53 protein-coding genes, 2 pseudogenes and 1 riboswitch (2 of these 56 running past the window's edge) are annotated in these 55,350 nt (G+C 73.4%); of the genes and pseudogenes, 33 read left to right on the plus strand and 22 right to left on the minus strand.

Features of this window, described 5'->3' with window-relative positions:
- The 6 genes from AB0K07_RS26070 to AB0K07_RS26095 all read left to right on the plus strand — a co-directional run.
- A protein-coding gene (locus AB0K07_RS26070) for a WYL domain-containing protein (protein ID WP_363758572.1) crosses the window boundary here: on the plus strand, positions 1–273 show its end. It extends 723 nt beyond the left edge of the window; 273 of the gene's 996 nt are visible here — the last part of the coding sequence; the start codon falls outside the window, past its left edge; its stop codon occupies positions 271–273.
- Positions 270–1,334, plus strand: a complete 1,065-nt coding sequence (locus AB0K07_RS26075) for a YafY family protein (protein ID WP_363758575.1) — start codon at positions 270–272, stop codon at positions 1,332–1,334. Before AB0K07_RS26070 ends, AB0K07_RS26075 begins: the two co-directional genes overlap by 4 nt.
- A gap of 10 nt (positions 1,335–1,344) precedes the next feature.
- Positions 1,345–1,590: a hypothetical protein gene (locus AB0K07_RS26080; protein WP_363758577.1), complete on the plus strand. Its 246-nt coding sequence runs from the start codon at positions 1,345–1,347 to the stop codon at positions 1,588–1,590.
- 204 nt (positions 1,591–1,794) lie between these two features.
- Positions 1,795–2,088, plus strand: a complete 294-nt coding sequence (tatA, locus tag AB0K07_RS26085; protein ID WP_089021067.1) for a Sec-independent protein translocase subunit TatA — start codon at positions 1,795–1,797, stop codon at positions 2,086–2,088.
- Between the two features lie 18 nt (positions 2,089–2,106).
- Positions 2,107–3,060 (plus strand): twin-arginine translocase subunit TatC, encoded by a 954-nt coding sequence (gene tatC / locus AB0K07_RS26090; protein WP_363758580.1) that lies wholly within the window; start codon positions 2,107–2,109, stop codon positions 3,058–3,060.
- 165 nt (positions 3,061–3,225) lie between these two features.
- Complete coding sequence (locus tag AB0K07_RS26095) at positions 3,226–4,155, plus strand: diacylglycerol kinase (RefSeq protein ID WP_363758583.1); 930 nt, start codon at positions 3,226–3,228, stop codon at positions 4,153–4,155.
- Here AB0K07_RS26095 and AB0K07_RS26100 read toward each other — a convergent pair.
- Entirely contained in the window at positions 4,118–4,951 is an 834-nt protein-coding gene (locus AB0K07_RS26100; RefSeq protein ID WP_363758835.1) for an EamA family transporter, read from the minus strand. The genes AB0K07_RS26095 and AB0K07_RS26100 overlap by 38 nt on opposite strands.
- A gap of 151 nt (positions 4,952–5,102) precedes the next feature.
- Here AB0K07_RS26100 and AB0K07_RS26105 point away from each other — a divergent pair, with 151 nt between their 5' ends.
- Complete coding sequence (locus AB0K07_RS26105; RefSeq protein ID WP_363758586.1) at positions 5,103–5,957, plus strand: LysR family transcriptional regulator; 855 nt, start codon at positions 5,103–5,105, stop codon at positions 5,955–5,957.
- Between the two features lie 10 nt (positions 5,958–5,967).
- On the opposite strand, the gene AB0K07_RS26110 is transcribed toward AB0K07_RS26105, so the two are convergent.
- On the minus strand, positions 5,968–6,738 hold the full coding sequence (locus AB0K07_RS26110) for an HAD-IA family hydrolase (RefSeq protein WP_363758589.1): 771 nt from the start codon (positions 6,736–6,738) through the stop codon (positions 5,968–5,970).
- An 86-nt stretch (positions 6,739–6,824) separates the two neighbouring features.
- Here AB0K07_RS26110 and AB0K07_RS26115 point away from each other — a divergent pair, with 86 nt between their 5' ends.
- Both AB0K07_RS26115 and AB0K07_RS26120 read left to right on the plus strand, forming a co-directional pair.
- On the plus strand, positions 6,825–9,626 hold the full coding sequence (locus AB0K07_RS26115) for a DEAD/DEAH box helicase (protein ID WP_363758592.1): 2,802 nt from the start codon (positions 6,825–6,827) through the stop codon (positions 9,624–9,626).
- A 166-nt stretch (positions 9,627–9,792) separates the two neighbouring features.
- Entirely contained in the window at positions 9,793–10,677 is an 885-nt protein-coding gene (locus tag AB0K07_RS26120; RefSeq protein WP_363758595.1) for an MHYT domain-containing protein, read from the plus strand.
- Between the two features lie 51 nt (positions 10,678–10,728).
- On the opposite strand, the gene AB0K07_RS26125 is transcribed toward AB0K07_RS26120, so the two are convergent.
- Both AB0K07_RS26125 and AB0K07_RS26130 read right to left on the minus strand, forming a co-directional pair.
- Positions 10,729–11,133: an MmcQ/YjbR family DNA-binding protein gene (locus tag AB0K07_RS26125; RefSeq protein ID WP_363758598.1), complete on the minus strand. Its 405-nt coding sequence runs from the start codon at positions 11,131–11,133 to the stop codon at positions 10,729–10,731.
- A 19-nt stretch (positions 11,134–11,152) separates the two neighbouring features.
- The gene (locus tag AB0K07_RS26130; protein ID WP_363758601.1) at positions 11,153–12,076 is read right to left on the minus strand and encodes an aminoglycoside phosphotransferase family protein; all 924 of its coding nucleotides are present in this window, start codon (positions 12,074–12,076) and stop codon (positions 11,153–11,155) included.
- 234 nt (positions 12,077–12,310) lie between these two features.
- On the opposite strand from AB0K07_RS26130, the pseudogene AB0K07_RS26135 reads away from it, so the two are divergent.
- Together AB0K07_RS26135 and AB0K07_RS26140 are read left to right on the plus strand one after the other, a co-directional pair.
- Positions 12,311–12,397 (plus strand): annotated as a pseudogene (locus AB0K07_RS26135) (alpha/beta hydrolase fold domain-containing protein); the annotation flags it as partial.
- A gap of 103 nt (positions 12,398–12,500) precedes the next feature.
- Positions 12,501–12,761, plus strand: coding sequence for a hypothetical protein (locus AB0K07_RS26140; protein ID WP_363758603.1), 261 nt, complete (start codon positions 12,501–12,503; stop codon positions 12,759–12,761).
- Positions 12,762–12,886: 125 nt separating this feature from the next.
- Here AB0K07_RS26140 and AB0K07_RS26145 read toward each other — a convergent pair whose 3' ends face one another.
- The 4 genes from AB0K07_RS26145 to AB0K07_RS26160 form a co-directional block, all read right to left on the minus strand.
- Positions 12,887–14,323, minus strand: a complete 1,437-nt coding sequence (locus tag AB0K07_RS26145) for a glycine hydroxymethyltransferase (protein ID WP_363758606.1) — start codon at positions 14,321–14,323, stop codon at positions 12,887–12,889.
- A 20-nt stretch (positions 14,324–14,343) separates the two neighbouring features.
- Positions 14,344–14,433: riboswitch (ZMP/ZTP riboswitch) on the minus strand.
- A gap of 153 nt (positions 14,434–14,586) precedes the next feature.
- Entirely contained in the window at positions 14,587–15,087 is a 501-nt protein-coding gene (locus AB0K07_RS26150; RefSeq protein WP_363758609.1) for a hemerythrin domain-containing protein, read from the minus strand.
- 91 nt (positions 15,088–15,178) lie between these two features.
- Positions 15,179–16,048, minus strand: a complete 870-nt coding sequence (locus tag AB0K07_RS26155; RefSeq protein ID WP_363758612.1) for an NAD(P)H-hydrate dehydratase — start codon at positions 16,046–16,048, stop codon at positions 15,179–15,181.
- Complete coding sequence (locus tag AB0K07_RS26160) at positions 16,032–16,763, minus strand: histidine phosphatase family protein (RefSeq protein ID WP_363758615.1); 732 nt, start codon at positions 16,761–16,763, stop codon at positions 16,032–16,034. Before AB0K07_RS26160 ends, AB0K07_RS26155 begins: the two co-directional genes overlap by 17 nt.
- 118 nt (positions 16,764–16,881) lie before the next feature.
- Here AB0K07_RS26160 and AB0K07_RS26165 point away from each other — a divergent pair, with 118 nt between their 5' ends.
- The 3 genes from AB0K07_RS26165 (at position 16,882) to AB0K07_RS26175 (ending at position 18,704) form a co-directional block, all read left to right on the plus strand.
- Entirely contained in the window at positions 16,882–17,136 is a 255-nt protein-coding gene (locus AB0K07_RS26165; RefSeq protein WP_363758618.1) for a hypothetical protein, read from the plus strand.
- Between the two features lie 206 nt (positions 17,137–17,342).
- Positions 17,343–17,669: a hypothetical protein gene (locus AB0K07_RS26170; RefSeq protein ID WP_363758621.1), complete on the plus strand. Its 327-nt coding sequence runs from the start codon at positions 17,343–17,345 to the stop codon at positions 17,667–17,669.
- Between the two features lie 63 nt (positions 17,670–17,732).
- Entirely contained in the window at positions 17,733–18,704 is a 972-nt protein-coding gene (locus AB0K07_RS26175; RefSeq protein ID WP_363758624.1) for a DNA primase small subunit domain-containing protein, read from the plus strand.
- Between the two features lie 5 nt (positions 18,705–18,709).
- Here AB0K07_RS26175 and AB0K07_RS26180 read toward each other — a convergent pair whose 3' ends face one another.
- Positions 18,710–19,144 (minus strand): Lrp/AsnC family transcriptional regulator, encoded by a 435-nt coding sequence (locus tag AB0K07_RS26180; protein ID WP_232234193.1) that lies wholly within the window; start codon positions 19,142–19,144, stop codon positions 18,710–18,712.
- Positions 19,145–19,322: 178 nt separating this feature from the next.
- Here AB0K07_RS26180 and pdhA point away from each other — a divergent pair, with 178 nt between their 5' ends.
- The 4 genes from pdhA (at position 19,323) to AB0K07_RS26200 (ending at position 24,652) form a co-directional block, all read left to right on the plus strand.
- The gene (gene pdhA, locus AB0K07_RS26185; RefSeq protein WP_363758627.1) at positions 19,323–20,489 is read left to right on the plus strand and encodes a pyruvate dehydrogenase (acetyl-transferring) E1 component subunit alpha; all 1,167 of its coding nucleotides are present in this window, start codon (positions 19,323–19,325) and stop codon (positions 20,487–20,489) included.
- Positions 20,486–21,502, plus strand: coding sequence for an alpha-ketoacid dehydrogenase subunit beta (locus AB0K07_RS26190; RefSeq protein WP_363758838.1), 1,017 nt, complete (start codon positions 20,486–20,488; stop codon positions 21,500–21,502). The genes pdhA and AB0K07_RS26190 overlap by 4 nt, the downstream gene beginning before the upstream one ends.
- Positions 21,499–22,845: a dihydrolipoamide acetyltransferase family protein gene (locus tag AB0K07_RS26195; RefSeq protein WP_363758630.1), complete on the plus strand. Its 1,347-nt coding sequence runs from the start codon at positions 21,499–21,501 to the stop codon at positions 22,843–22,845. The genes AB0K07_RS26190 and AB0K07_RS26195 overlap by 4 nt, the downstream gene beginning before the upstream one ends.
- A gap of 127 nt (positions 22,846–22,972) precedes the next feature.
- Positions 22,973–24,652, plus strand: coding sequence for a right-handed parallel beta-helix repeat-containing protein (locus AB0K07_RS26200; protein ID WP_363758633.1), 1,680 nt, complete (start codon positions 22,973–22,975; stop codon positions 24,650–24,652).
- Between the two features lie 59 nt (positions 24,653–24,711).
- On the opposite strand, the gene AB0K07_RS26205 is transcribed toward AB0K07_RS26200, so the two are convergent.
- Both AB0K07_RS26205 and AB0K07_RS26210 read right to left on the minus strand, forming a co-directional pair.
- The gene (locus AB0K07_RS26205) at positions 24,712–26,814 is read right to left on the minus strand and encodes a PQQ-dependent sugar dehydrogenase (protein WP_363758636.1); all 2,103 of its coding nucleotides are present in this window, start codon (positions 26,812–26,814) and stop codon (positions 24,712–24,714) included.
- 25 nt (positions 26,815–26,839) lie between these two features.
- Entirely contained in the window at positions 26,840–27,796 is a 957-nt protein-coding gene (locus AB0K07_RS26210) for a sugar phosphate isomerase/epimerase (RefSeq protein WP_363758638.1), read from the minus strand.
- A 650-nt stretch (positions 27,797–28,446) separates the two neighbouring features.
- On the opposite strand from AB0K07_RS26210, the gene AB0K07_RS26215 reads away from it, so the two are divergent.
- Positions 28,447–29,706: an Ig-like domain-containing protein gene (locus tag AB0K07_RS26215; protein WP_363758641.1), complete on the plus strand. Its 1,260-nt coding sequence runs from the start codon at positions 28,447–28,449 to the stop codon at positions 29,704–29,706.
- A gap of 97 nt (positions 29,707–29,803) precedes the next feature.
- Here the strand turns inward: AB0K07_RS26215 and AB0K07_RS26220 are convergent, their stop codons facing one another.
- Positions 29,804–30,820: an SMP-30/gluconolactonase/LRE family protein gene (locus tag AB0K07_RS26220; RefSeq protein ID WP_363758644.1), complete on the minus strand. Its 1,017-nt coding sequence runs from the start codon at positions 30,818–30,820 to the stop codon at positions 29,804–29,806.
- 251 nt (positions 30,821–31,071) lie between these two features.
- On the opposite strand from AB0K07_RS26220, the gene AB0K07_RS26225 reads away from it, so the two are divergent.
- The gene (locus AB0K07_RS26225; protein ID WP_363758647.1) at positions 31,072–31,458 is read left to right on the plus strand and encodes an STAS domain-containing protein; all 387 of its coding nucleotides are present in this window, start codon (positions 31,072–31,074) and stop codon (positions 31,456–31,458) included.
- Positions 31,459–31,536: 78 nt separating this feature from the next.
- Here the strand turns inward: AB0K07_RS26225 and AB0K07_RS26230 are convergent, their stop codons facing one another.
- Positions 31,537–31,929, minus strand: coding sequence for an FKBP-type peptidyl-prolyl cis-trans isomerase (locus tag AB0K07_RS26230; protein ID WP_363758649.1), 393 nt, complete (start codon positions 31,927–31,929; stop codon positions 31,537–31,539).
- A 199-nt stretch (positions 31,930–32,128) separates the two neighbouring features.
- A pseudogene (locus tag AB0K07_RS26235) lies at positions 32,129–32,683 on the minus strand (hypothetical protein); the annotation flags it as partial.
- Between the two features lie 477 nt (positions 32,684–33,160).
- Between AB0K07_RS26235 and AB0K07_RS26240 the strand changes: the two are divergent.
- Positions 33,161–34,108 carry a TerC/Alx family metal homeostasis membrane protein gene (locus tag AB0K07_RS26240; RefSeq protein ID WP_363758652.1) on the plus strand — a complete coding sequence of 316 codons (948 nt, stop codon included), beginning with the start codon at positions 33,161–33,163 and terminating at the stop codon, positions 34,106–34,108.
- A gap of 11 nt (positions 34,109–34,119) precedes the next feature.
- Here AB0K07_RS26240 and AB0K07_RS26245 read toward each other — a convergent pair whose 3' ends face one another.
- The 4 genes from AB0K07_RS26245 to AB0K07_RS26260 all read right to left on the minus strand — a co-directional run bounded on the left by AB0K07_RS26245 (position 34,120) and on the right by AB0K07_RS26260 (position 36,583).
- Complete coding sequence (locus tag AB0K07_RS26245; RefSeq protein WP_363758655.1) at positions 34,120–34,845, minus strand: helical backbone metal receptor; 726 nt, start codon at positions 34,843–34,845, stop codon at positions 34,120–34,122.
- A 67-nt stretch (positions 34,846–34,912) separates the two neighbouring features.
- The gene (locus tag AB0K07_RS26250) at positions 34,913–35,473 is read right to left on the minus strand and encodes a hypothetical protein (protein WP_363758658.1); all 561 of its coding nucleotides are present in this window, start codon (positions 35,471–35,473) and stop codon (positions 34,913–34,915) included.
- Complete coding sequence (locus AB0K07_RS26255) at positions 35,470–35,994, minus strand: DUF6286 domain-containing protein (RefSeq protein WP_363758661.1); 525 nt, start codon at positions 35,992–35,994, stop codon at positions 35,470–35,472. The genes AB0K07_RS26250 and AB0K07_RS26255 overlap by 4 nt, the downstream gene beginning before the upstream one ends.
- A 1-nt stretch (position 35,995) precedes the next feature.
- Entirely contained in the window at positions 35,996–36,583 is a 588-nt protein-coding gene (locus AB0K07_RS26260) for an Asp23/Gls24 family envelope stress response protein (RefSeq protein WP_363758664.1), read from the minus strand.
- A 180-nt stretch (positions 36,584–36,763) separates the two neighbouring features.
- Here AB0K07_RS26260 and AB0K07_RS26265 point away from each other — a divergent pair, with 180 nt between their 5' ends.
- The 3 genes from AB0K07_RS26265 to AB0K07_RS26275 all read left to right on the plus strand — a co-directional run bounded on the left by AB0K07_RS26265 (position 36,764) and on the right by AB0K07_RS26275 (position 40,273).
- Entirely contained in the window at positions 36,764–37,630 is an 867-nt protein-coding gene (locus AB0K07_RS26265) for a phytanoyl-CoA dioxygenase family protein (RefSeq protein ID WP_363758667.1), read from the plus strand.
- Between the two features lie 110 nt (positions 37,631–37,740).
- Positions 37,741–38,613: a DUF2726 domain-containing protein gene (locus tag AB0K07_RS26270; protein ID WP_363758670.1), complete on the plus strand. Its 873-nt coding sequence runs from the start codon at positions 37,741–37,743 to the stop codon at positions 38,611–38,613.
- Between the two features lie 292 nt (positions 38,614–38,905).
- Positions 38,906–40,273, plus strand: coding sequence for a hypothetical protein (locus AB0K07_RS26275; protein WP_363758673.1), 1,368 nt, complete (start codon positions 38,906–38,908; stop codon positions 40,271–40,273).
- A 160-nt stretch (positions 40,274–40,433) separates the two neighbouring features.
- Here the strand turns inward: AB0K07_RS26275 and AB0K07_RS26280 are convergent, their stop codons facing one another.
- The gene (locus AB0K07_RS26280) at positions 40,434–40,781 is read right to left on the minus strand and encodes an Lsr2 family protein (RefSeq protein WP_363758676.1); all 348 of its coding nucleotides are present in this window, start codon (positions 40,779–40,781) and stop codon (positions 40,434–40,436) included.
- A gap of 245 nt (positions 40,782–41,026) precedes the next feature.
- On the opposite strand from AB0K07_RS26280, the gene AB0K07_RS26285 reads away from it, so the two are divergent.
- The 3 genes from AB0K07_RS26285 to AB0K07_RS26295 all read left to right on the plus strand — a co-directional run bounded on the left by AB0K07_RS26285 (position 41,027) and on the right by AB0K07_RS26295 (position 44,230).
- A complete protein-coding gene (locus tag AB0K07_RS26285; RefSeq protein WP_363758679.1) occupies positions 41,027–41,311 on the plus strand; it encodes a hypothetical protein in 285 nt (94 codons plus the stop codon).
- A gap of 38 nt (positions 41,312–41,349) precedes the next feature.
- Entirely contained in the window at positions 41,350–43,680 is a 2,331-nt protein-coding gene (gene lon / locus AB0K07_RS26290) for an endopeptidase La (protein WP_363758682.1), read from the plus strand.
- 145 nt (positions 43,681–43,825) lie between these two features.
- Positions 43,826–44,230 (plus strand): DoxX family protein, encoded by a 405-nt coding sequence (locus AB0K07_RS26295; RefSeq protein ID WP_363758685.1) that lies wholly within the window; start codon positions 43,826–43,828, stop codon positions 44,228–44,230.
- Between the two features lie 49 nt (positions 44,231–44,279).
- Here the strand turns inward: AB0K07_RS26295 and AB0K07_RS26300 are convergent, their stop codons facing one another.
- The gene (locus AB0K07_RS26300) at positions 44,280–46,010 is read right to left on the minus strand and encodes a DEAD/DEAH box helicase (protein ID WP_363758688.1); all 1,731 of its coding nucleotides are present in this window, start codon (positions 46,008–46,010) and stop codon (positions 44,280–44,282) included.
- Positions 46,011–46,113: 103 nt separating this feature from the next.
- A complete protein-coding gene (locus tag AB0K07_RS26305) occupies positions 46,114–47,007 on the minus strand; it encodes a hypothetical protein (RefSeq protein WP_363758691.1) in 894 nt (297 codons plus the stop codon).
- 144 nt (positions 47,008–47,151) lie between these two features.
- Between AB0K07_RS26305 and AB0K07_RS26310 the strand changes: the two genes are divergently transcribed.
- The 3 genes from AB0K07_RS26310 to AB0K07_RS26320 are packed head-to-tail and all read left to right on the plus strand — an operon-like array spanning position 47,152 to position 49,460.
- Positions 47,152–48,306: a histidine kinase gene (locus AB0K07_RS26310; RefSeq protein ID WP_363758694.1), complete on the plus strand. Its 1,155-nt coding sequence runs from the start codon at positions 47,152–47,154 to the stop codon at positions 48,304–48,306.
- Positions 48,303–48,908 carry a response regulator transcription factor gene (locus AB0K07_RS26315; protein ID WP_363758697.1) on the plus strand — a complete coding sequence of 202 codons (606 nt, stop codon included), beginning with the start codon at positions 48,303–48,305 and terminating at the stop codon, positions 48,906–48,908. The genes AB0K07_RS26310 and AB0K07_RS26315 overlap by 4 nt, the downstream gene beginning before the upstream one ends.
- A 30-nt stretch (positions 48,909–48,938) precedes the next feature.
- Positions 48,939–49,460 carry a 2'-5' RNA ligase family protein gene (locus AB0K07_RS26320; RefSeq protein ID WP_363758700.1) on the plus strand — a complete coding sequence of 174 codons (522 nt, stop codon included), beginning with the start codon at positions 48,939–48,941 and terminating at the stop codon, positions 49,458–49,460.
- A gap of 78 nt (positions 49,461–49,538) precedes the next feature.
- On the opposite strand, the gene AB0K07_RS26325 is transcribed toward AB0K07_RS26320, so the two are convergent.
- The gene (locus tag AB0K07_RS26325; RefSeq protein WP_363758703.1) at positions 49,539–51,461 is read right to left on the minus strand and encodes a tachylectin-related carbohydrate-binding protein; all 1,923 of its coding nucleotides are present in this window, start codon (positions 51,459–51,461) and stop codon (positions 49,539–49,541) included.
- Between the two features lie 865 nt (positions 51,462–52,326).
- On the opposite strand from AB0K07_RS26325, the gene AB0K07_RS26330 reads away from it, so the two are divergent.
- The 3 genes in view from AB0K07_RS26330 to AB0K07_RS26340 are tightly spaced (each overlapping or abutting the next) and all read left to right on the plus strand, a layout consistent with a single transcriptional unit that may run on beyond the window.
- Positions 52,327–53,118: an ABC transporter ATP-binding protein gene (locus AB0K07_RS26330; RefSeq protein ID WP_363758706.1), complete on the plus strand. Its 792-nt coding sequence runs from the start codon at positions 52,327–52,329 to the stop codon at positions 53,116–53,118.
- Positions 53,115–53,894 (plus strand): ABC transporter ATP-binding protein, encoded by a 780-nt coding sequence (locus AB0K07_RS26335; RefSeq protein ID WP_363758709.1) that lies wholly within the window; start codon positions 53,115–53,117, stop codon positions 53,892–53,894. The genes AB0K07_RS26330 and AB0K07_RS26335 overlap by 4 nt, the downstream gene beginning before the upstream one ends.
- Positions 53,891–55,350 carry the 5' portion of an AMP-binding protein gene (locus AB0K07_RS26340; protein WP_363758712.1) on the plus strand. It continues 433 nt past the right edge of the window, so 1,460 of the gene's 1,893 nt are visible here — the first part of the coding sequence; it begins with the start codon at positions 53,891–53,893; the stop codon falls past the right edge of the window. The genes AB0K07_RS26335 and AB0K07_RS26340 overlap by 4 nt, the downstream gene beginning before the upstream one ends.

The raw sequence follows: 55,350 nt of genomic DNA on the forward strand, positions 1-55,350 counted from the left end.
GGCCCGGTGGAACGCACCGGCCGGGCCACGGTGCTGGCCGCGCCGGGCCGGGCCGCCGGGCTGCGCCGCTGGGCTGTCGAGGTCACCGCCGGGCCCGACGGCGACCGGCTGGTCCTGCCGTACGCCGACCCGGACGGGCTGGCCGGCCAACTCGTGCGCTACGGCCCGGACGTGCGGGTGCTCGACCCGCCGGAGGTCCGCGAGGCGGTCATACAGCGGCTCAAGGAGATCGCCGCCCGGCACGACGAACTGGTCGTGGGGGGTGCCCGATGACCCGGCCGGCCGCCCGGGGCGGCTCCCGGGCCTCCGCCGACCGGTTGGCCCGGCTGCTCAACCTGGTGCCCTACCTGCTGGCCCGGCCCGGCATCGAGATCGCCGAGGCGGCCGGTGACCTGGGCGTCACCGAACGGCAGCTACGCGAGGACCTGGAGCTGCTCTGGGTGTGCGGGCTGCCCGGTTACGGCCCCGGTGACCTGATCGACATGGCCTTCGACGGCGACCGGGTGACCATTACCTACGACGCCGGCATCGACCGCCCGCTGCGGCTCACCCCCGACGAGGCGCTGGCCCTCGTGGTGGCGCTGCGGATGCTCGCCGAGACGCCCGGCGTGGCCAACCGGGACGCCGTCGAGCGGGCCCTCGCGAAGATCGAGGACGCCGCCGGGGATCTGGTGGGCGCGCCCGTGGCCGTGCGGCTGCCCGGGGACACCCGGCGGGTGGAGGCGCTGCGCGCCGCCGTGGAGGGTGGCCGGGCGCTGCGGATCACCTACTACACGGCCGCCCGGGATGAGACCACCGACCGCGTCATCGACCCGCTGCGGATGCTGATGGTCGGCGGCCTGGCGTATGTGGAGGCGTGGTGTCGCCGCGCGGAGGCCGTCCGACTGTTCCGGGCCGACCGGATCGACGCGATCACCGAGCTGGACGAGCCGGCCACGGTCCCGCCGCAGGCGGTCCCGCACGACCTGACCGAGGGCGTCTTCCGCCCCTCGCCCGACCTGCCGCTGATCACTCTGCGGCTCGGCCGGGGCGAGCGGTGGATCACCGAGTACTACCCGTGTGAGCGGGTGGAGGCCGGCGACGGCGACCAGTGGCTGGTCTCGCTGCGGGTGACCGACCTGGGCTGGGCGCGCCGCTTCGTGCTCGGCCTCGGCGCGGACGCCACCGTGGTCGCCCCGGTCGAGCTGGCCGAGCAGGTCCGGGCGACGGCGGCCGCCGCACTGGACGCGTACGCCGTGCCCGCGCCCACCGCCGCGCCCCGGCGGCCCGAGGCCGATCCGGCGACGACCGACGCGCCGTCCGGCGACCCGGCGGTGGTTGGCCGCACCCAGTAGGCTGACCGCCGTGCTGACATGGATCGTGCTCGCGGTTGTGCTGCTCCCGCTCGTGGCGCTCGCGCTGGCCGTGCGTCCGGTGCTGGCCCGGCTGCCCCGGCTGCGCCGCGCCGCGGTGGCGCTGCAGCGACGGGCCACCGAGGCCGAGGCGCTGCGGGAGACCGCCGAGGCGCTGCAGCAGCGCGCTGAGGGCGTTCAGCGCCAGCTCGACACCACCCAGCGGCGACTCGCCGTGATCAAGGCCAAGCGCGGCTGATCGACCCCCGTCACAGCTCCGTCCCGGCCGGGGCGGGGCGTTGTGGAAGCGACCGCCCGGCGATGGTTGACTGATCATCGCGGTTGGTCAAGACTTCACCGGCCGGGCCCGGGATGATGGTCCCCGGCAGGTGGCAACCGGCCGATCCGCACGTACGATGGGCTGCGTACCGCCCCCGGACACACAGAGCGACTGGAGCTTCTCATGGGTGCCCTCAAGCCGTGGCACATCGCGGTTCTCGTGGTTGTGCTGATCCTGCTCTTCGGTGCGAAGCGGCTCCCCGACGCGGCCCGCTCGCTCGGCCGCTCGCTGCGGATCATCAAGGCCGAGACCAAGAGCCTGCAGGACGACGACCGCGACCTCGCCGAGAAGGCCGACGCGCAGGCCGGCTACCAGCCGCTGCCGCCGCAGGTCGGGCAGCCGCAGCAGGCGCCGTACCAGCAGGCGCCGCCGCAGCAGCCGGTCGCCGACCCGGTGCACCGCGTCCGCGACAACTGACCGAGAGGCCCGAGCACCGTGGCCTTCGCACTGCGTAAACGCGGCCCGAGCACCTTCGAGCGGGCCTCCGACGGCTCGATGACGCTCATCGAGCACGTCCGTGAGCTGCGCGATCGGCTGTTTCGCGCCTCGCTGGCGATCGTCGCCGGCCTGATTCTCGGCTTCTTCCTGGCTCAGCCGGCGTTCGACCTGCTGAAGGAGCCCTACTGCAGCCTGCCGGGCGCCCGGGACGCGCTCGGCAACTGTCACCAGTTCCTTCAGCTGTCACCCGCGGACGGCTTCATCCTGAAGCTGAAGCTGGCGCTCTGGATCGGCCTGATCGCTGGTGCGCCGGTCTGGCTCTACCAGCTCTGGGCCTTCATCGCGCCCGGGCTGCACCGGCACGAGCGCAAGTGGGCGTACGTCTTCGTCGCGATCGCGGCCCCGCTGTTCGCCGGTGGTGCGGTCCTCGCCTACCTCGTCGTGGACAAGGGCCTCGCGTTCCTGCTGGAGGCGGGCGTGACGGGCCTCTCCACCCAGCTGGAGGTCACCCGCTACATCTCGTTCGTCACGAACATGATCCTGTTGTTCGGGGTGGCGTTCGAGTTCCCCCTCATCCTGTTGATGCTCAACTTCACCGGCGTGGCCAGCGCCCGGCGGCTGCTGAGCTGGTGGCGCGCGGTCATCTTCATCTCCTTCGCCTTCGCGGCCATCGCCACACCGGATCCGGGCCCCTTCGGCATGACTTTGCTGGCGCTGTCCCTCTCGCTGCTGTACTTCGTGGCGGTCGGGGTGGCGTTCATCAACGACAAGCGGCGTGGGCGCGGCAAGGAGGTCTACGCCGGCCTCGACGACGACGAGGTGTCGCCGTTGGAGCACGACCCCGAGCCGGTCGAGGCGGGGCAGCGGGTCGACGTGAGCGCACCGGTCGGCGTACCGGAGCCGATCGCCCCACCCGCTCCGATCGAACGCCGCTACGACGACATGACCTGACGGCCCCCGCCGTCCGGTCCGCCGACGCCGTCCCCGCTCAAACGGGGGCGGCGTCGCCGCATGTTCGCCCGAAACCGCCGTCGCCGCGTGACCCTGAGCGCCCGGACCGCGACCACTGGTGAGGTCGTGCCCGCCCGGTGTACGGGGGGCGTCACACCGGTTACGGTGCTGCCCGTGACCGCAGACGATCACCCGCTCGCCGGTGGCCCTGTCGCCGTGCTCGCCAACCCGACCGCCGGCCGGGGACGGCACCGTGGGCTGCTGCCCCGGCTGCTGGAGGGCCTGGCCGCCGGCGGTCGACCGGTCCGACTGTTGTCGGCGGCGAGTCCCGCCGAGGCGGAGGCGGCGTGCCGCGCGGCGGTCGCCGACGGCGCTGGCGCGCTGGTCGCGATGGGCGGGGACGGCACCGTGCACCGGGCGATGCAGGCCGCCGCCGGCACCGACGTGCCGTTCGGGGCCGTGCCGGCGGGCACCGGCAACGACTTCGCCGTCGACACGGGCTTCCCGGCCGATCCGCTGGCGGCGGTGGCGGTGATCGCCGACGCGCTGCGTGCCGGCCGGACCCGCTCGGTCGACCTGGCCCGGATGACCGGCGCCGACGGCACCGAGCGCTGGTACGGGGCGGTCCTCGCGGCCGGGTTCGACGCGATCGTGAACGAGCGGGCCAACCGGATGCGATGGCCGCGCGGCCCCCGCCGGTACGACCTGGCGATCCTCGTCGAGCTGGCCCGGCTGCGGCCGCGGCGGTACACGCTGCGCCTGGACGGGGTGCCGCACGAGGTGGACGCGGTGCTGGTGGCGGTCGGCAACTGCCCGAGCTACGGCGGCGGGATGCGCATCTGCCCCGACGCCGACCCGACCGACGGGCTGCTCGACGTGGTGGTGGGTGGCCGGATCGACAGACGCACCCTGATCCGGATCAAGCCGCGCATCTACCAGGGCACCCACGTCGACCATCCCCTGGTGCGCAGCTACCGGGCGCGGACGGTGGAGTTGAGCGCCGAGGGCATCACCACGTACGCCGACGGTGAGCGTTCGCTGGACCTGCCGGTGACCGTCAGCGCGGTTCCGGGCGCGCTGCGGCTGCTGCGCTGACCCGTACCGCTCCGATGCTGGCCGCGATGACCAGCACGATGGCGGCGCACTCCAGCAGCGTCAGCTCCTGCCGCAGCACCAGCCAACCGGCCAGCGTGGCGATGGCCGGGCCGAGACTCATCAGCACCGCGAAGGTGGCGGTGGGCATCCGGCGCAGCGCCAGCAGCTCCAGGGTGTACGGCAGGCCGGAGGCGAGCACCGCGAGGGCCGTGCCGAGCGCCAGCACCGCGGGGTCGAGCAGCACCGCGCCGCCGTCGATGACGCCGAGGGGGAGGGTGACCAGCGCGGCGAGGGTCAGCGCCAGGGCCAGCCCGTCCGCGCCCGGGAACCGGCCGCCGACCCGGGCGCTGAGCAGGATGTACGCGGCCCACATGGCGCCCGCGCCAAACGCGAAGGCCACCCCGGCGGGGTTGAGCCGGTCGAAGCCGCCCTGCCCGAGCAGCGCCACCCCGGCCAGCGCCAGGCCCGCCCAGCACCAGCTGGCCAGCCGGCGGGCGGTGAACACCGACAGCGCCAGCGGGCCGAGCACCTCCAGGGTCACCGCCGGGCCCAGCGGGATCCGCTCGATGGCCTGGTAGAACAGCGAGTTCATGCCGGCCAGCGCCAGCCCGAACGCGCCCGCTGCGGCCCAGTCCGCCCGACCGTACCCGCGCAGTCGGGGCCGGCACACGATGAGCAGCAGCACGGCCGAGATCGTCAGTCGCAGGGTCACCGCGCCGGCCACCCCGGTGCGCGGGAAGAGCAGGGCGGCCACGGCGGAGCCGAACTGCACCGACAGCGCCCCGCCGAGCACCATGCCGATTGCGCCGACGCCACCGGCCCGGCCGGTCGCCGCGACGGTGGGTGCCGGCCGATCGGGCAGCAGGGTGTCGGTCACGGTTGCGACGGTAGGGGGTGCCGCGGTGGGGAGGGAAATGCCGGTTCCACTGCGGTTATGCTTCCCGGTTATGACCGTGGAGCTGCGGCACCTGCGCGCCTTCCTCGCCATCGCCGAGGAGGGCAGCATCACCCGCGCCGCCGGGCGACTCCGGGTCACCCAGCCCGCCCTGTCGCGCACGCTGCGTCAGTTGGAGGACCATCTGGGCATCCGGCTGGTCGACCGCTCCACCCACCACCTGCACCTGACACCGGCCGGCCGGTCGCTGCGGGACCGGGCCGCCGCCGCCGTCGCGGCCGTCGACGACGCGCTGGACCCGGGGTACGCCGCCGGCCGGCCGCTGCGGCTCGGGCACGCCTGGTCGGCGCTGGGCGGGCACACCGTCACCCTGCTGCGCCGATGGCGGCAGACCCACCCGGACACGCCGCTGGAGCTGCTGCGCATCGACGACCGCAGCGCCGGGCTGGCCCGCGGCGCCGTGGACGTCGCGGTGCTGCGCCAGCCGGTCGACCTGCCCGACATGCGCACCGTGCGGCTGCTCACCGAGCCCCGGCTCGCCACCGTCCCGGCGGACAGTCCGTTGGCCGAGCGGGCCGTGCTCGCCCTGGCCGACCTGGTCGACCAGCCGATCGCCGTGAACACCGCCACCGGCACCACCACGCTCGGCCTCTGGCCGGTGGACGCCGCCCCGGCGACCGTGGTGCCGGTGGCGAACACCGACGACTGGCTCGCCGCGATCAGCTCCGGTCGGGCGGCCGGGGTGACCACCTCCGCGACCGCCGCGATGTACCCCACGACGGCGGTGGCGTACCGGCCGCTCACCGACGCGCCGGAGGTCACCGTGCTGCTGGCCTGGCGGCACCCGCCCCGGCACCCGGGCGTCGCCGACCTGGTCGCGCTCGCCCACGAGGTCGTCGCCGGCTGACGCCGCCGGATCAGGCCGGCAGAGCCAGATCCAGGACGGCGCCCAGCCCGTTTTCCCGGCCGGGGTCGGCGGCCGGCAGCACCAGCACCGCGCAGCCGGCGGCCACCGCGCCCGCGTCCGCCGGTGTGTCGCCGACCATCAGCGACTGCTCCGGGTCCACGCCGAGCATGCCGCAGGCGCGCAGGAAGATCGCCGGGTCGGGCTTGCAGCGCCCCACCTCGTAGGAGAGCACGAACGCGTCGACCAGGTCGGTCAAGCCCCACGCGTCGAAGTGCGGCCGCAGGTCGAAGCCGATGTTGCTGACCACCGCCACCCGCACGCCGGCGTCGCGCAGCGCGGTCAGGGTCGGGGCGGTGTCCGGGTACGGCAGCCAGCCCTCGGCGGTCAGCAGCCGCTCGTACAGGGCGTCGGCGAAGCCCTCGATGCCCGCGTCGACGGTCTCGGCCAGCCCCGTGTAGGCACCCCGGTGGGCGTGCGGGTAGAGGTCCCGGTCGGCCCACAGCTCCGCCAACCCGGGCGGCACCCGGACCGGCAGTGGCCCGCCGGCCCGCCCGGCCGTCAGGAGCCGGTCGGCCAGCGAGGTGGCCCGGACCCGATCCAGGGTGACCCCGCACGCCGCCGCGGCCTCCAGCACCCACTGCCGCGGCTCCTCCACCTGGGCCAGGGTGCCGTGGAAGTCGAAGAGCACCGCCTTGACGGGCCGTCGGGACGCCCGGGGGGCGGCGGCGTCCTCGGCGCTGCCCGGCGGACGAGTCTGGGGCGGTTCGGCATGGTCCGGCACGCCGTGCACCCTACCGACCGCCGCCGACGGTCCCTCCGCACGGCCTTGTCGGGTGCCGTGTCCCGGCACGCACTAATCTTGGTGACATGTCGAGCCCCGCCGAGCGGTACGTCGCGGCGCGCCGCCGGGCCGCGCAGGCCTCACAGTTCCCGGCGCTGGACGAGTTCGCCCTTGACCTGGGGTTCGATCTCGACGACTTCCAGCGGGAGGCGTGCCAGTCGTTGGAGCGGGGCAGCGGGGTGCTCGTCTGCGCCCCCACCGGTGCCGGCAAGACCGTGGTCGGCGAGTTCGCCGTACACCTGGCGCTGCGCGGGCGGCCGGGTGACCCGGCGGCTGCCGACGACACGGCGACACCGCCGACCCGGCGCAAGTGCTTCTACACCACACCGATCAAGGCACTGTCCAACCAGAAGTACCACGACCTGGTCGCCCGGTACGGCGCCGAGCAGGTCGGCCTGCTCACCGGCGACAACGCGATCAACGGCGACGCGCCGGTGGTGGTGATGACCACCGAGGTGCTGCGCAACATGCTCTACGCGGGCTCCAGCACGCTCGAGGGGCTGGCCTACGTGGTGATGGACGAGGTGCACTACCTCGCCGACCGGTTCCGCGGCGGGGTGTGGGAAGAGGTGATCATCCACCTGCCCGCCTCGGTCACCCTGGTCTCGTTGTCGGCGACCGTGTCCAACGCCGAGGAGTTCGCCGACTGGCTGGTCACCGTGCGCGGCGAGACCGCCGTGGTGGTCAGCGAGCACCGGCCGGTGCCGCTGTGGCAGCACATGCTGGTCGGCAAGCGGATGTTCGACCTGTTCCACGACGCCGACGCCGCCCGCAAGCACGACGTGCACCCGGAGCTGCTGCGCTACACCCGCGACACGATGCGCCGCCTGGAGTTGGGCGAGGGGCGCAGCGCCGGGCCCGGCTCCGGCCGTCGCGGCCCGCGCTGGCGCGGCCCGATGCGCCCGGACATCGTCGACCGGCTGGACCGGGAGGGTCTGCTCCCGGCGATCCTGTTCATCTTCAGCCGGGCCGGCTGCGCCGCGGCGGTGCAGCAGTGCCTCGCCGCCGGGCTGCGGCTCACCTCGCCCGAGGAGCGGGCCGAGATCCGGCGGGTGGTCGAGTCCCGGGTCACCGCCATCCCCGGCGAGGACCTGGCGGTGCTGGGCTACTGGGAGTGGCTCGACGGGTTGGAGCGCGGCCTGGCCGCCCACCACGCCGGCATGCTCCCGGTGTTCAAGGAGATCGTGGAGGAGCTGTTCGTCCGCGGCCTGGTCAAGGCGGTCTTCGCCACCGAGACCCTGGCGCTGGGCATCAACATGCCGGCCCGCTGCGTGGTCCTGGAACGGCTGGTCAAGTACAACGGCGAAGCCCACGTCGACCTGACCCCGGGGGAGTACACGCAGCTCACCGGGCGGGCCGGCCGGCGCGGCATCGACGTGGAGGGGCACGCCGTGGTGGTGTGGTCCCCGGAGACCGACCCGCGGCACGTGGCCGGGCTCGCCTCCACCCGCACCTACCCGCTGCGCTCCAGCTTCCGGCCCTCGTACAACATGGCGGTGAACCTGGTCGGCACGGTCGGCGCGGAGCCGGCCCGGGCCCTGCTGGAGTCCTCGTTCGCGCAGTTCCAGGCCGACCGGTCGGTGGTCGGCCTGGCCCGCCAGGTGCAGCGCAACACCGAGACCATCGAGGCGTACGGCGCGGAAGCCGCCTGCCACCACGGCGACTTCGACGAGTACTTCGCGCTGCGGGTGGCGATCGCCGACCGGGAGAAGGCCATCGCGCGGCAGGGGCAGACCCAGCGCAAGGCCGCCGCGGTGGCCTCGCTGGAGCGGCTGCGGGTCGGCGACGTGATCCGCGTGCCGGCGGGACGGCGCGCCGGGCTGGCCGTCGTGCTGGACCCGGCGACCGGTGGGTTCGGCGAGCCCCGGCCGCTGGTGCTCACCCAGGACCGCTGGGCCGGGCGGGTCAGCCCCGGCGACTTCACCACGCCGGCCGAGGTGCTGGCCCGGATCCGGGTGCCCAAGCACTTCAACCACCGCTCGCCGGCCGCCCGGCGCGACCTCGCCGCCGAGGTCAGCGGCACCGGCCTGGACCGGCACGGCGGCCGGCGGGGTGGCCGTTCCCGGCAGGTGGCCGGCGAGGACCACCGGCTCACCCAGCTGCGTACCGAGTTGCGCCACCACCCCTGCCACGCCTGTCCCGAACGGGAGGAGCACGCCCGCTGGGCGGAGCGGCGGCGACGGCTGGAGCGTGACACCGAGGAGCTGCGCGAGCGGGTGTCCGGGCGCACCGGGTCGCTGGCCCGGACCTTCGACCGGATCGTCGCGCTGCTGACCGAGCGCGGCTACCTCACGCGCGACGGCGCGGTCACGGACGCCGGTCGGATGCTCGGCCGGATCTGGACGGAGGCGGACCTCCTGGTCGCCGAGTGTCTGCGCCGGGGCGTGTGGGACGGGCTGTCCCCGGCCGAGTTGGCCGCCGCCGTGTCAGTGGTGGTCTTCGAGGCGCGCCGCGACGTCGACGAGCGGGCCTCGCTGCCGCGCGGGCCGGTGGCCGACGCGGTCGACGAGACGCTGAAGCTGTGGGGCGAGATCGAGGCCGACGAGGCGGCGCGCGGGCTGACCGCGACCCGGGAGCCGGATCTCGGCTTCGCCTGGCCGATCTACCGCTGGGCGCGCGGCGACGCGTTGGCCAAGGTGCTCGGCAGCGGTCACGAGATCGAGGGTGAGATGCCGGCCGGCGACTTCGTCCGGTGGGCGCGCCAGGTGGTCGACCTGCTCGGCCAGCTGGCCGACTCCGGTGGCGCATCCCCGGAGCTGCGCTCCACCGCGCGGCAGGCGATCGGGGCCATCAACCGCGGTGTCCTGGCGTACCACACCTCCTCCTGATCATCACTTTCGGTCACCGCCGCTGGCGAACCGACGCATCGGACCGTCACCGCCACAGCACCCCTCGGATAGTCCGGGGGGTGCTGTCGCGCCTGTTCACGGCACCCCTGATCATTGCCCGAGCGATTCCTGTACTCGCCGGTAACGAAATGGGGAGAAGGCCGCCGTGGCGGAGATCAATCACTTTGAGTACGGGTGGATCACGCCCGCGCTGAGCTACGCGCTGTCCGTGCTCGGTTCGATCCTCGGGCTGATCTGCGCCGGGCGCATCCGCACCGCCGGCACGGCCGGCCAGCGCGCCTGGTGGGGTCTGCTGGCGGCGTGGGCCCTCGGCGGCACCGCCATCTGGGCGATGCACTTCATAGCCATGCTCGGCTTCGCCGTCGCTGGCACCCGGATCCGGTACGACGTCCCGCTCACCGCGGCCAGCACGGCCATCGCCTTCGCGGCGGTCGGCATCGGCCTGGCCATCGTGGGCACCGGACGGCTGAACCCGGTACGGCTGGTCGCCGGCGGGATCTTCACCGGTGCCGGCGTGGCCGCCATGCACTACACCGGGATGGCGGCGATGCGGCTGAACGGCACCCTCCGCTACGACACCACCCGGGTCGGGATCTCGGTGGCGATCGCGGTCGTGGCGGCGACCGTCGCGCTGTGGCTCGCCATGACCGTCCGGCGCCCGCTGGCGATCGTCGCCTCCGCGCTGGTCATGGGCGTCGCCGTGAACGGCATGCACTTCACCGGCATGAGCGCCCTCTCGGTGCACGCGCACGAGGGGCAGGGTGACGTTACCGGCACCGGCATGAGCACGCTCCTGGTGCCGATCGTCCTGGCGGTGATCTTCGGGGTGGTCGGTCTGCTCTACGCCCTGCTCGCCGCGCCGACCGACGACGACCGGGCCGCCGCCGCGTACCTGGACGGGCGGCGGGCCCCGGCGCCGGCCGCCGCGCCACCTGCCGCCGCCCCGGACCCGGTCGGGCTGCGCGCCCGCTCCACGCTCGGCCAGCCCGGCACCCCGTTCCCGTCCCGCCGGGAGATGCCGCCCCGCTGACCGCGGCCCGACGGTGGTGGCGATGCGGCAGCACGTGCGTGACACGCGCCCCTAGGCGTCGGGTGGCTCCTGCTGGGCGCGGTGGGCGGCGGCGAGCCGCTTGGGAGCGCGGGCGTACCAGCCCTCGGTGATCACTTCGGTCAGCTCGGACAGGCCGATCCGATCCAGCCGGACCAGCACCGCCGGGTAGCCCTCGAAGTGCGGGATGGTGAAGTAGACCGACCGGTCGTCGGCGAGCAGGGCCTCCTTGACACCGAGGTCGAGCACCCGGACACCGAGGATCGGCCCGTCGGGCTCGGCGGCGCCGAGGGCGGCGAGATCGGCCGTCCGCAACGGCCGTTCCCAGACGAACGGCTTGTCCCGCACCCGCCAGGCGGGCAGCCCGTCGTACGAGCCCCGCTCCGTGGTCTCGGGCAACGCGAGCGCGATCCGGCGGACGTCCTCCCAGCTGGCCATGGCCACACGGTACGGGGGCTCAGCGGGCCACGGCGTGCTCGGCGAGCAGTTGGCCGAGCACGTGTCGGGCTTCCGCCGCCTTGGCCGGCTCCGGATTGTCCAGAGTGATCAACGCCTTCCACAGCGCCCAGCCGCGCCCCCGGGCCCAGGTGGCCGCCTCGACGCCGAGCGCGTCGCGGAAGGCGGCCCGGCTGGCGCCGTGCAGGAGGGTCCAGGCGATCACCGTGTCGCAGGCGGGATCGCCGACGCCGCAGCAGCCGAAGTCGATGACGGCGGCGAGCCGGCCGTCGCGCACCAGCAGGTTGCCGGCCGCGACGTCGCCGTGGAACCAGACCGGCGGCCCGGCCCAGGTGGCGTCGAGGGCGGCCTGCCAGATGCCGGCGACGGCGTCGACGGGCAACCGGTCGCGGTGCGCCTCGACCGCCGCGCGGGTCTCCGCGTCGTAGGTGGCCAGCGGTGCACCCCGCCAGGCACTGTGCCGGCCGGCGGCCGGGCCGCCGGTGGCGTCGACATCCCGCAGCGCCCGCAGGAAATCGGCGAGGTCGGTGGCGAACCGGGTCAGGTCGTCGATCCGCTCGGGCCGCGCGGTCGCCCCGTCGATCCACCGGTAGACCGACCACGGGTACGGGTAGCCGGCCCCCGCCCGGCCGTGCGCCAGCGGAACGGGCACCTCCAACGGCAGCCGCGGGCCGAGCACCGGGAGCCAGCGCTGTTCCTTGGCGACCTGGAGGGCGTACCCCTCGCCGCTGGGCAGCCGCACGGTCATCGCGTCGCCCAGGTGGAAGGTGCGGTTGTCCCAGCCGCCGACCTCCACCGGCCGGACCGGCAGCTGCGCCCAGCGCGGGAACTGCTCGGCCACCAGGCGGCGCACCAGTGTCACGTCGATCCGGGCGGCCACCGCGTCGTCGGTGTCCGGTACGTCGGGGAGGGGCTGGGCGCTCATCCGTCCGAGCCTGCGGGTGCCGCTCGCCGCACGCAACCGATATGCCGTGGCGTCCGCGGTGCGCTGGCACGGCCAGCCGGGAGTGACCGTGCGGGAGGAGTCGGCCGGCCGTACCTCATGGCCCCTCCTTTGCTCTGCTTCAACGGGCGCAACAGTCACGCCCCGAAAACGTTGCGTGGGTTGAAGCAGAGCAAAGGGGGTGCGACTGCCCAGTGGTGGCCGGGCCGAGCCGACCTACCCCCGGCGCTGGTGGTCACCGCCGCGCTGGACCCGATCTGCGCCGAGGGGCAGCGCTACGCCGAACGGCTGAGGGCAGCCGGCGAGCTGGCCCGTCGGGCACCCAGCCCGGTGGGCTGACACACCGCGTTCACCGCATGGCAATGCGCGACGACCCGTGTACCGCCGTCCTGGATGGACGGTCATAATGGGCCGCATGGTTGCCTGGGAGTACGCCCTGCTCGTCCGCCGCTATCAGGGACAGGGCCGCAATTTTCACGTCTCGTTCGTCTGGTACGCGCCCGACGGGTCCCGCAAGGACATCACCGCCTTCGGCGACACCGCGATCGCGCACCTCAACCGCGTCGGCCGGGAGGGCTGGGAGCTGGTCTCCGCCGCCGAGGACGTGAACAACGTCCAGGGCAGCACCGAAGTCCACCGCTACCACCTCAAGCGCCCCCTGAACTGAGGCGCGCACCCCCCGCCCCCGCCCGCGCCGGTCATGGAGTCCTGTGGTGGACGACAGCGGCCCACCCGCCCGTACCGGGCACCACACTCCATGACCGACGCGACTGGCCGGGATGGGGGTGGGAATCAGGTCAGGTCGACGGTGGGGTAGAGGGGGAACGGGGTCAGCAGGTCGGTGGCCTGGCGGGCGATCTTGTCGGCGAGGGCCGGGTCGAGGGTGTACTTGGCCTTCGACGGGGTGCCGTCGGCGTTGGCGCCGGCCGTGGTCTGGGTGAGCACGGTGTGGATCAGCTCCGCGGTCTGGTCCATCTCGGCGGTGCCCAGGCCCCGGGTGGTCAGAGCCGGGGTGCCGATCCGGATGCCGGAGGTGTACCAGGCGCCGTTCGGGTCCTGCGGGACCGAGTTGCGGTTGGTGACGATGCCCGAGTCCAGCAGCGCCTGCTCGGCCTGCCGGCCGGTGAGCCCGTAGCCGGACACGTCGATCAGCACCAGGTGGTTGTCGGTGCCGCCGGTGACCAGCTTCGCGCCTCGGCGCAGCAGCCCCTCGGCGAGGGCCTGCGCGTTGTCCACGATCCGCTGGGCGTAGCCGGCGAAGTCGGGGCGGCGGGCCTCGGCGAGGGCGACCGCCTTGGCGGCCATCACGTGCGGCAGCGGGCCACCGAGCACCATCGGGCATCCCCGGTCCACCTGGTCGGCCAGCTCCGGCTGGCAGAGCACCATGCCGCCGCGCGGGCCGCGCAGCGACTTGTGCGTGGTGGTGGTGACGATGTGCGCGTGCGGCACCGGGTCGAAGTCGCCGGTGAACACCTTGCCCGCCACCAGGCCGGCGAAGTGCGCCATGTCCACCATGAAGGTGGCCCCGACCGAGTCGGCGATCTCCCGCAGGATCCGGAAGTTCACCTTCCGGGGGTACGCCGAGTAGCCGCCGACCAGGATCAACGGCTTGAACTCGCGGGCCGCCTCGGCCACCCGGTCGTAGTCGATGAGACCGGTCGCCGGGTCGGTGCCGTAGCTGCGCTGGTCGAACATCTTGCCGGAGATGTTCGGCCGGAAACCGTGGGTGAGGTGGCCGCCCGCGTCCAGCGACATGCCGAGCATCCGTTGGTTGCCCAGCTCGCGGCGCAGCGCGAACCAGTCGGCCTCGGTGAGGTCGTTGACCTGGCGCACCTGCGCCTTCTTCAGCGCGGGGGACTCCACCCGGTCGGCCAGCACCGCCCAGAACGCGACGAGGTTGGCGTCGATGCCGGAGTGCGGCTGCACGTACGCGTGCGCCGCGCCGAACAGCTCGCGGGCGTGCTCGGCGGCGAGCGCCTCGACGGTGTCGACGTTCTGGCAGCCGGCGTAGAACCGGCGCCCGACGGTGCCCTCGGCGTACTTGTCGCTGAACCAGTTGCCCATCGCCAGCAGGGTCGCCGGGGAGGCGTAGTTCTCACTGGCGATGAGCTTGAGGGACTCCCGCTGATCGGTCAGCTCGGCGCCGATGGCGTCGGCCACCCGCGGCTCGACAGCCCGGATCACCTCAAGGGCACTCCGGAATGCGGTGGACTCGGCGTTGCGCGACATGCGACCTCCTACAGACACGTGCGGAAGGCCCAGGCGCTCGGCAAACGTCCTCGTGACGGGGCCGCTCCCCGATGGTTCTCCATCCCCACGCGCCAGTAACGGCCCGCCGCGATCCTACCGGGTCGGCCGGGGTCGACCCGGCCGACCTCGGGACGCGACCCGCCGGGGGTGGTTGGCCGAGCCCGGCTGGGGCGCCTCACAGCCGTCGGGGAGCACGACGAGGGGCCCGGCCGCAGCCGGGCCCCTCGTCGTCCGCGAACGGCTCAGGCCGTCACCGCGTCGATCGCCTTCTTGATCGCCTTCGGCTCGCTGGGGGTACGCGGCGCGTCCGCCCGCAGCGCGATCATCTTCTCGCCGATCTCCTGAAGCTGCTTGCGGCCCAGCGCCTCGCGCACCTTCGGGAACCACTCCTGCTCCTCCTCCTCGACGTGGTGCGTCACGTTCTCGATCAGCACGGTCGTCTTGGCGTTGAAGCGTTCGTCGTCGGCGTCCATGCTGGCCAGCTCGAAGCAGAGCATGTCGGCGACGTGGTGCTCCTCGTACGACTCGAGGATGTCGTCCTCCAGGTCGGGCAGCAGCCGGCGAACCTCCGGGTACATCACCTCGTTCTCGAGATAGGTGTGCACGGTCAGGGCCTCCAGGATCTGCCCGACCAGCTTCTGCCGCTGGCTCGCCGGCCCCTCCTCGGCATCCTGGAAAGCCTTGAACAGGCGGCGCATCTCCTTGTGGTCCTCTTTGAGCAGGACGATGGCATCGGTCGACACCGGCATGACCTCCCTGGATCTCGTCTGGTGTCGATCCGGTACCCCCGTGGTGAACTGCGGAAACAGGCGGAATGTGCAGAAGCCGCCCGGATCAGACGGTGGCCAGGGTGCGCGGGATCTCGTCGAGCAGTTCCCGCGCCAGGAAGCCGATCCGGCCGTGCCGGGGGATCAACCGCTGGCCACTGACCGCGTGCGCGAACGCCCCCCAGCAGGCGGCCTGCGCCGGGTCCGCGCCCCGGGAGAGCAGCCCGGCCAGCAGCCCGGCGAGCACGTCCCCACTGCCCGAGGTGCCCAGGCCGGCGTCGCCGCTCTCCTCGCGCCAGCGGCGTCCGTCCGGGGTGGCGACGTGCCCGTAGAGCGAGACCACCGCCTCGTACCGGGTGGCCAGCTCGGCCGCCTCGGCGTCCAGGTCGTCGCCCGGCTCCCGGCCGAGCAGGTGCCCGGCCTCGGTGACGTTCGGGGTCAGCACCGCGGGTCGGCCCGAGCCGACCAGCAGGTCCGGCTCGTGGCTGAGCGCGCCGAGGGCGTACGCGTCGAGCATCAGCGGGGTCCGCGGGCCCGCCGTGTCCAGGACGAGGCGCAGCAGCTCCCGCGTCTCGTCGATCCCCTTCAGCCCTGGCCCGAGGGTCACCACGTCGGCGTGACCGATCAACTCGCCGAGCTGGCCGTCCTCGTCCGCGGCGACCGCGCCGGCCGGGGTCTCCGGCAGCCCGATCACCAGCGCCTCGGGCACCTGGACGCTCAGCGTGGCGGCGGTGGACTCGGCGGCGGTGAGTTGCAGCACCCCGGCACCGGCGCGCAACGCGGCCACCCCGGCCAGGAGCACCGCTCCGGGGGTGAAGCGGGAGCCGCCGACCACCAGCACCGTGCCCCGGCTCTCCTTGCCGCCGGCCGGGACGGGCAGCTCCCAGTCCCGCAGCAGCCCCGGCGTGATCACCTTCACCTCAGACCGGTTCGGCATGGACCTCGTCCTCCCTGGTCGGCCGGGCGCCCTGCCGGCGTAGGTGGCCCACCTCGTTGAACCCGGCCAGCGCCAGCCGGCCGTCCGTGTCGACCGACCAGTGGGTGATCGAGCAGTTGGCGATGACGTGTTCGCGGGTCAGCTCCATCAGCTCCGGCTCGGTCAGCCCCTCCACCAGGTAGCGCAGCATGAAGACCAGTGCGTCGTGGCCGAAGAGCAGCACCCGCTGGTCGGCGTGGTCGCGGCGCAGGTCACCGAGGAGCGTCCGCAGCCGCAGTGCCACGTCGGTCCAGGACTCCCCGCCGGGCGGCCGGTAGTAGAACTTGCCCAGCCGGGCGCGGCGTTCGGCCTCGTCCGGAAAACGCCGGTGCACCCCGTGCCCGGTCAGCCCGTCGAGGATGCCCAGCTCCCGGTCGCGCAGCCGCTCGTCGCGGCTCACCGGAATCCCGGTGCCGTGCAACGCCAGCTCGGCGGTGGAGACGGCCCGCAGGTACGGCGAGACCACCGCCACGTCCGGGCGCCGCTCCGCGGGCATCCCGGCCAGCCAGCGGCCGGTGGCCCGGGCCTGCTCCTCGCCGGTGGGGGAGAGCGGCACGTCGGCGTCCCGGTGGGTGAGCCCGATCAGGTCGGCACCGGACGACTCGGCCTCGGTTGCCGCCACGTTCGCGGTGCTCTCGCCGTGCCGGATGATCCACAGGGTTGCCAGTTCGGCCATGCGGCACCCCTACCCGGCCCGTCTGCCCGGTAACCGCGCCATCGTGCGACACCCGGCGAACCGGTCCGAGCGTGAACCCGCCCCGGTCGGGTAAGCGTGGGCTTCACCGCGAGCCGACATGGGGAGGTACGCCGTGGCGACGATGGTCAAGGAACAGATCAGTCCGTTGAAGGACAAGAACTACGACCTGATCAGGACGTTGCAGATGTCGCTGGAGAACGTGTACCGGATGGACACGTACATCGCCGACGCCGAGCAGCGTGGCGACAGTGAACTGGCCAACTGGTTCCGCATGATCCAGGACAACAGCCGCAAGGCCGGCGATCAGGGCAAGCAGCTGCTGATGTCGCGGATACAGCAGGAGAAACGCTGACCGCGGCGTACGTCGCCCGGGCGGAGGCGGATGCCGGTCGATGACCGGCATCCGCCGCGCTGCGCTCCGACCAGCGCCCCACGTTCCGGATGATTCCCCTCGCCCGCGCGGCCCGGTCGGGTTCGGGACAGCGCCGCGAGAGGTCGATGGGGAACAATCTCCGTCCGGGGCGGTCGGGCCGTCCCGAGACGAGGGGTGGGTCGGGGATGACGGTCGTCCGGGGTCTGCGGGAAGCGCTGCTGCTGTTCGTGATCGCGGCTGTTCTGGTCGCGGTCGCCGCCGCGGTCTGGGTGGCGGTCGCCGGCGGCGACTACACCGCTCGGCTGGGGATCGCGCTGATGGTGGTCGGCGCGCTGCTCGGGGTGACCGGCGACCTGACGCTCAGCCAGATCGGCATGCTGGGCCCGCGTGCCACCTTCGGGCTCGCGCCGGAGCGCGAGGAGGCCGGCGGCGGGCGGGTGCTCACCGGGGTCGGCATCTTCCTCTTCGTCGGGTTGCCGCTGATCCTGGTCGGCGTCCTGCTGATCACCTGACCGGCGTCCTGCTGATCACCTGACCGGCCGCGAGGAACCGGCCGGCGTCGTACCCTCGTGGGCGTGGCCACGGCGGCGGAGGAGATCCAGGTGGGGGAGCGGCTGGTCCGCGTCTCCAGCCCCGACAAGCCGTACTTCCCGGAACGTGGGCTGACCAAGCTGGACGTGGTCCGCTACTTCCTCGCCGTGGGCGACGGCATCCTGCGCGCGCTGCGGGACCGACCGACCATGCTGGAACGCTGGCCGCGCGGCGTCTTCGAGGGCGCGACGATCGCCACCCGGCAGACCAACCGGGGTGACGCGTTCTATCAGAAGCGGCTGCCGGCGGGCGCGCCCGAGTGGGTGCGGACGGCGCACATCACCTTCCCGAGCGGCCGCACCGCCGACGAGGTGGCGCCCAGCGAGCTGGCCGTGGTGATCTGGGCGGCCAACCTGGGCACCCTGCGGTTCCACCCGTGGCCGGTCACCGCCGCCGACGTGGAGCGCCCCGACCAGCTGCGCATCGACCTCGACCCGATGCCCGGCGTCGACTTCGGGCAGGTGGTGCCGGTGGCCCACGAGGTGCGGGCGTTCCTCGCCGAGCTGGGCATGACCGCCTACCCGAAGACCACCGGCGGCCGGGGCCTGCACGTCTACCTGTCGATCGAGCCGCGGTGGAGCTTCGGCGAGTGCCGGCGGGCGGTGCTCGCGCTGGGCCGGGAGATGCAGCGCCGCCTGCCCGACCTGGTCACCACCACCTGGTGGCGCGAGCAGCGGGACCGGCCGGTCTTCGTCGACTACAACCAGATGGCCCGGGACCACACGGTGACGTCGGCGTACTCGATCCGCCCGACGCCGGCCGCGCTGGTCTCCGCGCCGCTGGACTGGTCGGAGCTGGACCACGTCCGGCCGGAGGACTTCGACGTGCTCACCATGCCGGCCCGGTTCGCCGAGCGGGGCGACCCGCACGCCGGCCTGGACGGCGACCGGCACTCGTTGGAGCCGCTGCTGGAGCTGGCCGACCGGGAGGGGCTGGAGGCCCCACCGGAGCGCTGAGGCGGTCACGCCCAGGGGCTACCGGCCCCGTCGAACTCCTCGAAGACCAGCCAGGTGCGGGTGGACAGCACCCCCGGAATGCTCTGCACCCGGCCCAGCACCACGTCCCGCAGCGCGGCGTTGTCCGGTGCCCGCACCAGCGCGAGCACGTCGTGGTCGCCGCCGAGCAGCGCGGCGTGCTCGATGTAGCGCACCCGGGCCAGCTCCGCGGAGACCTCCCGCCAGGTGTTCTGCTCGATCGTCAGCGCGATGTACGCCGAGGTGCCCAGGCCGGCCGCCTCGGGCGCGACCTGGGCCCGGAACCCGGTGATCACGCCGTCGCGCAGCAGCCGCTCCACCCGTGCGTACGCGTTGGTGCGGGAGATGTGGATCCGCTCGGCGAGGGTGCGCACCGACGTCCGCCCGTCACGGACCAGCTCGTCGAGGATCCGTCGGTCCACCTCATCCAGACCTCGGGCCGATCGTCCCGATCCGGCCGCCCGGCCCGGCCCGTCTGTGGCCTCCTGGCTCACCGGTGTGCCCTCCGCATGCCAACCGTCCCGCCTTCCACCCGGATCTTGAGTCAATCATCCGATAGGCGGAAGCATAGGCCCACCACACGTCCCAGGAGGTTCCGCCGTGACGACCACTCCCCAGGCGGTCCGCAGGGCATCCCCGCGCACCCGTCGGGCGGCCACCCCGCCCGACCCGGCGCGCCCGCTGCTGCCCGACGTCGAGCCGGTCCGCCTGCTCGACCAGAGCGGCACGCCGCTGCCCGCCCGCACCGACTACCCGGAGCCGCCCGTCGAGGCGCTGCGTGAGCTGTACCGCCGGATGGTGCTCGGCCGCCGGTTCGACACCCAGGCGACGGCGCTGACCAAGCAGGGCCGTCTGGCCGTCTACCCGTCCTCGCGGGGGCAGGAGGCGTGCCAGGTCGCCGCGGTGCTCGCGGTCCGGGACACCGACTGGGTCTTTCCCACCTACCGCGAGTCGATGGCGCTGGTCGCCCGGGGCATCGACCCCGTCGAGGTGCTCACCCTGCTGCGCGGCGACTGGCACTGCGGCTACGACCCCGCCGCCGTGCGGACCGCACCGCAGTGCACCCCGCTGGCCACCCAGTGCGTGCACGCCGCCGGGCTGGCGCACGGCGAGGCGTACCAGGGGCGCGACACCGTGGCGCTGGCCTTCATCGGCGACGGCGCGACCAGCGAGGGCGACTTCCACGAGGGCATCAACTTCGCCGCCGTGTTCAAAGCACCGGTCGTCTACTTCGTCCAGAACAACCGGTACGCGATCAGCGTCCCACTGTCCCGGCAGACCGCCGCGCCGTCGCTGGCCTACAAGGGCGTCGGCTACGGGGTGCCCAGCGAGCAGGTCGACGGCAACGACCCCGTCGCGGTGCTCGCCGTGCTGACCCGCGCGGTCGCGCACGCGCGGGCCGGCAACGGGCCGTTCCTGGTGGAGGCGCACACCTACCGGATGGAGCCGCACACCAACGCCGACGACGCCACCCGCTACCGCGACGGCGCCGAGGTCGACGCCTGGCGGGACCGGGACCCGGTCACCCGGCTGGAAACCTACCTGCGGGCGCGCGGGGTGCTCGACGACGCGGCGGTGGCCGACATCGCCGAGCAGGCCGAGACGTACGCGGCGGACCTGCGGACCCGGATGAACGAGCAGCCCACGGTCGACCCGCTGAGCCTCTTCGACCACGTGTACGCCGAGCCCACCCCGCAGCTGATCGAACAGCGCGAGCAGGTCCGCGCCGAGCTGGCCGCCGCCCGCGACGAGGAGGGTGACGCCTGATGGCCACCACCATGGCGAAGGCCCTCAACACCGCGCTCGCCGACGCCCTCGCGGCCGACGAGCGGGTCGTCGTCTTCGGCGAGGACGTCGGCCAGCTCGGCGGCGTCTTCCGGATCACCGACGGCCTACAGGCCCGCTTCGGCGAGAACCGCTGCTTCGACACCCCCCTGGCCGAGGCCGGCATCGTCGGCTTCGCCGTCGGCCTGGCCATGTCCGGGCTGCGGCCGGTCGTCGAGATGCAGTTCGACGCGTTCGCGTACCCGGCGTTCGAGCAGATCGCCTCGCACGTGGCGAAGCTGCGCAACCGGACCCGGGGCGCGCTGAGCGTGCCGATCGTCATCCGGGTGCCGTACGCCGGCGGCATCGGCGGCGTGGAGCACCACTGCGACTCGTCCGAGGCGTACTACGCGCACACGCCCGGCCTGAAGGTCGTCACCCCGGCGACGGTGGCCGACGCGTACTCGCTGCTGCGGGAGGCGATCGAGGACCCCGACCCGGTGGTCTTCATGGAGCCGAAGAAGCTCTACTTCGCCAGCGCCGACGCGGAACTGCCGGCGCGCACCGAACCGTTCGGCCGGGCGGTCGTGCGCCGGCCCGGCCGCGACGCCACCCTGGTGGCGTACGGGCCGGCGGTGCCGGTCGCGCTGGAGGCCGCCGAGGCCGCCCGCGAGGAGGGCTGGGACCTGGAGGTGGTGGACGTGCGCACCATCGTGCCGTTCGACGACGCCACCATCACCGCCTCGGTCCGGCGCACCGGGCGGTGCGTCGTGATCCAGGAGGCGCCCGGGTTCGCCGGCGTGGGCGCCGAGATCGCCGCCCGGGTGCAGGAGCGCTGCTTCCACGCGCTGCACGCCCCGGTGCTGCGGGTGGCCGGGCTGGACATCCCGTACCCGGCGCCGATGCTGGAGCACACCCACCTGCCCGGGGTGGACCGGGTGCTCGACGCGGTGGCCCGGTTGCAGTGGGACGACCAGCCGGACCCGCGCTGGTCGGTGCAGGGCAGCGCGGCATGACCACCGTCGAGCGGACGCAGGTCTTCCTCCTGCCCGACCTGGGCGAGGGGCTGAGCGAGGCCGAGATCGTCGAGTGGCGGGTCGCGGTCGGCGACGTGGTCACGGTCGACCAGAGCGTGGTCGAGGTGGAGACAGCCAAGGCGGTCGTCGACGTGCCCTGCCCGTACGCCGGCCGGGTGGTCACCCTGCACGGCGCGGCGGGTGAGGTACGCCCGGTCGGCCAGCCGTTGATCACCATTGCGCCCCTGGACGGCGGCGACGAGCCCGCCGGGCACGCCACCTACCGCGAGGAGGAGCGGGCCGGCTCCGGCAACGTGCTGATCGGGTACGGCACCGGGCACGGCGGGTCGACCCGGCGCCGGCGGCGGCCCCGACTCGCGCTGGCCCCCGAGCCCACCGCGGCCGCGTCGGACAACGTGCCCGAGCCGGTCCCGGTGCCCGACCCGGCCGCCCCGGCGCCGTCCGCCCTGGTCATCTCGCCGATCGTCCGGCGGCTGGCCCGCGAGAGCGGCGTCGATCTGAGCACGGTGCGCGGCACCGGGCCCGGCGGAGTGATCCGCCGCGCCGACGTCGAGGCGGCGCTGGCCCCGCCCGCCGCCCGGCTCGCCGCCGTGCCGGAGCAACCCGTCGGGCTGACCCCGGCCGGCGACGGCGACGTGATCGTTCCCCTCACCGGCGTCCGCAAGGTGATCGCCGACAAGCTCTCCCGCAGCCGGCGGGAGATCCCCGAGGTGACCATCTGGGTCGACGTGGACGCCACCGGGCTGCTGGAGACCCGGGCCGCGATCAACGCGGCGACACCGGACGCGCCGGTGAGCGTCCTGGCCCTGCTGGCCCGGATCTGCCTGTCCGGTCTGCGCCGGTTCCCGCAGCTCAACGCCCGGGTCCACACCGAGGCGCAGCGGATCGTCCAGTCGGCGGGTGTGCACCTGGGCATCGCCGCGCAGACCGACCGGGGCCTGCTGGTGCCGGTGCTGCGCGACGCCCAGCGACTCACCACCGCCGAGCTGGCCGCGGAACTCGCGGCCACCACCACGGCGGCGCGGGCGGGCACCCTGGCGCCGGCCCGGCTGACCGGCGGCACCTTCACGCTCAACAACTACGGGGTGTTCGGCGTGGACGGCTCCACGCCGATCATCAACCACCCGGAGGCCGCGCTGCTCGGCGTCGGGCGGATCGTGGACAAGCCCTGGGTGGTGGACGGGCAGCTCGCCGTCCGCAAGGTGACCCAGCTGAGCCTCACCTTCGACCACCGGGTCTGCGACGGTGGCGTGGCCGGCGGGTTCCTGCGACACGTCGCCGACTGCGTTGAGCGGCCGGCGCTGCTGATCGCCGCCGTCTGACCCGGCGTACTCCGGCCCCGGCGCTGCCTGTGCGGCGCCGGGGCCGGCGCGCGCCCGGGGTTTCCGCGACGGGTCACCGGGAAGTCGGCCCCGCGGAGTGCACGGTCGCGTCGAAGGGAGCCGTTGCGTGGCGTACCAGGTGCTACCCAGTGCCGTCCGGGAGCGGCGGCCCGCGTCGGCCGGCGCGCCGCTCTACTGCGACGCGCAGGAGTACGGGATGTGCGGCGACGGCGCGACCAACGACCAGCCGGCGTTGGCCGCCCTCGTGGATCGGCTCGGCGACGGGTACGCGGCCGACGGCCGCGCCCGCGTCATCTACTGCCCGCCGGGCATCTACTCGATCCGCGACGCCGGCACGGTGTGGCGCAGCGGCGTCTCGCTGGTCGGTGCCGGGCCGGCGGCGACCCGGTTCCTGCTCAGCAACGAGGGCAACCGGTCCGACCCGACCCCGTTGGCGTTCTGGACCACGGTGCAGCACGGTGCCGACCGGGACCGGCACATCGCCGACTGCACCTTCGCCGACTTCGAGATCGACGGGTCCGGGGTGGCGATGGCCGAGTACAGCTACCTGGCCAAGGGCCTCGGCCTCCAGTACGTGGTGCGCGGCGTGTTCCGCAACCTCTACATCCACCACACCGCCGCCACCGGGCTGGGCTGCGACTTCCTACAGGACAGCGTGATCGACTGTGTGGTGGTGGTCGGCTGCGGCCGGCTGGACAACGGCGAGCAGATGGGTGGCGCCGGAATCGGCGTGGGCATCGGCGGCTGGGGCACCGAGGAGCGGCTGACCATCGCCAACTGCACCACCCTGGCCAACGGCACCAACGGGATCTTCCTGGAACTCCAGAAGGACTACTGGCCCCCACCCCAGGGCTACCGCATCGTCGGCTGCCACAGCCAGGGCAACCGGTTCGGGATCTCCGACTGGGGCGCGGACGGGCTCATCGTCTCCGCCTGCACCGTCACCGGCAACCTGGAGGCCGGCTTCGACGTCTCCAGCCAGGGCACCTCGGGCGTGGCCGGCCGGGGTGGCTTGCTCACCGACTGCGTCATCGCGGGCAACATCAGCGACGGGATCAGCGTCGGCAACACCCCGGGCCCGTACACCATCCGGGGCAACCGGATCAGCGGCAATGGGCGGTACGGCTACCACGGGCAGGACCTCCGGCGCGGTTACCAGGGGCCGGTCCGTGACGTGGTGATCGAGAGCAACGAGTTCTGGGGCAATGGACTGGACGCGGTCCGGGTCGACCATCCGATGGTCGACGCGGTGCTGCTGAACAACCGGATCCGCAACAACGGTCGGCAGTGCGCGACGGCGGCCGGCGGGGCCGGGGAGACGGTCCGCTACAGCGAGCGGTCCCTGGTGGACCGGGCGGCCGACTGGCCGCACGACGGGCACCGGGGCAAGGTGCTGCGGGTCGGGCGATCCGTGGCGCTGGTCGCCTCGAACACCGGCACCGAACTCACCCTCGCCCCGGTCCGTCCGGACGCGTTGAGCGCGTGGAGCGGGGACATCCCGCCGCCGGGCTGCCCGTACGAACTGTCCGCGGCGCCCGAGCGCCGGGCCGGCATCACCATCGACGCGGCGTTCGACTCGGCCACCGTCCGGGGCAACCGGATCTGGGACAACCACGAGGACCGGACCCAGAGCCACGGGTTGTGGATCACCGAGCGGGGCAGCTGCGTGGATTGCCGGGTCGAGGAGAACGACCTCGTCGGCAACGCCGACGGTGGTATGCGGCTGGACACCCCGCCGGTGGGCGGGCGCTGGCGCAACAACCACGACGAGAGCGACTGGGACTGAAGCGACGAACGGCGGCGGCCGGAGTGGTCCGGCCGCCGCCTGTCGTCATCGTGCGGTGGTCAGCCGGCCAGGCCGGCCACCGGGTTGGGGTCCAGCACGACCGTCGCCGAGCCGGTCTGCGGCGGCACACCGGGCTCGGTCGGCGCGTCGGTGTACTCCGCCACGAAGACCGCCGTGAGGTTGTCCGCCCCACCGTGGCCGCCGTCGACGAAGGTGGTGATGGTGCCGGCGCACCCGGTCGCCGAGGAGAGCGGGTGCCCGTGCTCGTCGTGACCGAGGACGTAGGTGACCTTCACCCGGGAGCAGTCCACCGGCAGGTCGTCGGTGACCTTCACCTGGTACGCGACCGTCTGCCCGAACTCGAAGGGCTGCCCCGCCACCGGGGTGACGAACTCGACGATCGGCGCGCGCGGCCCGACCAGCAGCGGCAGGGTCGCCGCGGCGGAACGTCCGGTGCGGTCCGTCACCTTCAGCGTGGGGGTGTACGAGCCGTTCTCCTGGAAGGTCCAGGTCGGGTTCGCCTCGGTGCTGTCCACCGAGCCGTCCGCGTTGAAGTCCCACGCGTAGCGCAGCGCGTCACCGTCCGGGTCGGTGGTGCCCGCGCTGGAGAAGTGCACGGTCAACGGGGCCTGCCCTGCGGTCGGGTCCGCGCTGATCTTCGGGATCGGCGTCCGGTTGCCCCGGACGAAGTCGATCCGGGACAGCTGGGCGTCCGGGTTCTCGGCGAAGTAGCCGTCGCCGTACTCCAGCACGTAGAGCGCGCCGTCCGGGCCGAACTCCATGTCCATGGGGTTGTCCACCACCAGCGACGGCACCACCGGCCGGATGTCCTTGACGTCGCCGTCCTCGTCGAGGCGGAACTCCTTGATGTAGTCCCGGGTCCACTCGTAGAACAGCGGCACGCCGTCGTAGTAGGCCGGCCACCGGGTGCGCGAGGTGCTGGTGCCGTCGTAGTCGTACGCCGGGCCGCCCATCGGCCCGATGCCGCCGGTGCCCAGCTGCGGGAACTCACCCGAGGCGGCGGACGGGTACCAGACCTCCGGCTGCTCGACCGGCGGCAGCTGCCGCTTCCCCGTGTTGTGGGGTGAGTCGTTGACCGGGCGCTTGCAGTTGAACTTCGCACCGGACTCGCCGGTGGCGAAGTCGTAGTCGCGGTACCCGATCGTCGGAGTCACGCAGTACGGCCAGCCGTAGTTCGCGGGCTTGTCGATGCGCATCCACCGGCCGTGCCCGGCGGGCCCGCGCTCTGGGTTGGACGCGGACGCGTCCGGGGAGTAGTCGCCCAGGTAGACGTCATCGGTGCGCCGGTCGACGGCGAACCGGAACGCGTTGCGCAGCCCCATCGCGTAGATCTCCGGGCGGGTCTTCGCCGTTCCCGGCTTGAACAGGTTGCCGGCCGGCACCGTGTAACCGCCACCGGCCTTCACCCGGATCCGCAGCAGCTTGCCGCGCAGGTCGTTGGTGTTGGCCGAGGTGCGCTGGGCGTCGAACGCCGGGTTCCGGTCGGCCCGTTCGTCGATCGGGATGTAGCCGTCGGAGAAGAACGGGTTCGTGTCGTCGCCGGTCGACAGGTACAGGTTGCCCTTGCTGTCAAAGTCGATCTGACCGCCGACGTGGCAGCAGATGCCCCGATCGGTGGGCACGTCGATGATCTGCTGCTCGGTGCTCAGGTTGAGCTTCATCCCGTCCAGCTTGAACCGGGACAGCCGCAGCGCGCCCCGGAACCGCTGCCAGTCCGCCTCGGTGCCGACCAGCGGCGCGTCCCCCTCGTTGACGTCGGGGGTGGCCGGGTCGTCCACCGGCGTGTTCATCGGCGGCGAGTAGTAGAGGTAGACCCACTTGTTCTGGGCGAAGTTCGGGTCGATGGCGACCCCCTGCAACCCCTCCTCGTCGTGCTCGTACACCGGGATGTCGGCGGCGAGGGTGTTCAGCCCGGTGCGCGGGTCGTGGATGCGCACCTCGCCGGTGCGGGAGGTGTGCAGCACGCGCAGGTCGGGCAGGACGGCGAGGCTCATCGGCTCGCCCGGGAAGTCGTTCAGTGTCACCTTCTGGAAGCTGCTGTCCGGTGGTGCCGCGGCCGGCGCGGGCGCGGCGGCCGCGGGCGGCGCGGCCAGGCCGGCCGTCACCAGCAGCAGGGCGGACACGAGTGCGGTCCTTCTCATGAGGTCGTCCCCCGAGGTGTGATCGTCAGTACCGGAGTGAGGCGAGATAGTCGAAGCCGACGCGGGCGGTGTCCAGGGCGTCGGCGGGCGCGCGCGGCGGGGTGCCGGCGTCGTCGCGCTCCACGATGTACTCCTCGATGCCGGCCTCCCGCTCGTGGGCGAAGATCCGCCCGAAGTCGATGACGCCGTCGCCGAGGTCGGCGAAGCCACCCTCGACGTCGAGGTCCTTGACGTGCACCTGGCGGATGCGGCCGCGGTTGGCCCGGATCACGTCCACCGGGTCGTGGGCGCCCCGCCAGGTCCAGTAGAGGTCGAGTTCGAAGTGGACGAGCCGCGGGTCGGTCTGCCGGGTGAGGATGTCGAAGCCGGTCGACCCGTCGGTCAGGGGCACGAACTCCAGTTGGTGGTTGTGGTAGCCGAAGTCCAGCCCGGCGCGCTCGGCGAGCCGGCCGGCCTGGTTCAGGTCCCGGGCCAGCGCGCGGTAGACGGCGGGGTCCCGGATCGGCCGGCCCTGTGCGTCCCGGCCGAAGTAGGGGTGGACGATCTTCTTGCAGCCCACGACGTTGGCGTCGGCGAGGGCGCGCTCCCAGGCCGCGGCGTCGAACGGCTGCGGGATGCCGGTGTGCCCGGAGGTGGACCGCAGCCCCGCCTCGTCCAGCGCGGCCCGGAACTGCGCCGCGGTACGCCCGACGAAGCCGGCGTGCTCCACCCGGCGGTAGCCGATCCGGCGCAGCGCGGCCAGGGTGCCGGGCAGGTCGGCGGCGAGTTGGTCGCGCACCGTGTAGAGCTGGATGCTGATCCGGTCCACCGGCACCCGGCGCCGGCCGTGGGAGTGTCCGGCCGGCGCGGCGGCGGCCGGGCCGGCGAGCAGGCCGGCGGTGCCGAGGGCTGCGGCGGAGACGGTCGCGGCGCGGAGAACTCCGCGTCGGCTGACCGGCTCGGACGCCGGTGCCGACTCCGGCCCGTTGGTCTGTTGATCCATGGTGGTGGTCCCTTCCTGACGGCTGGTACGCCGTCGGCGGCGGTCGACCGGCTGCCGCCTCCGGGCGCGCCGAACCGGCCGGATCGGGGATCCGGCGGACGATGACGGACGGCGCGCGGGTGCGGCCCGGACCTGTCGGGAGCGGAACGCGGCGACCCGGCGGGGTGGCGGCTGGCTGATCGACGAATGGGCAACCTTCTATCTGAATCGCGACCTTACCCTTGCCCCCGGACGAAGGCAAAGCTTCGGCTCGATCAGCAGAAGTTTCGCTCCTGCCGACAAAAGTCGGCCCTCGTGCTGCGCCACCGGCCCTGACCTCCTGCTTCTCGGACCACTCGACGTACGGCCCGGTCCGGGCCGTACGGCCGGATAGTGGGATTCCTGCCCGCGCGGTCCGGGCGAAAGCCTCGAACTGTGGCAGAACATGCAGGACCGCCGTGGTGCGGGCGGGACGGGACGTCGCGGGTCGGGCCGGTCGGAGTGGGTCCGTGTCGCCCAGGCCGGGCCGGTCACGTCTTTGTCCCGTCAATTGGCTCAGGGCCGGAAAATGCGCCGATAAATGCGCCGCCGATTATTTCCGAATGGCATGGGCACCCCGATCGAGGCGGCAAGAATGTGGCAGAGGGAAGCCGAAAACGGGGGGACGGAACATGACGTTGAGGCGGCGATTGACGCTGTTGGCGGTAACCATCGCAGCCGCACCGCTGGTGGTGGGCGGGTGCACCTTCGACCGGGACCCGGCGGGCAGGCGGCACGCCGCTCCGCCGGAGCTCAGCGTGACGCCGGGGGACAAGGCCCGGGAGGTGCCGGTCAGTGCCGAGGTGGGCACCGTGGTCAAGGGCGGCCGGGTCACCGGCGTCCGGCTCAAGGACGACAAGGGCAAGGAGGTCAAGGCGGAGCCGCGTGAGGATGGCTCGGGCTGGGTGCCGAGCACACCGTTGCAGCCGAAGCGGACCTACACCGCCGAGGTCACGGCGACGGGCGACTCGGGCGCCACGACGACCCGCAGCACCACGTTCACCACGATGGCCAAATCGAACAAACCACAGATCACCAGCACAATGTATTTCGTCGGGAACCGGACGTACGGCACGGCGATGCCGGTAACCGTGGCGTTCGACCCGGGAATTCCGAAAGAGGCCAGGGCGGACGTGCAGCGCCGGTTGTTCGTGAAGACCAATCCGCCGCAGCCGGGTGCCTGGTCGTGGCTGGAGGACGGTACCCAGGTCTATTACCGGGCACCCGACTTCTGGCGTCCGGGGACGACGATCAGCGTCCGGGCCGGTCTGCAGGGGCTGCCGATCGGCAAGGACCGGATCGGCGACGCCGACCGGACCGCGACCTCGAAGATCGGGAAGCAGGTCTCGCTGGAGATCGACAACGACACCAAGCAGATGACCGTGCTGCGCGACGGGAAGCAGGTCCGCCGGATCCCCGTGAGCCTGGGCAAGCCGAGCACGCCCACCTCGAGCGGCAAGATGGTGATCATGGAGAAGCACGACCGGACCACGTTCGACACCCGGGGTGAGCCGGACGGCGGCTACGTGGTCGACGTCGACGACGCTCAGCGACTCACCTGGGGTGGCGAGTTCATCCACTCGGCCCCCTGGTCGGAGGGCGACCAGGGCAGCACCAACGTCTCGCATGGCTGCACGAACGTCGCGGCCACCGCCGCGGACTGGTTGATGGGGGTGACCCAGGTCGGCGACCTGGTCACGGTGAAGGGCACCGAGGTCCAGTTGCAGGCCGGCAACGGCTGGACGGCGTGGAACGTGAGCTGGGACGAGTTCGTCCGGGGCAGCGCCCTGCCGGTGTCGCCCGGCCTGCGGCCCGCACCGGTCGCCCCGGCGCACCCGGGTGCGGTGGCCGGCGGGTCGCCCGCACCGGCACCCTCGATCAGCGGCCGCTGAGACACCGCTGACGGCCTCCGGGGCCGGTTCGCCACCGCGGCGGGCCGGCCCCGCGCCGTGTTCAGACCAGGTGTGTCGACGCCCGGGACCCGCGTGCTCAGTCCAGCGGTACGCGGGCCACCCCGGGCCCGATGAGGCTGCCCAGCCAGAGCTGGTCGCCGTGCTGGCGTACCCCGGTGATCATCCAGTAGTGCCCGGCGGGGCCGTGCAGCGTCCGGCGGACCGCGCCCGCGCCGTCGACCAGCGCGACCAGCCCGTAGCGCCGCGGCTGCGGCTGCATCGCGTCGGGCAGCAACGCGGCGAGCTGCCGCAGTCGCGGGTGCGGCAGCAGCCGCTCGGCGATCGGCACCCGCGGGCTGGGCAGCGCGATCCAGTACGTACCGTCGCCCACCGCGGAGAGATTGTCCGGATAGGCGGGCAGGTCGGCGAGCACCCGCACACCGCCGCCCAGCTCGACGCGGAGCAGCCGGTGGGTGGTGGTCTCCGCCAGTATCAGCGCCGACTCGTCGGGGGTCAGCGCGATCCCGTTGGGGAAGTACAGCCCGTCGGTCACCACCTCGGTGCGGCCGCTGCCCGGGTGGTGGGCCAGCACCCGCCCGTTGGGTCGGTGCTCCAGCAGGTCGCGCTTCCAGTGCGACACCGGGAACCGGTCGGAGCTGTCGGTGAAGTAGATGGTGCCATCGCGGGCCACCGCCGCGTTGTTGGCCAGGTGCACCGGCGGTGCCGTCCCGGTCAGCTCGCGCACCGCGCCGTCGGGTGTGACCCGCAGCAACCCGCGGTACGCGTCGCAGACCACCAGCGCCTCACCGGACGGGTCCAACTCGATGCCGAGCGGCCGGCCGCCGGTCTCGGCCAGCAGGTGGGGTCGGGTGCCGGCCGGGGCGTCGGCCGGCCACCACCAGAGCCGGCCGTCCTCGTCGCCACTGATCACCCGGCCGGTCGGGTCGACCAGCACGTCCTCGGGGCCGACGGCCCCGTCGGGCAGCGGCAGCAGGTCGACCTGGTCGAGCCGGCGGTCGGTGGCGGCCCACGCCCCGGTGAGCGGGGGCGGGACGGTGGCCGGCTCGCGGACGGGCCGGATGAGCCGGGGCGGCCGGGGCCGGGGAATCAACATCGGTCCATTCTCCACCGCCGATGCCGTCCGGACCGGATCACGTCGCGGCGCGCCGGCCGTCCACCCGACGGGTCGGCGCGTCGGGAGCGGCGGCGGTGATCGTTGTGGCTGTCGTGGCGAGGGAGACCCGGGGGCACCCTGGCCTCCACCATGAGGGGGATCCGGGAGGCATCCGGGGATGACCCTGGACGTACCCCGAATCACTCTGCGGAGGGGCGAAACTGTCGGTGGTGGAGGCTAGATTTCTGGGCATGGGAGAGCGCAGCGACCGGTTCGACGTGCAGGTCAGCGTGGGTGATCAGGTGGTCCTGGTGCGGGTGGCCGGCGAGGTCGACATCGCCACGGTGGCCGCGTTCCGCTCCGCGCTGTGGGCCGCGCCGGCCCGCCCGGTGCTCCAGCTCGATCTGTCCGAGCTGCGACTGCTCTCCGCCGCCGGGGTGCGCGCGTTGCTCGCCGCGCATCTGCGGGTCCGGGCGCGCGGTGGCGAGCTGGTCCTGGTCGATCCGACCCCGGTGGTGGCCCGGGTGCTGCGTGCCACCGGCCTGCACCGGGTGCTGCCGATCCTGGAGCCGGCGCGGGCGGTCGAGGCCGCCCGTCGCCCGACGATCGCGCCCGCACATCTGGGCCTGGCCGCCTGACGCATCACTCCGTCGCCGCCCGGTCCGGGCCCGGCCGTGGGGCCGCCGGCTCGGGCCGGCGACCCCCCCGAGGACCGGTCAGCGCACGCCGAGCAGGTCGACGACGAAGACCAGCGTCTCGCCCGGCTTGATGACGCCGGCCGCGCCGCGGTCGCCGTACCCCAGGTGCGGCGGGATGGTGAGGCGGCGGCGGCCGCCGACGCGCATGCCCACCACGCCCTGGTCCCAGCCGGCGATGACCTGGCCGCCACCGAGCGGGAACTCGAACGCCTCGCCCCGGTTCCAGGACGAGTCGAACTCGCCGCCGGTGGAGTGCGACACGCCCACGTAGTGCACGCTGGCCAGTTGGCCCGCCTCGGCCTGCGGGCCCTCGCCCACGGTGATGTCCTCGATCACGAGGTCGGCCGGAGGCGCACCCTCGATCGGACCCACCTCGGGCTTGCCCGGTCGGGCGCCTGCTGCCTGGTTCATGCGGGAATCTCCTGCCATTTGGGTGATGTGTCCGGTCACCGTCGATCCTGCCGGATCGCACCCCACCGATGTGCGGCGGACCCGCCACCGGCGTGGCAACACCCCGGCGAACCACGATCCACCGGGCCCCCGGCCCGCACGCCTGGGCGGGCGTCACCACCGGTGACGTCCGCCCCCAGGGGTGGTGCCGTGCGGGTGAGCGGAGCCAGGGCACCCGCCGGACGATCGGCAGCCGTGCCCAGACCCGGCCGAGGCCCCAGGTGTCGCCGGCGTCGACCAGCGCCAGCACCGCCAGCACCGCGGCGTAGATCAGGTGGTCGTCCATGAAGGGGTTGGTCTCCGGGGGCAGCACGGCGGTCCACATCAGGACCAGCAGCAGCCCGCCGGCCACCGCGGCGACCCGCATGCCGATGCCGAGCAGCAGGGCGACACCGATTCCGGCGAGGCCGGCCATGAACAGCCAGTCCGCCCACGCGGCGCCCGCGATGCCGGTGTAGACGTCCTGGAACGGCCCGGTCACCCCGAAAGTGAGGAAGCCCTTGGTGGGGCTGCCCCCGTTGATCCAGGCGTTCTTCGCCTCGGTGGCCCGGCCGAGGCCGAACAGCTTGTCGATGAACGCCCAGAGGAAGATCCAGCCGAGCGCAAGCCGGGTGCCGGCCAGGATGTACCGCACGGCCTTCTCGCGGGGGGTGCCGGCCGCCGGAGCGGTGGTCCGGGCGGTGATCCCCTCGATCGTCGCGGTCATGGTCTCCACGTCCCTTCTCTGCCTCGCACCGCGCTTCCCGGTGGCATCTCCAGTGGACGCCCGTCGCGCCGTCCACGGCAGGGCCGACCGACCGCAACGGCCCGGGACCTTGGACCCCCCCCCACGGTCCGGCCCGGAGACCCTGACCCGGCCGTCACCCGGTCGTAACGTCCGAGGTGGATGACGAGAGGGAGGTCGCGGCCGACTGGACCGCCGGTCCGCCGTCGACCTCGTCGGGCGGCTCGCCGCCCACGTCGGCGGCGTGGTTCAGGTGACCAGCACGATCGGCTACGACGCCGACGACACCGCCTTCGACCCGGCGCGGCTGACCCCGGTCGCCTGAGCGCCACCGCCGTCCGGGCTGGCCGGTCCGTGCGCGTCGACTTCGCCGGAGCGCCGCCGTCGGATCGGCTGCTCGCCTAGGCTCGGGAGCGGCCACCCCGCGAGGTGGCGGGCGGTGCGCAGTCGTCGAGCGGGGGGCGCCGGGTGGCTGGGGCGACGGTCGCGGTGCCGCTGTGGGCCTGGGCGGCGGTCGCCGCGGTGATCGCCGTGATGCTCGCGGTCGACGTGCTCCTGCACCGGGACAACCACGTCATCGAGTTGCGCGAGGCGCTGGTCTGGAGCGGTGTGTGGATCGCCGCGGGCCTGCTGTTCGGGCTGGTCGTGTGGTTCGGCCTCGGCGGCGATCCGGCGATCGCGTACTACTCCGGCTACCTGCTGGAGAAGGCGCTCTCGGTGGACAACGTCTTCGTCTTCGCCCTGCTGTTCGGCTACTTCCGGGTGCCGCCGGGCTACCAGCACAAGGTGCTGTTCTGGGGCGTCGTGGGCGCGCTCGCGTTCCGGCTGCTGTTCATCCTCGCCGGCGCCGAGCTGCTGGACCGGCTCGCCTGGGCCGGGTTCGTGCTGGGCGCCTTCCTGATCTGGACCGGCTGGCGGCTGGCGGTGCGGGGGGAGCCGGACGTCGACCCGGAACGCAACCCGGTGGTCCGGCTGTTCCGGCGGGCGGTTCCCACCGACGCGCGGTACCACGGCGACCGGTTCACCGCCCGGGTCGACGGCCGGCGCAGGGCGACCCTGCTGCTGGTGACGCTCGTCGCCATCGAGGCTACCGACGTGGTCTTCGCCGTCGACTCGGTGGCGGCGATCCTCGCGATCACCACCAACGCCTTCCTGGTCTGGACGGCCACCGCGTTCGCGGTGCTGGGGCTGCGCAGCCTCTACTTCTGCCTCGCCGGCCTGCTGCGCCACTTCGGCTACCTGCGCTACGGCCTGGCCCTCCTGCTCGCCTTCGCGGGGCTGAAGGTGATCCTGGCCAAGACGCCGGTCGGCAAGCTGCCGATCTGGCTGACGCTCACGGTGGTGGTGCTGACCCTGGTGGTCTCCATCGTGGCCAGCATCCTGGCCGCCCGTCGCGCCCGTCGCGCCGCCGGCTGACCGCGCCGGAATCAGCCGCCCGGCGTGGGCCGGGACAGCTGGTCGGCCAGCAGCGCGGGCGCCTCGGCGAGCGACGGGCCGTACCAGGTGAGGTGTCGCCCGGAGAGCAGGGCGCACGGTACGCCGGGAAACGCCTCCGGCCCGTCGTCGGCGGCGAACCGGTACGGCTCGTCGGGCAGCACCACCAGCTCCGGCCGCTGGTCGAGCAGGTCGGCCAGACCCGGCCGGGGATAGCGCTCGGCGTGCCGGTCGTACGCGTTGATGACGCCGAGCCGGTGCAGCACGTCGCCGGCGAACGTGTCGCCGCCGAGCACCACCCACGGCCGGCGCCAGACCGGCACCACCGCCCGGCGGGGCGGTGCCAGGCGGGGCGGCTCGGCCCACGCCCGCCGAGCCGCCCCCAGCCAGGCCGGCTCCGCCGGCGCGCCCAGCTCGGCCAGCAGCTCGGCCAGCTCGGTCAACGCGCCGGGAACGGTCCGTGGATAGGTGACCCGCACCGGCACGCCGGCGGCCCGCAGCGCCTCGGCGTCCTCCCGGCGGTTCTCCTCCACGTTCAGCAGCACCACGTCCGGCCGCAGCGCGCGGACCCGGTCCAGGTCCGGGTACTTGGTGCCGCCCACCCGGGCGACGTCCAGCCCGGCCGGGTGGGTACACCAGTCGGTGGCGCCAACCAGGGCACCCGGCAGGGTCAGTGCCACCGCCTCGGTCAGGGACGGCACCAGCGACACCACCCGCACCCCGCGCACCTCCGTCCGCCAGCCCGTCCCGACACCGATCATGCCCGGCCGGCCGGCGCGGCACGGGTCAGGGTCGCCCGGGCCCGATCCGGGCGGTCACGTCGAGGTGCGCCGGTTGGCAACCGGCGGTCGTCGCGAACCGGCGGACCGCGGCGCGGACGTGCTCGCGTACGCCGGCGGCCGGGGCGTCGGGCGTCAGGTCCACCCGGATCCACACGTCGGGTCGCGGCGGCGCGCCGGTGAGCACCACCCGGGCGCGGCGTACCCCCGGGTCGCCGGTCAGGTCGCGCTCCAACGCGTGGACGAGGACCTCGGCGGCCAGTCGGGTGCGACCCGGGCGGCGTCCGGGATGGCTCAGCGTGCCCCGCACCGCGGAGCCCGGTCGGCGTAGCTCCCACACCAGCAGCTGGTGCCCGGTCAGGGCGAGCAGCGCCCCGGAGACCGCCGCGGCCAGGGTCGTCCACGGCATGGCCAGCCGCCACCGGCTCAGCGGATCGGCACCGAGCAGCGCCGCACCCGGATCGATGCCGGGCAGCACACCGAAGCTGGCCGCGAACGCCACCGCGCCGCCCGCCACCAGCAGCAGCGCGACGATGGTCCACAGCAGGCGGTGTGCGGCGTCCGTCATGCCGGCCACCCGTGCGGCAGCAGCCGGACCTCGATCCGGCCCGTGTCCGGCGCGGCGAGGTGGCGCAGCTCCTGATGCACCGCGAACTCCACCTCGGCACGGGCCGCCGGGTCACCGGTGGCGCGCACCCGGGGCCGCCACTCGGCGCCACGCCGGCGGACCCGGACCCGGGCCCGGCGCACGCCCGGCACGGCGCTCGCCGCGTCGGCCAGCCGGCGCTCCACACTGCGGCGGTGCAGGTACCAGCCCTCCCGCTCGTCGACGCGCAGGCGGACCGGCGTCCAGCGCCGCAGCTGGGCGGTCAGGACGGCCAGGCCGAGCAGCACGGCGACACCGGCCGCGGCGCGAACGCTCGGGTCGCGCCAGCGGGTGCCGGTCAGCGTGTCGTACCAGCCGGTCCGGGCGAGCAGCGGCGTCGGGCGGTCCAGCGTGACCAGCAGCGCCTGCACGGCCAGCAGCACCCCGCCGGCGAGCAGCGCGGCGGCCAGCAGCAGCGAGGCGACCCGGTTGGCGGTCCGCATCTCAGCCTCCAGCCGTCCATCCGGGCCGGGGGACGTCGACGCCGGGGACGAGCAGGTCGTCGACCGTGACGGTCACCGCCGCCACGGCGAGCCCGGTGTCGGTGGTCACCCGTTCGGCGACCGTCGCCCGGACCGCCTCGGCGACGGTGGGCACGCTGTGCCCGTACCAGGTGACCAGACGCAGGTCGAGGCCCACGGACCGGTCGTCCATGCGGACGGTGGCCGGGTGGACGTCGGACACGCCGGGCACCCGGCCGGCCGCGTCGGCGGCGATCCGCGCGACGTCCGCCGACCCGACGGCGTCCCGTTCCGGTCGGCCCGCGCCGACGCTCGGGCCGACCCCGGCGCTCGGATTCCGACCGGCGGTCGGGACGGTCCCGACGCGGGGAGCCGGCCCGGCGCTCGGGGTTGACCGGCGGGTGGTGGCGGGTGGCGCGGCGAGCCGGTGGTGTCGGCCCGCTCGGCCGGCGCGAGGTCTCCGGAGGATGGTCGGATCACCCGCCAGCCGGGGTCGGCCGGCGCGGTCGCCCGGGCGTCCGCGAGCGCCCGGGCCGTTGGCGGCGAGAACGTCGACCTGCTGTCGCGACATGCTGACCTCCCGGCCGGTCCGCTACCGGCGACCCCGCTGGATACACCCTGTGGTGACTCCTGGAACGCGGCTCGCCTGTGATCCCGATCACAGCGGCGCCGCGGGCGCTGGCGCCACCCAACGGGCCTTGGCACGCTTCTACAACGTTGTAACGCTCGCTTCGTCCCGAGGAGACCCTCGATGCGTGTTCCCCCGACGCCGCCGACGGCACCCACCGCCCAACCCGTCGGCGACGACGAGGTGCCGGTCGAGGCGCTCGGCGACCTCTACCGCGACGGCATCACCGCCTGCCGGGGCGCCTTCGACCCGGCCTGGGTGGAGCAGGTCGGACGTGATGTGGCCGGCGCGTTCGAGGAGGCGCGCTCGCGCCCCGACGGCGCCGTCGGTCGCGGCCCGCAGCGGTGGTACGTGGAGATCCACCCGGAGCAGCTGAGCGGCTTCGTCGAGCTGGTCACCCACCCGTGGGTGGTGTCGGTCTGCCGGGCGGTGCTCGGCCCGGAGTACGAGATCGTCGAGCTGGGCTTCGACATCCCCTTCCCCGGGGCGGCGATGCAGCCCTGGCACCGGGACTTCCCGATGCCGGAGGACACCCGGCGGCAGCGGCGGCTCACCTCGCTGGCGTTCAACCTGACCACCGTGGACACGGTGGAGGAGATGGGGCCGTTCGAGATCGCCCCGGGCACCCAGTGGGACGACGGCGTCGACTTCGACCACGAGATGTTCCCGCCGCGGGAGCGCTACCCGCGCTACCAGCAGCGGGCGGTGCGCAAGTACCCGCAGCGCGGGGACATCTCCGCCCGGTCGGCGTTGACCATCCATCGCGGTACCCCGAACGTCTCCCAGTCGGCCCGTCCGGTGCTGGTGCTCGGCGTGGACGCACCCGGTGCGGGTAACGCCGCCCACCACGACATGGCCGTCACCCACGACTACTGGGCGAGCCTGCCCGAGCTGGTCCGGGCGCACCTGCCCTGCCCGGTGGTGGACCGGCTGGAGCCGATCCGGCAGAAGCACACCATCGAGGGTCTGGTGATGGGCGCCGCCGAGTAGCCGCCGGGTCCGGCCAGCCGGGCGTTCCCGGCCGCACCGCCGAGGCGCCCACCATGATCGACCGCCTAGACTCGGCCCGGCTCGACCCGACCGGCGGATGGATCAGGCAGATGACGAGCACCGTCAGCGACGACCGCGGCTGGCTGCGGGCGATGCCCGCCGACGGCGAGCGGGACACGCTGCTCGTCCGCGCCGGCCACCGGGTGCACCCGGCGCGCCGGCTCAGCGAGCTGGTGCAGGGGCGTCCACCCGGTGTCACCGGCAGCCAGTGGAGTTCGGCCAGCCGGGCCGGCTTCGACTTCGTGGTCTGCGCCGCCGACACCGGTCGGCCGGTCGTCGCCGTGGAGATCGGCCCGGTGCCGCCCGCCGGCTCCGCGGAGCAGCGGGCCGAGCGGCTCAAGGACGCGGTGAGCGCGGCGGTCGGGCTGCCCGTGCTGCGCATCGGGTCGCCGACGCTGCGCCCGGCCGAGCACGGCCGACGCCTGGTGGAGTACGTGATCGACGCGCGGAACTACGCGGCGGGCGGCGCCGGGGACGAGCCGGCCCCGGTGGGCTTCCGGGACATCCTCGGCCGGTTGCCGGACGGCCGCACCGGGCCCGTCAACGACCTCGGCGCGCTGGCCCGGACGGCCGCGGTCGAGGCGTACGTCGGCCGGCGGCTGGCCGACCCGATCGTGCGGGGCCTGCACGTGCGCTGGGCGGACGGCCCGGCGCAGGGGTGGAGCTGGGTGCAGGTGCGGCCCGACGCGTGCCTGGTCGAACGGGTCTCGGTCGCCGAGCACCGCTTCTCCTGCGGCATCGACCCGGCCCGGCTGGCCGAGGACCTCGCCACGGTCGCGGTCGGGGAGCGGCTGCGCGGCACGGAACCCGTGGACCCGGACCTCCTGCCGCGCACCGAGCTCACCGCGCAGATCGTCGCGCTGAGCCGCCTTCGCCACGAGATGGTGGGCGGTTTCGCGTTCGACCACCTCTGCGTCGACTGATCCGTCACGGGCTGCACCCAGCCGACCCTCTCGGCGCCGCCCGTGTCAGATCGCGGCAATTTCCTGTGCGTCGGTTGAACCTTCCCGCGCGCCGTCCCGTACTCCTGCGCGAATGAAGAGGATCTCCCCATCCGCGTCGATGGGACGCGGGAGACGGTGCGGAAAGGGCATCGTCGGCCATCGACACGTTACCGGGTAGGTCGCGGTGGTCGCCGCCGTGGCGTGCCATCTGACATCCGTCGGTCCGCCGAGGGCAGGAATCCACTACCGGATCGAGAAGGAGAGCAATTCGATGCGCAGGTCCACACGGGCGCGCCGGTCACCCGGCAACGCGCGGAGCAAGCGTCTGCTGGCCGTTGTCGGCACGCTCGTGGTCTTCGGCGGAGTAGTCGCCGTGACCCAGATTTCGTCGGCCCAGGACCGGCGGCCGAACAATCCCCGGCCGGCCTCTGGACAGTGCGTGCAGCCGAGCCCGGGCGCTACCGCGCCGAATGGTGGCGGCTCCACCACCCGGACGTGGCAGAACGGTCGCTGGGTGCGCAACCACTGGGGTGACGGGCAGCAGTCCGTTCCCGAGTGCGAGGACGGCAAGGACGGCACGGTCGGCAGCGGCTCGGCCATCGCCTGCCCCGACGTGACGGCCAAGCTTCCGCAGGTGCCGGCCCGGGCCCGGGCCGAGGTGGATCGCAACCTCGCCCAGTTGCAGACCCAGATCGCCGAGGCCGACCGGCGGCTCGCCGCCGAGGGCAGCAAGGGCGAGGCCTTCGTCCGCAGCTCGATCCTCCAGCCGCTGGCGGCCAAGCGGCGCGCGGTGCTGGACCGGATCACGACCGCCATCGACCGGGCCGGGCCACGCCCGCAGGGTCTGGCGCAGCTCGCCGAATGCCAGGTGCAGCCGACCGGCAACAGCAGCGGTGGCAGCAATGGTGGCGGTAACACCGGCGGTGGCAACACCGGTGGCGGTAACACCGGTGGCGGTAACACCGGTGGCGGTAACACCGGTGGTGGCAACACCGGTGGTGGCAACACCGGTGGTGGCAACAACGGTGGTGGCAACAACGGTGGTGGCAACACCGGTGGTGGCAACAACGGCGGCGGTAACGCTCCCGGCGCCGGGCTGGGCGTGCTGGCCAACAACTGCGACGAGAGCCAGCTCCAGCCGCACGACGGCTTCCAGAACGGCAACCGCTGCGTGAGCACCGAGTTCGGTGAGGTCGGCGCCGCCGCCAACAACCCCTCGCTGCTGATCACCCAGTTCCCCGAGCAGGTCGGCCAGAACCAGCCCTTCACCCTGCGGGTGAGCACCCGCAACCTGATCCGCGACCGCTTTCTGGCCGCCGGTCAGGGCGGGTACTACGTGGAGAGCTCGCTGCTCAACGACCAGGGCCTGGTCCGGGGGCACTTCCACACCGCCTGCCGGATGCTGGACAGCCTGACCGCTCCGCCGGAGCCGCAGGAGGTGCCCGCCTTCTTCGTGGCCACCGAGGATGGGCGCGGGAGCGCCCAGCCGGACGAGGTGACCATCCAGATCCCGGGTCTGCCCGAGTCGGGCACCGCGCAGTGCTCCGTCTGGGCCGGTGACGGCTCGCACCGTCTGCCGATGATGGAGCGGGCCAACCAGACCCCGGCGTTCGACGCGGTGCGTATCGAGGTCAACTGACTCGGAACAGACCGAGCCGACAGCGGCGGCCGGTCACCGGGGCGGACAGCCCGGGTGACCGGCCGCCGCGTCTTACCGCGTCGACGAATGAGCCTGCGGCCCGAAAAAATCCGACGGGGTCACGCCGTTTCCGGCGAGACCCCGTCGGTGCGTCGTGCGGTCAGCGGTTCTTGTACGCCTCGACGACCTCGACCGGGATCCGACCCCGCTCGGAAATCTTGTAGCCGTTCTTGACGGCCCATTCCCGTATGGCCCGGTTCTGCTCCCGATCCATTCCGGCGCCGCTGGGCCGCCCCGGCCGCCGAACTGCCCGGGTGTTCTCCACCGGGCCCCGCCCGATCCGCCGACCCGCATTGATGTACGGGTCCAGCGCCTTGCGCAGGACGCCGGCATTCTCGTCCGAGACATCGATCGTGTAGGCCACGCCGTCAAGACTGAACTCGACGGTCCGGTCGGCCTTCCCACCGTCGAGGTCGTCGGTCAGCACCGTGATTACTTTTCTCGCCATTGCCGATTACTCCCTGTGTGTGGCGGGATGTGTCCAAAGTCTGACTCACCACCCGGGGAAACCGCAACAATATGCGCCCCATTCATTTCGGCGCGTCGCGATTCCGCAGCCGGAAAACCGCGAACGGACGCTGAATCGGGAGATGGGCCGGGCCTTCATTCGCCGAGGAGGCCGGCGTGCCCGGCGGACCTGGCAGGCGACGCGGTCGGCTGACGCCGGGCCGCCCGTCCACCGAGGGAGGAACGATGTCGTCCGTCTCCGCGCCCGCCCGGGAGCCGGGTGTGGTCCCACTGGCCTGTACCCGGGTGAAGCTGGTGGTCTTCGCCGGGCTGGCTCTGCTCGCCGCCGGTGCCGGGCTGCCCGGCCGGCTCGTGGTCGCCCTGGCCCTGATCAGCCTGGCCATCCCGCTCGCCGTGGCGGCGGTCGGTGGCGGCCGGCTGGCGCGTGAGCTGCTTTTCCCGGTCCGCCGCCCGGACCGGGGCAGTGGTCTGGGTCACAGGTCGGAACAAGGGGAACGCTTTGTTACTTGAGTGAGACACGCTCAAGTCAACGCGATAGCAGGTGTTCGATGGCAACTCTTCCGGTACTTCCCCTGACTGACGCCGTGCTGCTGCCCGGCATGGTCATCCCGGTGACCCTCGACCCCACAACCCAGGCCGCGATCGACGCGGCGCGGGCGACCGGCGACCGCAAGCTGCTGGCCGTGCCGCGCATCGACGGCGAGTACGGCCCGGTCGGCGTCATCGCCACCATCGAGAAGGTCGGCCGGCTCCCCGAGGGTGAGCCCGCCGCCGTCGTACGCGGCCTGTCCCGGGCCCGGATCGGTTCCGGCGTGCCCGGCCCCGGCGCCGCGCTCTGGGTCGAGGCGACCGAACTCGACGAACCCGCCTACGCCGGTCGGGCCCGGGAAGTCGCCCGCGAGTACCGCGCCCTGGTGACCTCCGTGCTCCAGCAGCGCGGTGCCTGGCAGGTCATCGACGCGGTGGAGCGGATGACCGACCTCTCCGAGTTGGCCGACTCGGCCGGTTACGCGCCGTGGCTGACCCTGGAGCAGAAGACCGAGCTGCTCGCCGCGCCGGACGTCACCGCCCGGCTGGAGCTGTTGGTCGGCTGGGTGAAGGACTACCTGGCCGAGCAGGAGGTCACCGAGCAGATCAACAGTGACGTCCGCGAGGGGCTGGAGAAGTCCCAGCGGGAGTTCCTGCTGCGCCAGCAGCTCGCCGCGATCCGCAAGGAACTGGGCGAGGACGAGCCGGACGGCTCCGCCGACTACCGGTCCCGGGTCGAGTCCGCCGAGCTGCCGGAGAAGGTCCGCGAGGCGGCCATGCGCGAGGTCGGCAAGCTGGAGCGGGCCAGTGACGCCTCCCCGGAGGCGGGCTGGATCCGCACCTGGCTGGACACCGTGCTCGAGATGCCGTGGGGCACGCGTACCCAGGACAACACCGACCTCGCGGCGGCGCGGGCGGTGCTGGACGCCGACCACGCCGGCCTGGCCGACGTGAAGGACCGCATCCTGGAGTACCTCGCGGTGCGCAACCGGCGTGCCGAGCGCAACCTCGGCGTGGTCGGCGGTCGCGGCTCCGGCGCGGTGCTCGCCCTCGCCGGTCCTCCCGGGGTCGGTAAGACCAGCCTCGGTGAGTCGGTCGCCCGGGCACTCGGGCGCAACTTCGTGCGGGTGTCGCTCGGCGGCGTCCGCGACGAGGCGGAGATCCGCGGTCACCGGCGCACCTACGTGGGCGCGCTGCCCGGCCGGATCGTCCGCGCGCTGCGCGAGGCCGGCTCGATGAACCCGGTCGTGCTCCTCGACGAGGTGGACAAGCTGGCCGCCGGTTACGCCGGCGACCCGGCCGCCGCCCTGCTGGAGGTGCTCGACCCGGCGCAGAACCACACCTTCCGGGATCACTACCTGGAGGTCGACCTCGACCTGTCCGACGTGCTCTTCCTGGCCACCGCCAACGTGGTCGAGTCGATCCCCGGCCCGCTGCTGGACCGGATGGAGCTGGTGACCCTGGACGGGTACACCGAGGACGAGAAGGTCGCCATCGCCCGGGACCACCTGCTGCCCCGGCAGCGGGAGCGGGCCGGACTGACCGCCGACGAGGTGAGCGTCGCCGACGGGGCGCTGGCGCTGATCGCGGGGGAGTACACCCGGGAGGCCGGCGTCCGGCAGCTCGAGCGTGGCCTCGCCAAGATCCTGCGCAAGGTGGCGGTGACCCTGGCTACCGACCCGACGCCGGTACGCGTGGACACCGACAACCTCGCCAGCTACCTGGGCCGGCCGAAGTTCACCCCGGAGTCGGCCGAACGCACGGCGGTGCCGGGCGTGGCCACCGGCCTCGCCGTCACCGGTGCCGGTGGGGACGTGCTCTTCATCGAGGCGACCAGCATGGAGGGCGAGCCGGGGCTGACCCTGACCGGCCAGCTCGGTGACGTGATGAAGGAGTCGGCGCACATCGCCCTCTCCTACCTGCGCTCCAACGGGCGTCGGCTCGGCATCGACCCGAACGCCCTGGCGGGACGTCGGATCCACGTCCACTTCCCGGCGGGCGCGGTGCCCAAGGACGGTCCGAGCGCCGGCATCACCATGGTGACGGCCCTGGCGTCGCTGGTCACCGGCCGCCCGGTCCGCCCCGAGTTCGGGATGACCGGCGAGGTGACGCTCTCCGGTCGGGTGCTGCCGATCGGCGGGGTGAAGCAGAAGCTGCTCGCCGCGCACCGGGCCGGCCTCACCGAGGTGATCATCCCGGCGCGTAACGAGCCGGACCTGGACGACCTGCCGGACGAGGTGCGTGCGGAACTGACCGTGCACACCCTGGCCGACGTCGCCGACGTGCTCGCCCTGGCGCTGCGCCCGGCCGAGGTCGAGGCCCTGGACGGTCCGGCGCTCGCCGCGGCCTGACGCACCACGCACCACCCGACAGGCCCCCGCCGTCCCCGGACGGCGGGGGCCTGTCGCTGTACGAGGCCAACCGTGAACCGTACTGTCCTGCTTGAACCCTCAACTACCTCTCCGCCGCGCGGCGGTACCCCCGGAGGAAACCCCCGTGAACGTGGTGCTCTGGATCATCCAGATCCTGCTGGCCGTCGTCTTCGCCGGCGCTGGCCTGGCCAAGCTGACCCAACCCAAGGACAAGCTGCGTGACGCGATGCGGTGGGTGGACCCGGTCCCGCCGTCGCAGGTGAAGGCGCTCGGCGCGGTCGAGGTGCTGGCCGCCCTCGGGCTGGTGCTGCCCGCCCTCACCGGCATCGCCACCGTGCTCACGCCGCTGGCCGCCGTCGGGCTGGTCATCGTCATGGTCGGCGGCATCCTGGTGCACCTGCGCGACCTGAAGAAGCGGGACACGCCGGAGGAGCGTCGGCTGGAGATCCAGGGCGCGATCACCTGCGCGGTCCTGCTCGTTCTCGCCGCGGTGGTGGCGTGGGGCCGGTTCGGCCCGTACTCCTTCTGATCTGAAGCCGCCGGCGACCGTCGTACCTCGGCGGTCGCCGGCGGTGTGCTCAGCGCTCGTCGCCGCCGCGGTCGCGACGCACGGTGGCCTTGCGGCCCTTGATCGTGCTGGAGCGCAACCCGGAGATCACCTCGTCGGCCACCCCCTGCGGCACCTCCACCAGCGAGAATCGGTCGGCGATCTCGATCGAGCCGATGTCCCGGCCGCGGATCCCGGTCTCCCCGGTGATCGCGCCGACCAAATCCTGCGGGCGCACCCCGGCGCGCCGGCCCAGACCCACGAAGACTTGAACGGTGTTGCCGCCGGAACGCGGCCGGCCACCACCGCGGCGGTCCCCGCCCCGACCGCCGCCCTCCGGCCGGCCCTCGCGCGGCCCGCGCACCGGCGCCTGCGGGATCTCCTCCTCGTCGTCCGAGCCCGGCGAGGTCACCTCGTGCGCCAGCTTCACCGCGGCGAGGGCCACCTCCATCAGGTCGAACTCGTCGGTCAGCGTCTCGACGATCACCCGGAACGGGTCCAGATCGTCCTCCAGCAGGCTCTCCCGCAGCGCCGCCTGGGTCAGCTCCAGCCGGCGGGTGCGCATGTCCGCCACCGTCGGGATCTTGTCGATGGTGATCCGCTGGCCGGTCACCCGCTCGATGGTCTTCAGCATCCGGTGCTCGCGCGGCTCGGCGAGGGTGATCGCCACACCCTCCCGGCCGGCGCGGCCCACCCGGCCGATCCGGTGCACGTACGACTCCGGCGCCGACGGCACGTCGTAGTTGACCACGTGGGTGAGCTGCTCGACGTCCAGCCCGCGGGCCGCCACGTCGGTGGCCACCAGCAGGTCGGCGGTGCCGGCGCGCAGCCGCCCCATCACCCGGTCGCGCTGCTCCTGGCTCATCCCGCCGTGCAGCGCCTCGGAGCGGTAGCCCCGGCCGTTCATCGTCTCGGTCAGCCGGTCCACCTCCTCCCGGCTGCGGCAGAACACGATCGCCGCGGTGGGCGACTCCACGTCCAGCACCCGGCCCAAGGCGGCGGGCTTGTGCGCCCGGGTCACGATGTACGCGCTCTGCCGCACCCGGGGCGCCTCGCCGGCCACCGGCTGCTCGCGGCCGATCTCGATCCGCACCGGCTCACGCAGGTGCTGGCGGGCCATCCCGTCGATCCGGGACGGCATGGTGGCCGAGAAGAGCACGGTCTGGCGCTCGGCCGGGGCGTGCTCCAGGATCGCCTCGATGTCCTCGGCGAAGCCCATGTCGAGCATCTCGTCGGCCTCGTCCAGCACCACCGTGGCCAGCCCGCCCAGCCGCAGCGTGCCCCGGGCGATGTGATCGAGTGCCCGTCCGGGGGTGGCCACCACCACGTCCACCCCGCTGTCCAGTGCCCGCAGCTGCCGCCCGATCGGCTGCCCACCGTAGATCGGCAGCACCCGGGCGCCCAGGTCCTTGCCGTAGCGGTGGAACGCCTCGGACACCTGCACCGCCAGCTCCCGGGTCGGCACCAGCACCAGCGCCACCGGGTCCCCACCGTCGCGGTGCGCCGCCATCCGGTGCAGCAGCGGCAGCGCGAACGCCGCCGTCTTGCCGGTGCCCGTGGCCGCCTGACCCAGCAGGTCCCGACCCTCCAGCAGCGGTGGGATCGCCTCCCGCTGGATGGGGGTCGGCTCCTCGTAACCGAGGGCGGCCAGCGCGCCCAGCAGTTCGGTGCGCAGCCCGAGCTCCGCGAAGGCGTTCGCCTCGTCGGTGCCGTCGGGGATGGTCTCGGTCGGTGCGTCGTGCTGTGCAGGTGCGGAACTCATGTGCCAAGCCTTTCATCACGCCGCCGCACCCGCTGCGGCGACCGGCACAACGCGCCGCGCGAGCACCGTGCCGCCCGCCGCCCCGTGCCGGCGGGCGGCCCGCTCAGCCGGTGGTCAGGATCGCCAGGATCACGGTGACGCCCACCGCCGCGTCGAGCACCCCGCACCACTCGGCGTAGCCGCGCGGCACCACCCGGCCGCTGCGGTGGTGGACCAGGTCCCAGCCGGCGTGCGCCAGCCAACCGAACGCCACCAGCCACGCGGCGGTCCGTCCGCCGACGGTGACCGCGACCAGGGTCAGGGCCACCCAGCCGACCAGGCCGAGCAGTTGGGTGGTGAGCACGCCCGGCCCGCGCAGCGTCCTGCGGGTCAGGCCGATCACCAGGTAGCCGGCGGGGAGCACCAGCATCGTCCAGGGGCTGAGCACCATCGGATCGACCACCATGTCCACGGTCATCAGCAGCGCCAGCCCGGTCGGCCAGCGGCGGGCGAGCGCCACCACGGCCGGGTGCCGTCGTACCGGCGCCGGGGCCTCGTGCCGGTGCCGCACCGCCACCAGCACCATCGCCGGCACCATCAGCAGGTGCCCGCCGAGCAGCAGCGCGTCACCGTCCAGCAGGCCGACACGGAACGGCACGAACAGCAGCAGGAACGGGACGTACATCGCGGCGGCCATCTCGCCGACCGCGCGCCAGCGATGCGCCCGGTAGCGCATCCACACCGTCATGCCGACGGTCATGTCGGTGGCCATCACCAGCGCCGCCACCTCCGGCCGCCCCAGTGGGCCGGCGAGGCCGAGCGCGGAGCCGGCGGCGTCCCACAGCGGGCCGAGCAGCAGCATCCCGGCGACCATGGCGAGCGCCATCTCGGCGAGGTGCCGCAGCAGCCGCCGCCGGCCCCGGCCGGCACGGTGGCGGGCGTCGTGCCCGGCGCTGCCGACCGGTCGGCCGGCAGCGACCCGGTCGGCGGTACGGCGAGAGTGTCGGTGTGCGTCCATGTCTTCCCCATGCCGTCCAGCCTGGTGGCGGGCGGGCAGCGGTGGGCAGACCCGTCTGTCACCGGAAATCCGTGCGGACCGCACGGGTCGACCGTGACGTCTCGCAGGGGTGGACCGTGCGCGGGGTGACCCTAGGATCGGTGCGTGTCGAGCGAGGCGGTGACTCCCCGGGCGGACCGCCGGCTGCACCGGGCGCGGCAGGCGACCCTGCTGTCGCTGGCCACCGGCGTCTGGACGACCGTGCTGCTGCCCGCCGTCGGCCTGACCCGGGACCCGGACCCCGGCCGCGTCGCGCTCGGCGCGGTCGGCATCCTCGCCTTCGCGGCCACCCAGACCGCCGTGCTGTACGCGGCCGTGACGCCGTGGCTCGACCAGCGCTGGCGGCGCCGCGCCCAGCTCAGCCTGGCCGTGGTGGCGGTGCTGACCGTCCCGCTGGTGGGGCCGGTGGCGGCCGGCGTCTGGCCGACCTGGGCGTGGCTGGGCGCCTCGCTGATCGGCATGGCGCCGCTGCTGGTCCGCCACCTCGGCGCGCTGGCGGTGACCGGGGGCACGCTGCTCGTGTCGGCGGGTGTGGCGTGGTGGACCGGCGGCTCCGTCGGGCGGTACCTTGCGGTCACCGGCGGGATCGGGGCGGGCGTCGCCGCGGTCAACTGGTTCCAGGTGTGGTTCTGGGACCTGCTGGTGGAGGCCCGGCAGGGGCAGGCCGCGCAGGCCCGGCTGGCCGCTGCCGAGGAGCGGTTGCGCTTCGCCCGCGACGTGCACGACGTGCTGGGGCACCGCCTCACCGTGATCGCGTTGAAGGCCGAACTCGCCGCCCGGCTGGCTCCGGTCGACCCCGAGCGCGCCCGCCGGGAGGCCACCGACGTCCAGCGGCTCGCCGCGTCCGCGCTGACCGAGGTCCGGGAGACCGTGCACGGCTACCGCGTCGTCGACCTCGGCGAGCAGTTGATCGCCGTGGCGGGGGTGCTGCGCTCCTGCGGGGTGCGCTGCACGGTGCCCGCGCCGCCGGTCGACCTGCCACCGCGTGCCGCCGCCGAATTGGCGGCGGTGCTGCGCGAGGCGGGAACGAACGTGCTGCGGCACAGCCGGGCCGACTGGTGCCGGATCCACATCGACCAGGAGGCGGACGTGGCCAGGATGACGGTGGCCAACGACGGTGCCGGCGACCGGGGGGCGGACGAGCACAGCCACGGCCTGCGGGGGTTGGCCGAGCGGCTCGCCGCCGCCGGCGGTGAGCTGCGCGTACACCGGGAGGACGCAGTGTTCACCCTGGAAGCCACCGTGCCGGTGGTCCGGTGATCCGCGTCCTGCTCGCCGATGACGAGGAGCTGGTGCGGGTCGCCGTCGCCGCGCTGCTCGGGCTCGAGCCGGACATCGAGGTCGTGGCCCAGGCCGCCGAGGGCCGGGCGGCGGTCGACGCGGCTCTGGCGCACCGTCCCGACGTGGCCGTGGTGGACCTGGAGATGCCCGGCCTCGACGGCATCGCCGTCGCCGCCGAGCTGACCCGGGCCCTGCCCGCCTGCGCGGTGGTGGTGTTGACCGGGCACGGCCGGCCCGGGCACCTGCGGCAGGCGTTGATGGCCGGAGCCCGGGGGTTCCTGCCCAAGGGCTCGCCGGGCGGCGCGCTCGCCGACGTCATCCGCCGGGTGCGCGGCGGCGGGCGGTACGTCGACCCGTCGCTGGCCGCGGACGCGTTGACCCTGCCCGCGTGTCCGCTGACCCCGCGTGAGCTGGAGACGCTGCGGCTGGCCGAGTTCGGCGCCCCGGTGGCGGTGATCGCCCGCCGGGTGCACCTGTCCACCGGCACGGTACGCAACCACCTCTCCGCCGCCGTGCAGAAGCTCGGCGCGGCCGACCGGGCCGAGGCCGTGCGCACCGCCCGCGACAACGGTTGGCTCTGACCGCGCCGCCGTCGCGGCTACCGTGGCGTGGTGCGTACGGTGGAGTTGGTCTGCTCGCCCGGGTTGGACGGCGCGGTCCGGTCGGCGTGGGACCGGTTGGCCGCGGCGGGGTTGCCCAGCCTGGCCCGCAACACCCACCCGACCAACCGGCCGCACCTCACCCTCGCCGCCGTGGACGAGTTCCCGCCCGGTGCCGAGCATCGGCTGTGCGAGCTGTTCGCCGCGATGCTGCCGGTGCCTGTCACGCTCGACCGGATCGCCGTCCTCGACGGCAGCGCCCCACTGGTCTGGCTGCTGCGGCCCACGCCCGCACTGACCGAGCTGCACCTCGCCACCTGGGACGTCCTTCGCGCCGCCGACGGGCAGCGGCCGTGGCACGCCCCGGGCGCCTGGGTGCCGCACCTGAGCCTCGCGCTGCGCTTCCGTGACGCGGACCTGCGACTGGCCCGTGCCGTGGCCGGCGGTCAGCGGCCGACCGGCGCGTTCGTGCGGGCCCGCAGCTACGACGGAACGGACCGCACGGTGACCGCGTTGAGCCCGTTCGTGGGCTGACGCTCCGTGCTGGGCGCGCCGCTACGGTCGCGGCCGCCGGGGCGGTGTTCGCCCCGACGGCCGCCGTGCCGATGCCGATCAGCCGCGCGGTTGTGCGATCTCCCGCTTGGTGAACGGAACCGCCCGAGCCGGGTCGCTGCGGGTGGCCAGCGCCGCTGCTGCGGACTCGTCCATGTCGTAGAGCCGTACCGAACCGTTGGTGGTCCGGGACACGAAGCCGAGGCGGACGCCGCCGGAGTTCTGGTAGACGAAGGCCGTCGGGTCAGCCGGGTAGATCTCGTCCCCCGCGGTCGCCCGACCCCAGTCACCCCAGGTGGCGGCGCCCGCCGCCGTCTGGCGGGAGTGGTGGATGGCTCCGTCGGCGGAGCGGGTGAACACCGAGATGCGACCGGTGTTCGGGCTGAGCAGCGCGGCGGGGGAGCCCACCGCGGTCAGGCCGGCGTTTCCGACCGGGCTCCAGGTGCCGGACCAGGTGCCGTCGGTGTTCTGCAGCTGGCTCTTGACCGTTCCGTCGGCGTTGCGGGCGAAGACCATCAGTCGACGACCGGGCAGCGTGACCACGCTCGGGTTGTCGACGAAGCCCGTCGCGCCGAGCCCCGTCCAGGCCGTGCTGAGCGCGCCACCCTGGTAGGTGGCGGCCTGCACGGTGCCCGCCGAGTTGTTCACCAGCACGGTGGCCACTCCGTCCGGGCCGGGGACGACGACCGGGGCGCCGGTCAGGCCGCTGCCTCCGAGCGGCGTCCAGGGCAGCAGGTCGCCGGCGGCACCGTCCTGCCGGCGGTGCCACAGTGCACCGTCGGCGTCCAGTGCGAAGACCACCCGGGTGTCGTCCGAGAGTCGGACGGCGGTCGGCTCCGACCGCATCGCCCCGCCGAGGGCGAGCCACGGGTTCCACTCCGGCATGGCTGGCGTCTTCTGGGTCAGCGACCTGACGTCGCTGGTGGTCTCGTGGGCGATGATGCTCACCCGGTTCTGGGCGTCCGCGACCAGGGACGGCTTACCGGTGTACGCCTCCGTGCCGGGCACCGGTGACCACTGGATCAGGGCCAGCGAGTCCGGGTTCGCCCGCCCGTGTCGAAGCTGGCCGATGTCGTCGCTGTAGGCGATCTCCAGGGTGCCGAGCGCGGTGCCGGCGGGCGGGGCCTGTACGACGGCCAGCGGGGCACTCGGCTGCACCGGGGTGGACGGCTTCGCCGGGCTGGTGATGGCGCCCTGGCGGCAGGTGTTGGTGGTGGTGAAGACGTTCGGGAAGCCGGCCCACCCGGTGCCGATCTGATCGGAGGTCAGCGCCCAGGACTGGTTGTCCTCGCGGTAGCGGTACTGGAACAGGTCACCATCGGCCTGGATGCCGAAGAGGGTGTCGCCGCCGGCGGAGAAGAGGCCCTTGGTGAACCCTTGCCAGCCGCTCGAACCGACCAGGCGGTCACGGCTGATCCACCGCTGGCTCACCGGGTCGAACCGGTGCCGGTACAGCCTGCCGTCGGCGGCGCGTCCGTAGAGGGTGCCGGGGGCGCCGGCCACGATGAGGTTGTACCGGTCCCAACCGGTGTCGAGGACGCGTCCGTTGATGGTCCAGATGCGAGTCGCCTCGTTGTACCGGTACCAGCGCAGTTTGCCGGTGTTGTCGACGAGATAGAAGTCACCGGTCTCGTCCACAGTGATCTTGTCGCGGAGGGCGGCCGTCGCGTAACCGGTGAAGCTCGAACTGATGAGCCAGTTCTGCTTTCCGTCGACGGTTTCCCAGGCGCTGCCGGTCCACCGGTAGCGGTTCAACCCGGTCGAGTTGATGCCGTAGACACGACCGTCCGGCCCGCCGAGCAGCCGGCCGTAGGTCTGCCAGCCACTGGTGCCGACGGTGGTGGCGGCGCTGAAGACGCCACCGTCGCGGCCGGGGGTGCTGTACTGGCGGCGGGCGAGCGTGCCGGTGGTGGTCGAGTTGAAGAAGGCGGCCGACCCGGTGCAGGTGAAGGCGTCGGCGGCCTGCGCGGGAGACGCCGGCAATGGCGCCACGAGGCCCGCGCCGCCAATGAGCAGCGCGGCGGTCAGTGCGAACGATCGGCGTCGGGAAAGCGTTCCCGGCGACGATTCACGGACTTTTTGGGACACGATTGTGTCATCCTCCCCCGAGAATCGGGAATCTGTCCCCACGGTCAATCCCGCCGGGGCGATCCCCAACAATTTCCAATTGGTTTCGACCGCGCTCGAAGTTGATTTCTCCGCCACCGGTCGCGGCCCATCATGCCCGACCAGGGGTCCTCTGCCAAGCGGCGGTCGCGGCAGCGGTACCCGATGGAAGCCGCTGCAACAAAACGGTTTCAATCCGTCCGAACTGGACGTACGGCCGTCACGTACGGTCATATCACCAGGTGGATAGGGTGGCCGGCCCCGGGTTGACGGTCGGGCCTTGACAGGGCATTGTGCCGCTGCCAAGGTGTATCGGCGCATTGAAGATGAGCAGCACACGGGGGTGTGACGCGATGGTCCTCACGACGCCGACGCATTGTCGGGCACCGGTCCCCGCGAGCCGGTCGGGGTGGCTCTTTTCCCTCTGAGTCGCGGTTTCCGTCCCACCCCTCTCTGGCCCGGGCAACGCCGCCCGTCGGCTCCGGGCTCCCGTCGCCCGTGACGGTGGCTAAGCTCCCGCCATGCTGATCGGGCCGGCCGACCGCTCGGTGACGGTGGCCTGCCCGAGGTGGCCGCCCGAATCGAGGCCCTCATCGCCGGGCGGCACGGTGAGGGGTTGACCGCGACGATCGGATAACGCTCGCAGAGATCAAGCCGTTCCGATCTATTGCCGGGACGTTCCGCGTAGTTAAATGGCCGGTAACTGTGGCGCACGCCACAGTGGAACCCGGGAGCGCCGGCCATGCTGCAGGTGCGCAACCTCGAGGTCGTCTACGACGACGTGATGCTGGTGCTCCGCGGCCTGAGCGTCACCGTCCCATCCGGCGGGATCGTCGCGCTGCTCGGCGCGAACGGCGCCGGCAAGACCACGCTGCTGCGGGCGATCACCGGCCTGCTCGACATCCACCACGGCGCGGTGGTCCGCGGCGAGGTCACCCTGGACGGTGAGCCGCTGCACCGGCTGCGCCCGGCGGCGATCGTCCGCCGGGGCGTCGGGCAGGTGATGGAGGGTCGGCGGATCTTCGGCGAGCTGACCGTGGAGGAGAACCTGCGCCTGGGCGGGCACACCGACCCACGGCGCATTCCGGCCCGGCTGGACGAGGTGCTCACACTCTTTCCCGTGCTGGCCGAGCGGCGGCGCCGGCCCGCCGGCTACCTCTCCGGCGGCGAGCAGCAGATGCTGGCGATGGGCCGGGCGCTGATGGCCGGGCCGCGCTACCTGCTGCTCGACGAGCCCAGCCTGGGGCTCGCGCCGCGCCTCGTCGAGCAGGTCCGCGAGCTGATCGTCCGGATCAACGAGGCCGGCACCGCGGTGCTGCTGGTGGAACAGAACGCCGCCATGGCGCTCTCCGTCGCCGCGCACGGCTACGTGCTGGAGACCGGGCGGGTGGTGCTGGACAAGCCGGCCGACCACCTGCTCGCCGACGACGACGTCCGGGAGTTCTACCTCGGCCTGCATGCCGGCGCCGATGCCGGGCGGCGCTCGTTCCGCGACGTGAAGCACTACCGGCGACGGAAGCGGTGGTTGTCGTGACCGATGACGAGATCCTGCGTTTCACCGACGTCCGGCTCAGCTTCGCCGGCGTCCGCGCGATCGACGGGGTGAGCTTCACCGTCGGCCGCGGTGAGCTGTTCGCCGTGATCGGGCCCAACGGCGCCGGCAAGACCTCGGTGTTCAACGTGCTCTCCGGGGTCTACCGGCCGCAGGCCGGCCGGGTGGTCTTCGACGGCGTCGACCTGATCGGCCGGCGGCCGCACGAGATCGCCGCGCTCGGGCTGGCCCGCACCTTCCAGAACGTCGAGCTGTTCGCCAACCTCACCGTGCTGGAGAACCTGCTGCTCGGCCGGCACCACCACCTGCGCTACGGCACCCTCGCGGCGATCGCCTGGTGGGGCCGGGCGCGCCGGGCCGAGCTGGCCGCCCGGGCCGCCGTGGAGGAGATCGTCGAGTTCCTGGAGCTGGAGCAGTGGCGGCGGATGCCTGTCGGACTGCTGCCGTACGGGGTGCAGAAGCGGGTCGAGCTGGGCCGCGCGCTGGCCATGGAGCCGAAACTGCTGCTGCTCGACGAGCCGGTCGGCGGGATGAACCTCGAGGAGACCGAGGACATGGCCCGCTACATCCTCGACGTGCGGGAGGAGCTGGGCATCCCCATCGTGCTGGTCGAGCACGACATGGGCCTGGTGATGGACCTGGCCGACCGGGTGCTGGTCGTCGACTTCGGACAGCCGGTCGCCACCGGCACGCCGGCGGAGATCCAGGCCCACCCCGACGTCGTCCGCGCCTACCTGGGGGAGGTGAGCCGGGCATGACCGCCACCACCGCGCCGTCCGGGGCCACCGCCGCCGATTCCGCCGGGGCCGCCGCCACCACGATCGCCTCCCGGGTACGCGACCGCGCCCGGGACACCCCGCACCGGGTCGCGCTGCGGGAGAAGATCCGCGGCGTCTGGGCCGAGGTGACCTGGGCGTCCTCCTGGGAGACGGTGCAGACCGTGGCGCACGGCCTGCTGGCGCTGGGCGTACGGCCGGGGGAGCGGGTCGCCGTGCTGGCCGACAACCGGCGGGAGTGGCTCTGGACCGACGTGGCGACCGTGGCGGTACGCGCGGTCACCGTGGGCCTCTACCCGACCAGCCCGGCCGGCGACGTCGGCTACCTGCTGGCGCACTGCGGCGCCCGGGTGCTCATCGCCGAGGACCAGGAGCAGGTCGACAAGGTGCTCGCCGTGCTCGACGACTGCCCCGGCCTGCGGACCGTGGTGTACCTCGAACCGCGCGGCGTCCGGGGCCGCTACCGCCACCCGGCGCTGCTGGACTGGGACACCTTCCTGACCCGTGGCGCCGCCCACCGGGCCGCGCACCCGGACGCGCTGCCGGCGCTGATGGCCGCCGCCACCGGCGACGACCTCGCCACCCTGGTCTACACCTCCGGCACCACCGGGCGGCCCAAGGGCGCCATGCTGACCGTGGCCAACGTGGACTTCGCGCTGCGGACCGCCACCGCCGGCGTCGGCCTCGCCGACCCGCCGCCGGGCCCGGACGACCTCGTGCTGTCCTATCTGCCGCTGTGCCACGTCGCCGAGCGGGTCTTCACCACCTGGTGCACCGCGGGCGGCGGCGTGCAGGTCAACTTCGCCGAGTCGATCGCCACCGTGCCGGCCAACCTGCGCGAGGTGCAGCCGACGCTGCTGTTCGGCGTCCCCCGGATCTGGGAGAAGATCCTCGCCACCGTCACCATCCGGGTGGCGGCCGCCTCCCCGGTCAAACGTGCCGTCACCCGGTTCTGGCTGCGCGTCTCCGACCGCATCGGCGCCCGCCTGGTCGCCACCGGTGGCCGGCACACGCCGGGCACCCGACTGGCGTACGCCGTGGGTTGGCTGTTCTGCTACCGGGCGCTGCGCGAGCGGATCGGGGTACGCCGGGTGCGCTACGCCGCCTCGGGAGCCGCGCCGATCGCCCCCGAGGTGCTCCGCTTCTTCATGGGCATCGGGGTGCCGATGCACGAGGTGTACGGGATGACGGAGAACTCGGCGATCGCCACCGGCAACCGCCCGGGCCGGGTGAAGCTCGGCACCGTCGGGGAGCCCCAGGACGGCGTCGAGCTGCGCATCGACGAGGCCAGCGGGGAGATCCTCACCCGGCACCTCGGCGTCTTCGCCGGCTACCTCGACGACCCGGCCGCCACCGCCGAGGTGCGCACCGCCGACGGGTGGCTACGCACCGGCGACATCGGCGAGTGGGTCGACGGCACGCACGTGCGGATCACCGG

This window comes from Micromonospora sp. NPDC049301, from assembly GCF_040678715.1.
Lineage (GTDB): Bacteria > Actinomycetota > Actinomycetes > Mycobacteriales > Micromonosporaceae > Micromonospora.

What these genes read in the sequence shown, in the direction of transcription:
- AB0K07_RS26225 (WP_363758647.1), top strand. Translation starts at nt 31,072, where the DNA reads ATGGGAGAGCGCAGCGACCGGTTCGACGTGCAGGTCAGCGTGGGTGAT.
- lon (WP_363758682.1), top strand. Translation starts at nt 41,350, where the DNA reads ATGGCAACTCTTCCGGTACTTCCCCTGACTGACGCCGTGCTGCTGCCC.
- AB0K07_RS26100 (WP_363758835.1), bottom strand. Translation starts at nt 4,951, where the DNA reads ATGGTGCTCGGCGGGGCGCTGTCGGTGCAGTTCGGCTCCGCCGTGGCC.
- AB0K07_RS26165 (WP_363758618.1), top strand. Translation starts at nt 16,882, where the DNA reads ATGGGGAGGTACGCCGTGGCGACGATGGTCAAGGAACAGATCAGTCCG.
- tatA (WP_089021067.1), top strand. Translation starts at nt 1,795, where the DNA reads ATGGGTGCCCTCAAGCCGTGGCACATCGCGGTTCTCGTGGTTGTGCTG.
- AB0K07_RS26140 (WP_363758603.1), top strand. Translation starts at nt 12,501, where the DNA reads ATGGGCCGCATGGTTGCCTGGGAGTACGCCCTGCTCGTCCGCCGCTAT.
- AB0K07_RS26170 (WP_363758621.1), top strand. Translation starts at nt 17,343, where the DNA reads ATGACGGTCGTCCGGGGTCTGCGGGAAGCGCTGCTGCTGTTCGTGATC.
- AB0K07_RS26300 (WP_363758688.1), bottom strand. Translation starts at nt 46,010, where the DNA reads ATGAGTTCCGCACCTGCACAGCACGACGCACCGACCGAGACCATCCCC.
- AB0K07_RS26280 (WP_363758676.1), bottom strand. Translation starts at nt 40,781, where the DNA reads ATGGCGAGAAAAGTAATCACGGTGCTGACCGACGACCTCGACGGTGGG.
- AB0K07_RS26210 (WP_363758638.1), bottom strand. Translation starts at nt 27,796, where the DNA reads ATGGATCAACAGACCAACGGGCCGGAGTCGGCACCGGCGTCCGAGCCG.
- AB0K07_RS26130 (WP_363758601.1), bottom strand. Translation starts at nt 12,076, where the DNA reads ATGAGCGCCCAGCCCCTCCCCGACGTACCGGACACCGACGACGCGGTG.
- AB0K07_RS26075 (WP_363758575.1), top strand. Translation starts at nt 270, where the DNA reads ATGACCCGGCCGGCCGCCCGGGGCGGCTCCCGGGCCTCCGCCGACCGG.
- AB0K07_RS26275 (WP_363758673.1), top strand. Translation starts at nt 38,906, where the DNA reads ATGCGCAGGTCCACACGGGCGCGCCGGTCACCCGGCAACGCGCGGAGC.
- AB0K07_RS26220 (WP_363758644.1), bottom strand. Translation starts at nt 30,820, where the DNA reads ATGTTGATTCCCCGGCCCCGGCCGCCCCGGCTCATCCGGCCCGTCCGC.
- AB0K07_RS26255 (WP_363758661.1), bottom strand. Translation starts at nt 35,994, where the DNA reads ATGCGGACCGCCAACCGGGTCGCCTCGCTGCTGCTGGCCGCCGCGCTG.
- AB0K07_RS26115 (WP_363758592.1), top strand. Translation starts at nt 6,825, where the DNA reads ATGTCGAGCCCCGCCGAGCGGTACGTCGCGGCGCGCCGCCGGGCCGCG.
- AB0K07_RS26145 (WP_363758606.1), bottom strand. Translation starts at nt 14,323, where the DNA reads ATGTCGCGCAACGCCGAGTCCACCGCATTCCGGAGTGCCCTTGAGGTG.
- AB0K07_RS26215 (WP_363758641.1), top strand. Translation starts at nt 28,447, where the DNA reads ATGACGTTGAGGCGGCGATTGACGCTGTTGGCGGTAACCATCGCAGCC.
- AB0K07_RS26105 (WP_363758586.1), top strand. Translation starts at nt 5,103, where the DNA reads ATGACCGTGGAGCTGCGGCACCTGCGCGCCTTCCTCGCCATCGCCGAG.
- AB0K07_RS26285 (WP_363758679.1), top strand. Translation starts at nt 41,027, where the DNA reads ATGTCGTCCGTCTCCGCGCCCGCCCGGGAGCCGGGTGTGGTCCCACTG.
- AB0K07_RS26155 (WP_363758612.1), bottom strand. Translation starts at nt 16,048, where the DNA reads ATGCCGAACCGGTCTGAGGTGAAGGTGATCACGCCGGGGCTGCTGCGG.
- AB0K07_RS26330 (WP_363758706.1), top strand. Translation starts at nt 52,327, where the DNA reads ATGCTGCAGGTGCGCAACCTCGAGGTCGTCTACGACGACGTGATGCTG.
- AB0K07_RS26270 (WP_363758670.1), top strand. Translation starts at nt 37,741, where the DNA reads ATGACGAGCACCGTCAGCGACGACCGCGGCTGGCTGCGGGCGATGCCC.
- AB0K07_RS26250 (WP_363758658.1), bottom strand. Translation starts at nt 35,473, where the DNA reads ATGACGGACGCCGCACACCGCCTGCTGTGGACCATCGTCGCGCTGCTG.
- AB0K07_RS26195 (WP_363758630.1), top strand. Translation starts at nt 21,499, where the DNA reads ATGACCACCGTCGAGCGGACGCAGGTCTTCCTCCTGCCCGACCTGGGC.
- AB0K07_RS26160 (WP_363758615.1), bottom strand. Translation starts at nt 16,763, where the DNA reads ATGGCCGAACTGGCAACCCTGTGGATCATCCGGCACGGCGAGAGCACC.
- AB0K07_RS26205 (WP_363758636.1), bottom strand. Translation starts at nt 26,814, where the DNA reads ATGAGAAGGACCGCACTCGTGTCCGCCCTGCTGCTGGTGACGGCCGGC.
- AB0K07_RS26265 (WP_363758667.1), top strand. Translation starts at nt 36,764, where the DNA reads ATGCGTGTTCCCCCGACGCCGCCGACGGCACCCACCGCCCAACCCGTC.
- AB0K07_RS26305 (WP_363758691.1), bottom strand. Translation starts at nt 47,007, where the DNA reads ATGGACGCACACCGACACTCTCGCCGTACCGCCGACCGGGTCGCTGCC.
- AB0K07_RS26230 (WP_363758649.1), bottom strand. Translation starts at nt 31,929, where the DNA reads ATGAACCAGGCAGCAGGCGCCCGACCGGGCAAGCCCGAGGTGGGTCCG.
- AB0K07_RS26260 (WP_363758664.1), bottom strand. Translation starts at nt 36,583, where the DNA reads ATGTCGCGACAGCAGGTCGACGTTCTCGCCGCCAACGGCCCGGGCGCT.
- AB0K07_RS26125 (WP_363758598.1), bottom strand. Translation starts at nt 11,133, where the DNA reads ATGGCCAGCTGGGAGGACGTCCGCCGGATCGCGCTCGCGTTGCCCGAG.